Raw genomic sequence first — 57671 nt, forward strand, 5'->3', positions numbered from 1 at the left:
GTGTCACTTACGCTTTGGCAACAGTGTCTTGCCCGTTTGCAGGATGAGCTTCCTGCCACCGAATTCAGCATGTGGATTCGTCCGCTGCAAGCTGAATTAAACGACAATACGCTGACCTTGTATGCACCAAATCGGTTTGTACTCGACTGGGTTAGAGATAAATATCTCAATAGTATCAATGGGCTGCTGAATGAATTCTGCGGTGCAAATGTGCCTTTACTGCGTTTCGAAGTCGGTACGCGCCCTGCAGCACAGGTCACCACTAACCAACCGGCGATGGCCAGTTATAATGCGCCCGCGCCGATCGAAAATCGTCCGGCACCCGCGCAAATTTTGCGTCCAAGTTGGGATTCCGTTCCCGCACCGGCCGATGTGACTTACCGCTCCAATGTGAATAACCGTCATAACTTCGACAACTTCGTTGAAGGTAAATCGAACCAGCTGGCGCGCGCGGCGGCACGTCAGGTGGCGGATAATCCTGGCGGCGCTTATAACCCACTGTTCCTTTATGGCGGCACCGGCCTGGGTAAAACTCACCTGTTGCACGCGGTGGGTAACGGCATTATTGCGCGCAAGCCCAATGCCAAAGTGGTGTACATGCACTCTGAGCGTTTTGTGCAGGACATGGTTAAAGCCTTGCAGAACAACGCCATTGAAGAGTTTAAGCGTTACTACCGCTCGGTTGATGCGCTGCTGATCGATGACATTCAATTCTTTGCCAATAAAGAGCGCTCGCAGGAAGAGTTCTTCCATACCTTCAACGCGCTGCTGGAAGGCAATCAACAGATCATCCTGACCTCGGATCGCTATCCAAAAGAGATCAACGGCGTAGAAGATCGCCTGAAATCACGTTTTGGTTGGGGTTTAACGGTGGCGATCGAGCCGCCTGAACTGGAAACGCGTGTCGCGATCCTGATGAAGAAAGCCGATGAAAACGATATTCGCCTGCCGGGTGAAGTCGCCTTCTTTATTGCTAAGCGTTTGCGTTCCAATGTCCGCGAGCTGGAAGGCGCGCTGAACCGCGTGATTGCCAACGCGAACTTTACCGGTCGCGCGATTACCATCGATTTCGTGCGCGAAGCGCTGCGCGATCTGCTGGCGCTGCAGGAAAAGCTGGTCACCATCGATAATATTCAGAAAACGGTGGCCGAGTATTACAAAATTAAAGTGGCGGATTTGCTGTCGAAACGCCGTTCGCGTTCGGTAGCGCGTCCGCGCCAGATGGCGATGGCGATGGCGAAAGAGCTCACCAATCACAGCTTGCCGGAGATTGGCGATGCGTTTGGTGGTCGCGACCATACCACCGTGCTTCACGCTTGCCGTAAAATTGAGCAGCTGCGTGAAGAAAGCCACGACATTAAAGAAGATTTCTCTAACCTCATTCGAACACTATCTTCCTGACGCATATGAAATTTATTGTAGAACGTGAGCAGTTACTGAAGCCACTGCAACAGGTTAGCGGTCCACTTGGCGGACGCCCGACGCTGCCAATCCTCGGAAATTTACTGCTGCAAGTAAGCGAAGGCTCGCTGCGCTTGACCGGTACCGATCTGGAAATGGAAATGGTAGCCCGTGTTGCGCTGACGCAGCCACACGAGCCGGGCGCCACCACGGTTCCTGCGCGTAAATTCCTCGATATTTGCCGCGGTTTGCCGGAAGGCGCTGAGATCAGCCTGACGCTGGAAGGCGATAGAATGCTGGTGCGTTCTGGCCGCAGCCGTTTCTCGCTGTCAACGCTGCCCGCCAGCGACTTCCCGAATCTGGATGACTGGCAGAGCGAGGTGGAATTCACCTTGCCGCAGGCGACGCTAAAACGCCTGATCGAAGCCACGCAGTTCTCAATGGCGCATCAGGATGTGCGTTATTACCTCAATGGTATGCTGTTCGAAACCGAAGGCGAAGAGTTGCGTACCGTCGCTACCGATGGTCACCGCCTTGCAGTGTGCTCCATGCCGATTGGTCAGGCGCTGCCAAACCATTCGGTGATCGTGCCGCGTAAAGGGGTGATTGAGTTGATGCGTTTGCTCGACGGTGGCGAAACGCCGCTGCAGGTGCAAATCGGCAGCAGCAACATCCGCGCACACGTTGGCGACTTTATCTTTACGTCGAAGCTGGTTGATGGCCGTTTCCCGGATTATCGCCGCGTATTGCCGAAGAATCCCGACAAAGCGCTGGAAGCCGGCTGTGATATTTTGAAGCAGGCGTTTGCGCGTGCGGCGATTCTCTCGAATGAGAAATTCCGCGGTGTTCGCATCTATATCACCGAAAATCAGCTCAAGATCACGGCGAATAACCCAGAGCAGGAAGAAGCGGAAGAGATGCTGGATGTCTCTTACAACGGCACCGATCTGGAGATTGGCTTCAACGTCAGCTACGTGCTGGATGTGTTGAATGCGCTCAAGTGCGAGAACGTGCGTTTGCTGCTGACCGATGGCGTATCGAGCGTGCAGATTGAGGATGTGGCCAGTCCGGCTGCAGCCTACGTCGTGATGCCAATGCGCTTGTGATCCTTATCGGGCTAACTTACTCGCTATTTTGCGCCCGGGCAGTGCTCGTCCCTGGTCACATACTTCAGTATGCTCCCAGGGCCTGCGCGCTGGCCGTGCACAAACTAGCTTCGACGTTAACGCCCTTGATTGTTGATGTTAGGTAAAACCCTCTCCTACCGTTCTCGCTGGATTGTTTATGGCTTTAACCCGCCTCCTGATTAAAGATTTTCGCAACATCGAGCAGGCCGATCTGGCTTTGGCGCCGGGGTTTAATTTCCTTGTCGGTGCCAACGGCAGCGGTAAAACCAGCGTGCTGGAGGCGATTTACACGCTGGGGCACGGTCGTGCATTTCGCAGTTTGCAAGCGGGCCGCGTGATTCGTCACGATCAGGACGCCTTTGTGCTGCACGGCCGCATTGAAGGCAGCGAACGTGAAATGTCGGTCGGTCTGACCAAGAATCGCGCTGGCGACAGCAAAGTGCGTATTGATGGCAGCGATGGTCACAAAGTCGCCGAGTTGGCGCAGCTGCTGCCGATGCAGCTGATTACGCCGGAAGGATTTACCCTACTCAATGGCGGTCCAAAATATCGTCGTGCCTACATCGATTGGGGCTGCTTTCACGCCTCGCCTGGTTTTTTCCATGCCTGGAGCAATTTGCGTCGCCTGCTGAAACAGCGCAATGCGGCGCTGCGTCAGGTTTCGCGCTACAGCCAGATTCGTCCCTGGGATCAGGAACTGGTGCCGCTGGCCGAACAGATCAGCGCCTGGCGCGCCGAATACAGCGCGGCGATTTCCCGCGAGATCATCGCCACCTGCGGTCAGTTTTTACCGGAGTTTGCGTTGACGTTCTCTTTCCAGCGCGGCTGGGATAAAGAGAGCGACTACGCCGAACTGCTGGAACGCAATTTCGAGCGCGACCGTGCGCTCACGTATACCGCCAGCGGCCCGCATAAAGCCGATTTTCGCATTCGTGCCGAGGGCACGCCGGTGGAAGATTTACTCTCACGCGGCCAGTTAAAACTGCTGATGTGCGCGCTGCGCTTAGCGCAGGGTGAATACCTGACGCGCAGCAGCGGACAACGCTGTTTGTATTTGATTGATGACTTTGCCTCAGAGCTGGATGACACCCGTCGTCGGCTGTTAGCTGAACGCCTAAAAGCCACGCAGGCTCAAGTATTTGTCAGCGCCATTGGTGTCGAGCATGTAATCGATATGAGTGATGAAAAGGGCAAGATGTTCCGCGTGGAACAGGGTAAAATAGTGGTTCAACCTGAAGATTAAATGAGCGAGAAACGTTGATGTCGAATTCTTATGACTCCTCAAGTATCAAAGTCCTGAAAGGGCTTGATGCGGTACGCAAACGCCCGGGTATGTACATCGGCGATACGGATGACGGCACCGGTCTGCATCACATGGTATTCGAAGTCGTGGATAACGCAATCGACGAAGCGCTCGCCGGTCACTGTAGTGATATTACCGTTACTATTCATGCAGATAACTCTGTCTCGGTGCAAGATGATGGCCGTGGTATTCCTACCGGCATTCACCCGGAAGAGGGCGTCTCTGCTGCTGAAGTGATCATGACCGTCCTGCACGCAGGCGGTAAATTTGATGATAACTCATATAAAGTTTCTGGTGGTCTGCATGGCGTTGGCGTTTCAGTCGTAAATGCCCTGTCACAGAAGCTGGAGCTGACCATTCGCCGTGAAGGCAAAGTGCATCAGCAGGTTTATCAGCACGGCGTGCCGCAGGCACCGCTGGCGGTGTCCGGTGATACCGATGCAACCGGTACTCGCGTGCGTTTCTGGCCGAGCTACGAAACCTTCACCAATGTGATTGAGTTTGAGTACGAAATCCTGGCGAAACGCCTGCGTGAACTGTCGTTCCTGAACTCTGGCGTTTCGATTCGTCTGGAAGACAAACGCGACGGCAAGAACGATCACTTCCACTACGAAGGCGGCATCAAGGCGTTCGTTGAGTATCTCAACAAGAACAAAACCCCGATTCACCCAACGGTGTTCTACTTCTCGACGGAGAAAGATGGCATTGGCGTGGAAGTGGCGCTGCAGTGGAACGATGGTTTCCAGGAAAACATCTACTGCTTCACCAACAACATTCCACAGCGCGACGGCGGTACGCACCTGGCGGGCTTCCGTGCGGCAATGACGCGTACGCTGAATGCCTACATGGATAAAGAAGGCTACAGCAAAAAAGCCAAAGTCAGTGCGACCGGTGACGATGCGCGTGAAGGCCTGATTGCAGTGGTTTCCGTGAAAGTGCCGGATCCGAAATTCTCTTCTCAGACCAAAGATAAGCTGGTCTCTTCTGAAGTGAAATCGGCGGTTGAGCAGCAGATGAACGAACTGCTGGCGGAATACCTGCTGGAAAACCCGTCTGACGCGAAAATCGTGGTTGGCAAAATCATCGATGCAGCGCGTGCGCGTGAAGCTGCCCGCCGTGCTCGTGAGATGACTCGCCGTAAAGGCGCGCTGGATTTGGCCGGTCTGCCGGGCAAACTGGCCGACTGTCAGGAGCGCGATCCGGCGCTGTCTGAAATCTACCTGGTGGAGGGTGACTCTGCAGGCGGATCCGCTAAACAGGGTCGTAACCGTAAGAATCAGGCGATTCTGCCGCTGAAGGGTAAAATCCTGAACGTGGAGAAAGCGCGTTTCGACAAGATGCTCGCTTCGCAGGAAGTTGCCACGCTGATCACCGCGCTGGGCTGTGGTATCGGCCGTGATGAATACAATCCGGACAAACTGCGTTATCACAGCATCATCATCATGACCGATGCGGACGTCGACGGCTCGCACATTCGTACGCTGCTGTTGACCTTCTTCTACCGTCAGATGCCAGAAATCGTCGAACGTGGTCACGTCTATATTGCGCAGCCGCCACTGTACAAAGTGAAGAAAGGCAAGCAAGAACAGTATATTAAAGACGACGAAGCGATGGATCAGTATCAGATTTCCATCGCCCTCGACGGCGCAACGCTGCACACCAACGCCAGCGCACCGGCGTTAGGCGGCCAGCCGCTGGAAACGCTGGTGGCGGATTTCAACGGCACGCAGCGCATGATCAAACGTATGGAGCGCCGTTTCCCTACGGCTCTGCTGCGCGGCCTGATCTACCATCCGACCTTAAGCGACCTCAGCGATGAAGCCGCTGTAAAAGGCTGGATCGACGGTTTAGTGGCGTATCTGACTGAGCGTGAAGCGCACGGCAGCAGCTATCTGGCCCATGTCCGCGCCAACCATGAGCAGAAGTTTGAACCGGTGCTGCGTGTGCGCACGCACGGCGTTGATACCGATTATCCGCTGGATAGCGAATTCATCGATGGACCGGAATACCGCAAAATCTGTGCGCTGGGCGAGCAGCTGCGCGGCCTGATCGAAGAAGATGCCTATATCGAACGTGGCGAACGTCGTCAGCCGGTCACCAGCTTCGAGCAGGCGATTGAGTGGCTGGTGAAAGAGTCGCGTCGCGGTCTGTCAGTACAGCGTTATAAAGGTTTGGGTGAGATGAACCCAGAGCAGCTGTGGGAAACCACCATGGATCCCGATAGCCGCCGCATGTTGCGCGTGACCATCAAGGATGCGATTGCTGCCGATCAGCTGTTCACCACCTTAATGGGCGATGCAGTAGAACCACGTCGCGCCTTCATTGAAGAGAATGCGCTGAAAGCCGCCAACATCGATATCTAATCGACATGGCAAAACGTAAAAACCCTTCCCCGGTGGAAGGGTTTTTTGTTTTCCGCCCGGCAAAACGCGCAAGGCCCGCTGCGGTAAAAAATCTGAATGGGGCGCGAAACTGGTCAATGTGAGCTGAATCGCGCTAGCATTGATCAAAACCCTGACTCAACGAGGACGTTATGGCTATAAAACTGGTTGCAATCGATATGGACGGCACGCTGCTCAATCCGCAGCACGAGATCACGCCTGCCGTTAAATCGGCCATTGAACGCGCGCATAAAAAAGGTGTGATGGTGGTGCTCACCACCGGCCGTCCGTTTGTCGGCATTCAGCGCTATCTGATGGAGCTGAATCTGGTTGATGAAGGCCAATATTGCATCAGCTATAACGGTGCGCTGGTGCATCGCGCTAATGATGGCGAGTGCGTCGCGGAAATCACCTTGGGTTTCGACGACTATCTGTATATCGAACAGCTGGCGCGCGATCTTGGTGTCCACTTCCAGGCCTTCGATAAATCTTTCCTCTATACGCCGAACAAAGACATCAGTGAGTTCACCATCCACGAAGCGAGCCTGACCGGCATTCCGGTGCGCTATCGTTCTGTGGAAGAGATGGATCGCGCTACGCGTTTCCCTAAGCTGATGATGATCGATAAGCCCGATCTGCTGGATTCTGCCATACAGCGCTTGCCGCAGCAGGCGCGTGACAACTACACCATCCTCAAAAGCGCACCTTATTATCTCGAAATCCTCGATGCCCGCGTGAATAAAGGGCAAGGCGTGAAAATGCTGGCTGAGAAGCTCGGCCTGGCGCGTGAAGAGGTGATGGCGATTGGCGATCAGGAAAACGATCTGGCGATGATTGAGTATGCAGGAACCGGCGTAGCAATGGGCAATGCGATTGATTCCGTGAAGAAAATCGCGCAGTTCATTACCAAAACCAACATGGAACACGGCGTAGCGCACGCCATTGAAGAGCTGGTGCTGTAAACCCTCGTTATTCCTCGTCACGCTGTTTTTAGGTCGCCATACATGGCGACACTTCAAATCTCACCAAGCCTTCATAAGGTCGCCATTTATGGCGACCTTATCGCGTTATGACACATGACTTGTCTATTTTGTGATCCACATTGTAGTACAACTTGGATTAATGGTACTACAATCGACAACGCAGGTCAGGGCGGCCGTTAGGCTTCGCTAGGCGAAAGCAGTAATCTGATGCGTACCTGCCTTTCACTGAATGGAACATCATGACGCAAGAACAACTAAGCAAAACAGAGCGCATCATCCTGACGCTGGGTGAAGAGATTGTGGCCGGCAAGTTTGTGCCGGGCGCGGCGTTACCCGCGGAAGCTGAGCTGTGTGAACGCTTCGGCACCTCGCGCAATATCATCCGCGAAGTGTTTCGCTCGCTGATGGCGAAACGCTTGATGGAGATGAAACGCTATCGTGGCGCGTTCGTCACGCCGCGCAATCACTGGAACTATCTGGATAGCGACGTATTGCAGTGGGCGCTGGCGCACGATCAGGACCCGCGTCTGATTGCCGCCATGAACGAAGTGCGTGTGCTGGTCGAGCCGCAGATTGCACGCTGGTCTGCCGAGCGCGCCACCTCAAGCGATCTGGCTGCGATTGAACTGGCGTACAACGACATGGTGGCCAACCATCTCAATCGTGATGCCTTTAATGAAGCGGATATCCGCTATCACGAAGCGGTGCTGAATTCGGTACACAATCCGGTGCTGCAGCAACTCAACGTGGCGATCAGCCAGCTGCAAAAAGCGGTGTTCGCGCAAACCTACATGGCGGACGAAGGCAACATGCCGCGTACGCTCGCCGAACATAAAGCGCTGTTTGATGCCATTCGTCATCAGGATGGCGATGCTGCCGAGCAGGCGGCGAAAGCGATGATTGCCAGCTCAACGGCGCGACTCAAGGAGATTATGTGATCAACTATATCGCGATTGATTGGGGCTCAACCAACCTGCGCGCCTGGCATTATCAAGCCGGCGTTTGCATCGATGAGCGTCGTTCGGAAGCCGGCGTCACGCGCCTGGGCGATCGCACGCCAGCCGAAGTGTTTGCCAGCGTCACCGCAGGTTGGCCAGTCAATGACGTGCCGGTGGTGATGGCGGGCATGGTAGGCAGCAATGCTGGCTGGCTGTCGGTGCCCTATCTCTCCTGTCCGGTGGCGCTGGGCGACATCGCTAGCCGCCTGACGCGCGTCGAGGATAAAGCGTGGATCGTGCCGGGATTGAGCGTCGAACGTGCCGACAACTACAACGTGATGCGCGGTGAAGAGACGCAGCTGCTTGGCGCGCTGGAACTGCAGCCTGCGCCGCTCTATGTGATGCCAGGCACGCACGCCAAATGGGTGCAGATGGAACAGGATCGCGTGCTGGATTTCCGCACCGTGATGACCGGCGAACTGCATCATCTGCTGCTCAAACAGTCGCTGGTTGGCGCAGGTTTACCCGAACAGCAAGAGAACGCGGCGGCTTTCCGCGCAGGTGTGCAAGTCGGTAGCAACGATGCCTCGATTCTGTCGCGCCTGTTTGAAGTGCGTGCTTCACACGTACTCGGCGCGCGCGATCGCCGCCATATCAGCGACTTTCTTTCAGGCTTGCTGATTGGTCACGAAGTGGCGCTGATGACGCAACAGGCCGACGCCGCAAGCCAACCGATCACCATTATTGCCGGTAGCGCGCTGGCGCAACGTTATCAGCAGGCGCTGCAGTTTATCGGCATGGATTCAGTCACGCTGGAAGGCGATCGTGCTTTCCAGCACGGAATAAGGAGTATTGCGAATGTCCTGGCAAACTAAAGTCCCGCTGATCGCCATTCTGCGCGGCATCACGCCGGATGAAGCCGAAGCGCACGTTGGTGCGCTGATTGAAGCGGGTTTCGATGCGATTGAAATCCCGCTCAACTCACCGGAGTGGGCGAAAAGCATCGGCGCGATGGTGAAAACCTTCGGTGATAAAGCGCTGATTGGCGCCGGTACGGTGCTGAATCCGGCGCAGGTCGATGAGCTGGCGACGCTGAACAGCAAATTGGTCGTCACGCCGAATACCGATGCTGCGGTGATCCGCCAGGCGGTCGCCAAAGGGATGATCGTTGCCGCCGGTTGCGCTACCGCGACGGAAGCGTTCACCGCCTTACAGGCCGGTGCGCAGGCGCTGAAAATTTTCCCATCGTCAGCCTTTGGCCCGGGCTACATCAAAGCGCTGAAAGCGGTGCTGCCGCCAGAGGTGCCGGTGTTTGCCGTGGGCGGCGTGACGCCGGAAAACCTGCATGAATTTATGGCCGCAGGCTGCATTGGCGCGGGCTTAGGCAGCGATCTCTATCGCGCCGGTCAACCGCTGTCACGCACTGTGGAACAAGCTCGCGCATTTATTGCTGCATATAAGGACGCTGTACGATGAAAATTACCAAACTGACCACTTATCGCCTGCCGCCGCGCTGGATGTTCCTGAAAATCGAAACTGACGAAGGCATCGTTGGCTGGGGCGAACCGGTGATTGAAGGCCGCGCGCGCAGCGTGGAAGCGGCGGTGCATGAGCTATCGGAATACCTGATTGGTCAGGATCCGGCGCGCATCAACGACTTATGGCAGGTGATGTATCGCGGCGGCTTCTATCGCGGCGGCCCGATTCTGATGAGCGCCATCGCCGGTATCGATCAGGCGTTGTGGGATATCAAAGGCAAAGCGCTCGGCGTGCCGGTTTATCAACTGCTTGGCGGATTAGTGCGTGACAGCATCAAAGCCTACAGCTGGGTGGGCGGCGATCGTCCAGCCGATGTGATTGATGGCATCAAGAAACTGCGCACCATCGGTTTTGATACCTTCAAACTCAACGGCTGCGAAGAGATGGGCATTATCGATAACGCGCGCAAAGTCGATGACGCGGTGAATACCGTAGCGCAAATTCGTGAAGCCTTCGGTAAAGAGATTGAATTTGGCCTCGATTTCCACGGCCGCGTCAGCGCGCCAATGGCAAAAGTGCTGATCAAAGAGCTGGAGCCGTATCGCCCGCTGTTTATCGAAGAGCCGGTGCTGGCGGAGCAGGCGGAATATTATCCGCGTCTGGCGGCGCAGACTCATATTCCGATCGCCGCTGGCGAACGCATGTTCTCGCGCTTCGAGTTCAAACGCGTGCTGGAAGCGGGTGGACTGGCGATTCTGCAACCGGATCTGTCACACGCGGGCGGTATCACCGAGTGCTACAAAATTGCCGCGATGGCCGAATCTTACGATGTGGCGCTGGCGCCTCACTGTCCGCTCGGCCCAATTGCGCTGGCTGCGTGCCTGCACGTTGACTTCGTGTCACGCAATGCGGTGTTCCAGGAGCAAAGCATGGGGATTCACTATAATCAGGGCGCCGAACTGCTCGATTACGTGATCAATAAAGACGATTTTAAAATGGATGACGGTCATTTCTATCCGTTAAATAAACCGGGCCTTGGCGTGGAAATTAACGAAGAGCTGGTGATCGAGCGCAGTAAAAATGCCCCTGACTGGCGTAATCCATTATGGCGATTCCCGGACGGTTCAGTCGCTGAATGGTAAATACCCGTCATAATTCAAGCTGCAGATGCGTTGGCTGCGCTCATTCACCCCAGTCACTTACTAGTGTAAGCTCCGTGGGATTCATTCGCTTGCCGCCTTTCTGCAACTCGAATTCCTTAGGGTATTAAATTTTATTAAATCTCGATAATTATATGCCGGTGAAATAAGGCATAGGGCTGCGTTCAGCCTGTTTCCCGGCACAGCTTATTTACCGCTGACGCGGTTTTACCTTTGATATCGCTACCCTACATTTGCCGGGGCGTGCTCTGTCGTGCCCAAACGGCAAAACCGATTACGGAGAAACACCATGGATCTCTCTGCTGTTCACGCCAAACCGACGCGCCGTCGTTATATCACGCTGCTGATGATATTTATTACGGTGGTCATTTGTTATGTCGATCGCGCTAATTTAGCCGTCGCTTCCGCGCATATTCAGGAAGAGTTCGGTATTACTAAAGCGCAAATGGGTTATGTATTTTCGGCCTTCGCCTGGTTATATACGTTATGCCAGATTCCCGGCGGCTGGTTCCTCGATCGCGTGGGTTCACGCTTAACCTATTTTATTGCCATCTTTGGCTGGTCGGTTGCGACGTTATTGCAGGGTTTTGCCACCGGCTTATTATCATTAATTGGTCTGCGTGCGATTACCGGCATATTTGAAGCGCCGGCTTTCCCAACCAATAACCGGCTGGTGACCAGCTGGTTCCCGGAGCAGGAGCGCGCTTCCGCCGTCGGCTTCTACACGTCCGGTCAGTTTGTTGGTCTGGCGTTCCTCACGCCCTTGCTGATCTGGATTCAGGAACTGCTGAGCTGGCATTGGGTATTTATTATTACCGGCGGCATCGGCATCATCTGGTCGTTCATCTGGATTAAGTTCTATCAGGCACCCAGCCAGAGCCGAGGCATCAATAAAGCCGAGCTGGATTACATCCGTGAAGGTGGCGCGATGGTGGATGGCGATGCGCCGAGCGAAAAGAAAGCCCGCACCAAACTTACCGCCGCCGACTGGAAACTGGTGTTCCACCGCAAGCTGTGCGGCGTCTATCTTGGCCAGTTCGCCGTCACATCCACGCTGTGGTTCTTCCTGACCTGGTTCCCGAACTATCTGACGCAGGAAAAACATATCGCGGCGCTCACCGCGGGCTTCATGACCACCGTGCCCTTCCTCGCGGCATTCGTTGGCGTGATTCTCTCGGGAATTGTCGCCGATCGTCTGGTGCGCAGTGGTCGTTCGCTCGGCTTTGCGCGCAAAACGCCGATCATCTGCGGTCTGCTGATCTCCACCTGCATCATGGGCGCGAACTATACCAACGATCCGATATGGATTATGACGCTGATGGCGATCGCCTTCTTCGGTAACGGCTTCGCCTCAATTACCTGGTCGCTGGTCTCCTCGCTGGCACCGGTGCGCCTGATTGGTTTGACGGGCGGCATGTTTAACTTTGTTGGCGGCCTGGGTGGCATCACCGTGCCGCTGGTGGTGGGGTATCTGGCGCAGGATTACGGCTTTGCACCGGCGCTGGTGTATATCTCGGCGGTGGCGCTGATTGGCGCGCTCTCCTACATCCTGCTGGTCGGTGATGTAAAACGCGTAGGTGAATAAATTCGCGCGATGAATCGCGCCGCTACAAATACGGGCACAATCCGTAGCGGCGCCGTTCATTGCGCAATCAACCGCGGTGAAATTGCTGCTTCTCACTGCAGAATCACGTAATTTATCCGGCAACTGTTAGATGGAAGGTTGCCTCATGTCAGAAAAACAAATCACCTTTGCCGCGCGTCATCATCAACTTACCAACATCAACGTCTGGACCGGCGACAGCCAGTGGCTGGCATTTGATGTGCGACCTTCCGGCGCCTCTTTTACCAGCCTGACTATCGAGCGCGTCAACGTGGCGAGCGGTGCCGTTGAAGTGTTGTATCAGGCTCGCGATGGCGCGCACGTTGGCGTGGTCACCGTCAGTCCGGATCTGCCGCCGCGTTACGTTTGCATTCATGGTCCGGAACATCCGGATGCGCACTGGCGCTACGATTTTCATCACCGACGCGGCGTGATCGTGCAGCAAGGCATCGCCGAGAACCTTGATGCCTGCGATATCACCGCGCCTTACACGCCCGGCGCGCTGCGCGGTGGCTCGCATGTCCACGTCTTCAGCCCGGATGGTTCGCGCCTGAGTTTTACCTACAACGATCATGTGATGCATGAAAAGGATGCCGGCGAAGACCTGCGTAACGTCGGCGTGGCCGTGCCGCTGCATCCGGTGTGTCCGCCTAAACAGCATCCGCGTGAATATGAGGGCAGCCATTATTGCGTGCTGGTCAGCCAGACGCAGCGTGATCCTCAGCCGGGCAGCGATCAGATTGACCGCGCCTATGAAGAGTGCTGGATCGGGAATCAAGGCTATCAGAAAGCGGATGGCAGCTGGCAGCGCTGGGCTATCGCCTTTATCGGCGATACGCGCGCCGCCAACGGCGACAAAGTGCCGGAAGTGTTTGTGGTGGATCTGCCCGCCGCGTTAGCCGATTACGCCAAACCGGGCGCTTCGCCCTTACAGGGCACGGCGGATAAATTGCCTGCGCCGCCAGCTGGCGTGCAGCAGCGACGCATCACGCACACCCATGGCCTGGCACTGCAACCGCGCCACTGGCTGCGCGCCTCCGCGGATGGCAGCGCCATCGCCTTTTTGCTGGCGGACGAACAGGGCGTGGTTCAGCTGTGGACGGTTTCACCGAATGGCGGCGAGCCACGCCAGGTGACGCAGCTGGCGAGTAGCATTCAGTCGGCCTTTAGCTGGCATCCACAAGGCGGCGCGATATGCTTTATCTGTGATAACAGTGTGATGCGCTGTGAAATGGCGACGGGAGCCTGTACGCGCTTAACGCCACGCAGCGATCATGCGCCATCCGGTGATGCAGTGGTCTGGTCGCCGGATGGAGAAAAGATCGCTTATATGCGGGAAGTGGACGGCTGGCGGCAGCTGTTTTGCGTCAGTGCGGCTGCGCGGGCATAGACGCGGCGGTCGCCAGGCTGGCTTGCGTGCCGGCCATTTTTTCGCTCTGCATCACGCGCTCGTGAATCGAATCCTTACTTTTATCGTCGCCAGAACGGAAGTAATCCCACGGCAGCAGCACGGTGTCCATCACCGCTGAGAACGGGAGATCGATCAGCGCCAGCGGCTTGATCGCCCAGCTGGTGTTGTCGTCAGTGATCATCTCTGCGCTGGCGCGCGTGCCGGGATAGTAGCCCTGACTGGCGCCAGTGTGAGACATAACGCTGGAGCAACCTGAAGTAACAAAGGTACTGCAAACCAGCACAGCTGTGAGTGGAAAGCGTTTCATCATATTCATCATCATCATCCCTTCAGTCATGGCATGGCCCTGGCTGGAGTGTGTCACCTGACGTTAAGCAAAGCTCTGTGGCTGCGTCTTGGATCTCAGGCGATTGGTCCCCTGAGTGTATGTCATATCGTCAGATTTGCTGTAAAAAAATACGCATCAGCCCTTGAAAGCGACCAGGCTGCACCCACTTTTAAGGAACGGTCTTGTTGCTGTTGCCGGAAGGGACAGCAACGGACTGCACAACCTGTCCATGGTGGAAGGTTGCCTAAACTTGCTGAATATCAGGAGTCTTATTATGCGTAACTTTGATCTCACCCCACTTTATCGTTCTGCCATTGGTTTCGATCGCCTGTTTAACCTGCTTGAGTCCAACCAAAACCAGGCCAATGGTGGCTATCCTCCGTATAACGTTGAGCTGGTGGATGAGAATTTCTACCGTATCACCATTGCCGTGGCGGGCTTTGCCCAGAGCGAGTTAGATATCACCTCGCATGACAACGTGCTGGTGGTGCGTGGCGCACATCCTGAAGAGCAGCCGGAGCGTAAATACCTGTATCAGGGTATCGCCGAGCGCAACTTCGAGCGCAAATTCCAGCTGGCCGATCACATCATGGTGCGCGATGCGCGTCTGGAAAATGGTCTGCTGAGCATCGATCTGATTCGCATTGTCCCGGAAGAGGCGAAACCGCGTCGTATCGAAATTCTGTAATCAGGATGTGAGTTAAAAAAACGCCGCTGAAAAGCGGCGTTTTTGTTTAGGTGCGTACCAATAATCGCTGACTGACCATGCCGCCAAACACATTCACCAGCAGGCCGAGGATGATCACTGAAACGCCGATCATCTGCTGAATCGACAAGGTTTCACCGAGAATCAGCGCCGCACTGAGAATCCCCACCACCGGCACCAGCAGCGACAGCGGTGCCACGCGCCAGGTTTCATAGCGGCTCAGCAAATTACCCCATATCGCGTAGCCGACAATGGTGGCGATAAAGGCGAGATAGATCAGCGCCAACACTGTTTGCAGTGAAATGTGCAGCAGGCTGGTGATAATCGCCGCTTCGCCATCGAACAGCCATGAGCAGGCAAAGAACGGCACGATCGGCACCAGCGCACTCCACACCACCAGCGACATCACCGGCACTTTGCGGTTACGCAAAATGATTTTGTTGGTGATATTGCCGAGGCCCCACGACAGCGCCGCAGCCAGCGTCAGCATCATGGTAGTGAGCGTAATGCCCGCTGTGGTTTGGCCTGCCATGCCTGCGGTTGCCAGCATAAACATGCCGAGCGTCGCCACCAAAATACCGACGATATGATTCCAGCGTAACTTCTCCGCCAGGAACAGCGCCCCCAACAGCAGCGTGAAGAAGGCCTGCGCCTGTAACACCAGCGACGCCAATCCTGCCGGCATGCCCAGCTTGATCGCGAGGAACAGAAAGGCGAACTGGCCGAAGCTGATGGTCATGCCGTAGACGATCAGCCAGCGCAGCGGAATCGCCGGACGCTTCACAAACAAGATTGCCGGAAACGCCACCAGGCTAAACCGCAATCCCGCCAGTAAAAAAGGCGGCATATCCTGCAGGCCCAGCTTAATCACCACAAAATTCACGCCCCACGCCACCACAACCAGCAGGGCTAACAACATATCTTTCACTGACATACACAGTCCTTACTGCCGCGATCAGGCGGTTGCCGTCACCGGTGTTGCGATCTCGGCACAACATTCATCACCGACAACCTTAAAGAAATCATCCACCTGTAAAGCCACGGAGCGATCCAGTGCCCCGGCGTTAAACCACAGCGTGCCGACGTCGCGCAGGCGCACATCGACGCGCAGCGCCAGCCGATCATCAAAACTAAACGGCGGCACCGCGCCCATCACGCACTGGGTTAACTCCTGCGCTTTCTCTGGCGCCGCAAAGCTCGACTTCTTGCCGCCAATGGCACGCGCGGCGCTCTTGAAGTTGATCTTGCAGTCGCCTGGCACAATCGCCAGCAGATAGCGCGCATCCGCGCCATCCGGCATCGTCACCTCCAGCACCATCGCTTTGGCCGCCTGATTGAGATCGTTACCGCGAATCTCGCTAATCAGGTCAGTCTGGCCGATGGCTTCATGCTCCACCACGCGATAACGCGCCTGATGGTGATCCAGCAGGGCCGCTACTTTTTCATAGGTATTCATGTTCGTCTCCTCGTCGAAAACCTGGCGTTAACTCCAGGCGATGGCGTGTTTCATTTTTTTGTCGGTCAGGCCAAAGAAGAAGCCCATGGTGATGCGCGTGTCGCCTTCCACGCGATCAATTTCGTGATAAAACGCCGGATTAAACAGATAGATATCGCCACTGCGCGGTGAGAACTCGCATACCTCGCTGTGTTCGATGACGCCGGTTTGATAACCCAGTTCGCCCGGCGTTTTGTACCATTCATCCACCGGCTGCCACTTCTTATTGAAGATGCGCAGCGCGCCGCCGGCGTTGCACTCCTGCAAACAAACCACGCAACTCAGCTGGTGCAAGATGCGGGTCACCGCCAATCCGCTGCCGGCGGCATCACGCACGATGTTGTCGTTATGCAGGGGATTGGCGACGCCGTCAGCGTGGAAGCGCACAATTGAACCGGCGTAATCGCCCAGTTCGGGTTCGTTGGCGGTTTGCAGGCTTTCCAGGCGCAGCGCGTGCTGCACCCAGTTGTAGATCTGATCGCGCAGGCAGTGCAGCGACGACGGCAGCGCGGCCTGAATATCGCGCAGCTCGGTGAAGTAGTTTTCCGGCGCGGCGGTGTGCTTCGCCAGATAAGGGCCGAGCGTGGTCAGCGCGCCGTTTGGATAGTGCGATACCCGCACCTGTTCGCGGCACTGCTGCAAATCCTCCACCACCGCTGCGCGCACGTCCGGCTTGAGGAAGTTACGTAACACCAGCAGCGGCACGCGCGCCGTCACGATGTCATCCAGCCAGGTGCTCTCCACAAACATGTTTGGATGAATAACGCGGATCTGATTGAAAATCGCCATGTTGATCACTCCCCAATTGGAAATTCATGAAGTTCATGGTTGTTCATACGACGCCATTCAGACGCCGCGCCCAGTGCTGAAATAGGTTCAGAAGAGATGAAAGTGGTGTCGTTTTTCTGTAAGCGGTGCAGCGTGAAATAGTTGGGATAGGGCGTGTCGTCGGGATGCCATTGCCACGCCCAGGCTTTATCGCGGGTGACAAAAATGGCGTTGGCCGAACTGCCGCCCGGCGCGACCTGCGCCATCTTGTCGCGCAGATAATCGCGGGTGAAATCGGCGGGCGTGGCGCGATCCACCATATATTCGAGATACTCCGCGGAATCGAAACGCGACTCCACCATGCCCAATTGCTGATAAACGGTGGGCAAAAAACCGTTATGCATCATGTACCACTGCGTGTCGCCGCTGGTGCGCCACAGCGGATGGGAAAATTCGATACCGTGATTTTTGCTCAGCGTGGCGTGGCGCACATGTACCGCCAGAAAGCGGCCGCGCAGGCGATCAACATCAATGGTCGGCAGCGCATCGGCGAACGTGCCGGTGCCGTGCAGCGTGCGAATGTGCCCTTGCTCCAGCCATAAACAGCCCCAACCGTTGGGATGCTGTTTAATCGGACCTTCGTGCGTGGCGGTTTCGCCGCAGCTCATGGCACGCGCGGCGTCCAGCACTGCGGCGGCATCGAATTGGCCGTGCGCCACAATCATTCTGCACATAGTAAATCTCTCCGAGTGGTGAGCGATGGGGCCTCAAGGATCTGACGGAACACCGCCAAAATGTCGTCGCGGCTGGTCGCTGCGAGGCGCAAAGTGGCGAGAATGCCGGCGTGGCGGGTTAAATCGGCATACAGCGAAGAGCGTGGCGAAACTGCTAGCGCGGGCAGATTGAGCGGCGGCAACAGCTGACCGCGCTGGTGCTGTGCGATCCAGCGCTCAGCTGCGTCATACTGCAGGCGCTGACGCAAACGCACGCGGCCCACTGCCTGCGGCTGCGCCGGAAAATGCAGCGGCGGCATGCCGTGACCGGCTTCGATGTGAAACGCCACTTCCGCCCAGTTGATGCCGGTGACTTCCTGCACCAGATTCACCACGCCCATGCCGGAAAGGCGGAAGCCCATTTCAAGGAAATGCGGTTCGCCGTTGACCAAAATGAAGTCGATGTGAAATGCGCCCTGACGATAGCCGAAGGTTTCACAGCAGAAGCTCATCAGGCTGCTAAAGCTGGCGGGCAGTTGCTGCGCGGCGACCGCCACATGGCCGGATTCGTAAAAACTGACGCAGCCGTCGGCATCGCTATGGTGTTCGATCACCTTTTGGCAGCAGGTCAGCGCCACCGCATGGCCGTTCGCCACCACGCCTTGCAGCGAATACTCATCGCCCGCCAGCCAGCTCTCGACGATAAAACCGCTGAAGCCGCGCCCGCCGTAATTCATGGTGTCGACCAGCTTGCCGATCACCGCATCAAGCTGGCTGGCCTGTTTCACCAGCCAGACGCCAAGACCGCCGCCGCCGTCAACCGGCTTGATCACGCAGGGATAGAGCAACGCGTCTCGCGCATCCCGAATGCTGAGCGGCGAGGCAAAAAAGCGAAACTCCGGCTGCGGAAAGCGCTGCCAGGCTTTGCGCAACGCCATACGCTGCGCGTACTTATCCGGCGGAATAAAGCTGGCACCGGCGTCGGGCCCCGCCAGCAGTTCGCGTACGCGACCGGCGCTGGCGTTGTAAGCTTCAAAGCCCGCCAGCACCACGTGAGGATGCTCCATCAACCCGGCATGCAAACAGGCTTGCAGTACATCCCACGGATTTTCCGGGCGATCGAGCCGCACAATCAGATCGAACGGCAACGGAATGCTCAGCGATTGGTAATCGACGAAATCGCCCATCTCCGCCAGCACGGTAAAGTAGCCGTCGCGTTTGGCCACCGCGCAGTAAGGATTTTGTCCGTCGCGGGTGGCACCAATCTGCAGGAAAATCTTTCTCATCGCGTTGCCTTACCGGGTTAACGCCCGGAGATCACTTCAGTGACGACGTCGTGCATGACCCCGTTATTCACCTGAATCACTGCTTTGTGCGGGTCAAAACGCAGCACGCGCGAAAGCGCATCGCCGCGCTGTTCGTCCAGCAGTGAACTCACCTGCTTGCTACGCCAGCAGTGACGCATCTGCGCCACGGTCAAACCAGAGCGTTGCTCCAGCTGCTGCGCCAGCCCCAGGTCGTCGCTCTCGCCGCGCAGCAAGGCGCGCACCGCCGCTTCGTCCGGCGCATCGACTAGCTGCTGCAGCCAGCTTTTCAGCTGATTGCCTTCGGCGATAAACGGCGAATAGATCATGCAAACCAGTTGGGTTTCATTGAGGCCAAATGCCTGTTCGGCGAACTGCGCGGCGCGCTGGCGGGCGCGCTTAATCGCTTCATCGTCCTGATAACGTGCCGCCATCTCATCAATCAGCTGCGGCGGGAAATCTTTTTTCACCATCAGCCCGAGCGCAAAGCGCACATATTCGCGAATGCCTTCGGCGTAGCTGCGCTGCAACAGCGTCTCCGCACGCAGACCGCGAATATGTGCCATTAACGTCGGGTTCCCGCAGTCCGATTCGGAGAAGCTGAACATCAGTTCATCAAAGCGGAAATGCATAAATTCAGTCAGCAGCGCCCAGTGCGCGCCCGCTTCATAGGCGGTGTCCTGATAGATATTGAAGAACAGCGGATCGCGTTCCAGCTGCCAGGTAATACGATGCGCGGGCGTCACCTGATCGGCACCGTAGATATCGGCGAAATAGCGCTCGGCCACGCCATCCAGCGTCTGCAGGAAGCCGCTAAAGCCGCGCGACTTATCCGCCACCGGCGCAGCAAACAGCCGCGAAAGATGGCGCGCCCACGCCAGATAAGCGGTTTGTTCCTGCGGCGAATCGCCGGTGATGATCACATCAACGCCGCCGTCGTAATGCGCCGCCAGGCCAAACGAGTTCACCATGCTGAGATTACAGGCGTTACAAAACGTCGAGCGCGCATCGGCGCGGAAGCGATGGCCATTCATCAGCACATCGTTGCGATTCTGCTGGCGCACGCTGTCTGGCATCGGTAAATGGCGATCGAAGTGGCGGATTTGCAGGCCGTCAGTCACCAGACATTCGGTAAAGTCATCATCGTGGATGTGCAACGCGCGATACACGCGATCGATATTGTCCATTACGCTGTCGTTCATTGCCGCATGGCGGTTGGTGCTAATGCGCAGCTGAAAGGTGCTGCCATGTTGCTGCCAGATCAGCCCCTGAATGTAGCGCACGTACGCCACCATATAGCTGCTGTCTTTGCCGCCGCCGTAGGCCAGCAGCACGCGGTTATTCTCCGGGTGAGTGGCATCCGGGAGCGCGGCAAGTAAACGGCGTGAACAGTGTTGCGCGGAATCAATAATCGTGGGGGTGAGATATCCACTAATCTCTCGCATCAGGGTGGACAGATTATTCATTTTTCACTTCATCCTTTGGCTAAAAAGTCGCTGCTGCCGTGCTGGCGGCATCAGACGGGAAATGGGCCACGAAGGTGCTACGGAATGAATGCCTTAAAGACGATTGCGCGGGTTATCAATTAACTAATGCAGCCTAAAGTACTTTGAATGTAATCTGGTGAAAACGCACAGATCCGGACGAAATAGGGTGGAACAGATGGCGGATGAAACGGAACAGGGCAGTCGTTACCGTCAAATCGCAGAGCAGATAAAACAAGCCATTCACAGCGGCTCGCTGCCGCCCGACAGCCGTTTACCGTCGGTGCGCACGCTGGCGACGCAGTACAGCGTCAGCATGACCACCGCGCTGAAAACATTACGCACGCTTGAGGATGAGCACTACGCGGTGGCGCGTCCCAAGTCCGGTTTTTTTGTCGCCCCGCGGCCTGTTAATAAAACCTTTCCCACGCTCATCAACGAGCAAGCGCGCGAAGTGGCGCCGCTCGATGAGCAGACCGAGCTGCATCTGGCGATGCTCGGTTCAGACTGCCGCGTGCGGCTGGATCTGGCCAACGGCGACCTTTCACTCTATCCGGTGAAGAAGATTGGTTTGCTGATGCGCCAGATGGGTTACAGCAAACCGGCGCTGCTGGGGAATACCGTAAAAGGCACCGGCTACGCGCCGCTGAAAAATGAAATTGCACGCCGCGCGGTGGATTATGGCTGCAATATCAATGCGGATGACATCCTGATCACCAACGGCTGCATCGAAGCGATTTCGCTGGCGCTACGCGCCACCACGCGGCCCGGCGATATCGTCGCGGTGGAATCGCCGTGCTATTTCGTGTTGCTGCAGATGCTGCATAACCTCAATCTGCGGGTGATTGAGGTGGAAGCCGGGCCGGAAGGTTATGTCAATGTGGAAAAACTCACTTCACTGTTCCAGCGCAAAGCGGTGCAGGCGTATCTCACCATCAACAACATCAATAATCCGCTCGGCAAAAGCATTCCCAACGAGCAGAAAGCCTATATCGCGCGTCAGGCCGACGAGAACGATGTGGTGATCATTGAGGATGATATCTTCGGTGATACCGCGTTTGGCGAGCGCCGTCCGTTCCCGATGCGTGCCTTCAGCCCGAACGCTATTTTGTGCAGCGGCTTCTCGAAAACGGTTGCGCCGGGCATTCGCATTGGCTGGGTGCACAGCAGCAACTACATGCGCAAAATCGCCTCGCTGAAATACACCACCAGCATGGGCACGTCGGTGTTGTCTCAAGCAGCGATTGCCGAACTGCTGCGCAGCGGCGGCTATGATGCGCATCTGCGTAAGCTACGGCGCGAGTTGAAGAATCAAATCCAGCATATGCGTCAGGCGGTGCTGCGCTACTTCCCGCCGGGCACGCGGGTGTCTGATCCTGAAGGCGGCTATGTGTTATGGGTGGAAATGCCGATCGGTGCGCTGAATGTGCGCGCGCTGTTTCTCAAGGCGCGCAACGCGGGTATCGGTATCGCGCCGGGCCACATTTTCGCTACCGATCACCGCTACGATCACTGTTTTCGACTCAATGCCGGTTTTGGCTGGAATGCCGAAGTGGAGCAGGCGATTCAGCAGCTGGCGCAGTGGTGCCAGCTATCTATAACGCAGGGATAGCGCAATAGATTGCGCCGCTACGGAATGTGCACACAATCGTAGCGGCGCGATTGAGATGTTTAATCCCTAAACGCGGCTTCCAGCTCTTCCGCCAATATCTGCACCGCGCGCTCAATCTTCTCTGCATCCGGCACATAGTTCATGCGCATGCATTGATGGGTGTGTGGCCATTCATGTTCCAGCCCGGGGAAGAAGAAGTGGCCGGGCACCATCAGCACGCCGCGCGCTTTCAGGCGCTGATACAGCGCTTCGGTGCTGATCGGCAGATCGCGGAACCACAGCCAGAGGAAAATCGCGCCTTCGGGTTTATGAATCAGGCAGCGATCTTCCGGCAAATAGCGGCGCAGAATCGCAATCGTCTCGCTGACTTTGGCCTGATAGAACGGCTTAATCACCTCTTGCGACAGCCGCAGCAAATCCCCGCGTACGATCATCTCATTAGCAATCGCTGGGCCGATGCTGCCCGGCGCCAGGCTAATAATGCCGTTCATGTTGCCAATGGCGGTGATAGTGCTCTCATCGGCGACGATAATGCCGCAACGTGCGCCGGGGAGGCCAAGTTTCGACAGGCTCATGCACAGAATGGTATTGGGGTTCCACAGCGGGCGCGCTTCGCTAAAGATGATACCGGGGAACGGCACGCCGTACGCGTTATCAATCAGCAGCGGTACGCCGTGCTGCTGCGCCAGCGCATCCAGCTGCAGCAGTTCATCATCGGTGATCACGTTGCCGGTTGGGTTGGTCGGGCGCGAAACGCAGATCAGGCCGACATCGTCATTCAGCGGCAAATGGTCGAAATCAACGTGATATTTGAACTGGCCTTCCGGCAGCAGCTCAATGTTTGGCTTGGCGGAGACAAACAGATCCTCTTCCAGGCCGGCATCGGCGTAGCCGAGATATTCCGGTGCCAGCGGGAACAGCACGCGCTTTTTGCTGCCGTCGGCGCGACGTCCGGCGAACAAGTTGAAGAGATAGAAGAAGGCGCTCTGGCTGCCGTTGGTCAGCGCGATGTTTTGCGCGGTTAATGGCCAGCCAAGTTCCTCACGCAGCATCTTCGCCAGCGCATCCAGCAGCAGCGCTTTGCCGCGCGGACCATCGTAGTTGCACAGCGCTTCGCTCAGCTTGCCGTCCTGATGCATCTGCATCAGCAACTGGTTGAAATAGTCATTCATCGCCGGGATCTGCGCCGGATTACCGCCACCAAGCATGATGGTGCCGGGCGTGCGCAGGCCTTCACCCATGTCTTCCATCAGACGTGAGATGCCGGAGTGTTGAGTAAATTTGTCGCCGAACTGAGAAAAGGACATAGGAAGTTAAAACGTTGTGAAATCGAATGGGGAACCACCATAGCGCCCGCCGCTGGCAGGCGCAATGGGTAAACGGCAAGCTTAGCCTTGGATCTGCGGGTTAACACAGTTTTTCTCGACTTTGCCGCTCAGGGCGGCGATCAGGTTATCTACCGCGTCGCGCGCCATGCCGTAACGGGTTTCATGGGTGGCGGAACCGATGTGCGGCAGCGCGACCACGTTCGGCAGCGTCAAAATTTCGGCATCGGCAGGCACCGGCTCAACTTCGAACACATCCAGACCGGCGGCGTGGATAGTGCCGTCTTTCAGCGCCGCCGTCAGCGCCTGCTCATCCACCACCGGGCCGCGACCGGCGTTGATCAGAATTGCGCTTGGCTTCATCAACTTGAGCTGCGCCGCGCCAATCATATGGTGCGTCTGTTCGGTCAGCGGCAGGCTGATGCAGACAAAATCACTCTCTTTCAGCAAGGTTTCCAGATCGCAGGCACGCGCACCAAAGCGGGTTTCCGCCTCTTCATGCTGACGACGCGCGTTGTAGAGAATGTTCATGCCGAAGCCAAAGTGCGCACGCTGCGCCAGCGCCAGGCCGATGCGGCCCATGCCGAGAATGCCGAGGGTTTTGTGGTGCACATCAATGCCGAAATGATCCGGTCCGATGCTCTTTTTCCACTCGCCGGCTTTCACCCACTTATCCAGCTCGGTCACGCGCCGCGCGGTGCTCAGAACCAGCGCCATCATGGTATCGGCGACGGTTTCGGTCAGCACGGTTGGTGTGTGCATCAGCAGCACTTTGCGTTGATTCAGCGCATCAACGTTGAAATTATCGTAACCCACCGACACGGTGGAGCAGGCGCGCAGCGCGGGCATTTTAGCCAGCAACTCGCCATCCACTTTGCCGCCAGAGCCGAGCAAACCTTGCGCCTGTTCGAACTGTGCCGCGTGTTTTTCGATAGTTTCCGGGGAAATGTCGTGCACTTCAGTGACGGTGAAATGGGCATCCAGTTTGGTGCGCAGGTCATCTGGCAGGCTCTTATAAAGAATCACAGCAGGTTTCATCTTTTGCTCCCTTTAAAATGTAGGGGAGGCTTTAAGGCCTCCCGAATCGATTACGCGTGCTTCGCCCCGTGAACGGGCGGCGGCGTTTTGTTCTGGGCTGGTTTGACGATCAACGTCAGCCAGACCGAAGCCAGCAGCGCAGCACCCATGAAAATGTAGGAGGCGGCAGGCGAACCGGTCGCGCCATTAAGATAGCCTACAATCCACGATCCGACGAAGGAACCCAGTGCGCCCATGCTGTTGATTAATGCCATCGCACCACCGGCGACGTTGCGCGGCAACATCTCCGGAATGATGGCGAAGAACGGACCATAAGGCGCATACATCGCCCCACCGGCAATCACCAGCAGCGTATACGACAGCCAGAAGTTGCTGGAGCCCACCAGGTACGAACCGAGGAACGCCAGCGCGCCAATCAGCAGCAGCGGCCAGACAAACAGTTTACGATTCTGGGTTTTATCTGACGCCCACGACACCACGATCATCGCAATGGTCGCCACCAGATACGGCACCGCAGACAGCCAACCGGCTTCCACCATGCCCATCTGCGAACCGTTACGCAGAATGGACGGCAGCCACAGCACGAAACCGTACACGCCGATGCTCCAGGCAAAATATTGCAGGCACAGCAGGATCACGTTGCGATTACGGAACGCTTCACCGTAGTTACGTACCGCTTTAATCCCTTCCTGCTCTTTTTGCAGCTGCGCCTGCAGCGCGGCTTTCTCGCTTTCGCTCATCCATTTGGCCTGGGCAGGTTTGTCCTGCACCAGGAACCACCAGGCCACCGCCCAGATCACTGCCGGGATGCCTTCAATGATAAACATCTCGCGCCAGCCAAAGGACTCAATCAGATAGCCGGAAACCACCGACATCCACAGCACCGTCACCGGATTACCGAGGATCAGGAAGGTATTGGCGCGCGAACGTTCGGATTTGGTAAACCAGTTGCTGATATAGATCAGCATCGCCGGCATTACCGCCGCTTCCACCACGCCGAGCACAAAGCGGATCGCCGCCAGCATCGGAATGTTGCTGACCACGCCAGTCAGCGAGGCGCAGCCGCCCCATAAAATCAGGCACCAGAAAATCAGCTTCTTCACGCTGCGACGTTCGGCGTACAGCGCGCCGGGGATCTGGAAGAAGAAGTAGCCGAGGAAGAACAGGGCGCCCAGCAGCGATGACATGCCTTTGGTGATGCCGAGATCGTCATTTATCCCTGCGGCAGAGGCGAAGCTGAAGTTCGCCCGGTCCAGATACGCCAGACTGTAGGTGATAAACACGATGGGCATGATAAACCACCAGCGTTTTGGCGCGATTGTCTGCGATTTCATGGGTGACTCCTCTGGTTGAGGTGGACGCATTCAGTGGATGCGCCTCGCGATATTGTTGTAGTGGGTACAGCTATTGGGTTTCGTACGGACCCGTAGCGGCGCAATTTATTGCGCTTCTGGCAGCGAAGCCGCTGCGAAAAGCGCGCGATGCATCGCGCCGCTACGGGATTGTGCTGTTATCAGTAATCGCCCAATGCCGCGCGCGTCGGCAGGCCTTCACTGTCGCCAGCGACCTGAATCGCCAGCGAACCGATCTTATTACCGCGCAGAATCGCCTGCGGCAGGGATTTGCCCTCCAGCAAAGCGCTGATCAGCCCAACCGCAAAGCCGTCGCCGGCACCCACGGTATCGACCACATTCTCGACGCGAATCGGTGCGACCTGGCCTTGCTGGCCGTCGGCGGTTTTGTACCAGGCGCCGTCGCCACCGGTTTTGATCACCACCGCTTTCACCCCTTTATCGAGGTAGAAATCGGCGATGGCTTCCGGCTGGCGGTAGCCGGTGAGAATCAAACCCTCTTTCTCGCCCGGTAGCACCCAATCGGCGTATTCCGCCAGATGATTGAGTTGCTTACGCATCTCCTCTTCGCTGCGCCATAACACCGGACGCAAATTGGGATCGAAGGAGATGGTTTTGCCCCGCGCGCGCATCTCTTTTGCCGCGTGTTGCGCCAGGGCAAGCGAGCTGTCAGAGATTGCCGCCGCCACGCCGCTTAAATGCAGATGGCGCGCGCTGCCAAAGTAGTCGTCGTTGAAATCGTCGGGCGACAGATGGCTGGCGGCGGAGCCTTTGCGGAAATATTCGACTTCCGGATCGGAGCCGTCATCGACGCGGGATTTGAGCTGGAAGCCAGTGCGATAGCGCGCGTCCGTGGTAACGCAGCGGTGATCGACGCCCTCTTTTTCCAGCTGTTGCAGCGTGAAGCGACCAAAGCTGTCGTCGCCGACGCGGCTCACCCAACCGACCTGCAAACCGAGGCGCGCCAGGCCAATCGCCACGTTGAGTTCGGCCCCAGCAATGCGTTTGACGAAGCCTTCTGCTGCGGCGAGATCGCCGGTTTGCTGGGCGATAAACATCGCCATCGCTTCACCAATCGTCACCACATCCAGCGTTTTTTGCGTCATCATCGGCTCCTTACGCTGCACGCAGCAGGTCAACGTAATGGCGAGTGACCGCCAGCAAATCCGCGCCTTCCAGCGGGAATTCGATGCCGCGCGGTGCGTCGGTTGGCAGCGCGTTCAGCAGCGTGCGCCAGCTATCGTCGGCCTGATCCAGCGCGATCGCGCGGAAAGTAGCGCCGTGTGGCACCGCCGCTTTAACGTGGATGTAGCTAACGTAGCGACTGAGTTGCGCGGCGGCCTGCAAACCGTCTTCGCCGGTCCACTGCCAGTTGCCCATATCGAAGGTCATATCCAGCGGCAATGCGGCATCGCAAGCCTGATGGAAGAAGCGCAGCATCGGCGCCAGTTTGCTGTCTGGCGTTTGATCGTTCTCAACCACCAGCGTCACCGTTGATGCTTTAAGTACATCGAGCAGCGCGCGCACATCAAGTTCAACGAAATGGCCAAGCGCCACTTTCAGGCGCTGAGCGCCGATTTGTTCGGCTTCCTGCAGGAACTGCGCCAGACGGGGATTCAGCGCACCATCATCTAGCCACAACGCTTCCGGCACGGAATAACTGGCGCTCAGCTGATGCTGGGAAATCGCATTGCCCAGCGCATGCAGCAGGCAGAGTTCATTTTCGTTGAACAGCTCGCGACGAATTTCGACGCCATCTGCGCCGGCCTGTTTGATCAGCGGCAACAGCGCGGCCTGGCCACCCAATTCCGCTACTTTCTGCGCGCCGTATGCGGCAGTTACAACAATAATTTCTGGTTTCATCACGTTTCTCCGGGCATGACCACATCCCATTCGTTATAAAAAACCTAAATGGAACCGGTTCCAAAGGAAAGGCGCAGACCGTGAAATTATGATCATGCTCACGAAGTGAGCCATAAAAGGCCGGCTTAGCGCAGCGGCTGGCTGGAGCCGCGTACGATCAGTTCGCCGGAGAAGAGCTGTTCGCTGACCGGTTGCTCGCTGCCCTCAATGCGCGCGATAACCTGCTCCAGCGCGGCGTAACCAATCTGCCAGGTGGGTTGCTTTAAGGTGGTGATGCCGACACCCGCCAGCGCCGCCCATTCCAGTTCGTCAAAGCCCAGCAGGCCAATCGCTTCGCCCCAGCGCAGCGCAAGGCGCTGCAGCGCGCGCGCCACTTGCAAGGTCAGCGCGCCGTTGGCGGCGATCACCGCACAGCGTTTGTCGGGATGCCGCTGGTGGAATTCCCGCAGCTGTTTTTCCAGCGCGTCGGGCTGATGCAGCGCCACTTCGGCATTCTCTGCCGCAATCTCTGGCGCGTTTTTTACCGTGTCGTAGAAGGCGCGCAGACGTTCACGGCGCGTATTGACGCTGCCGAGCGGCTCGCTAAGGAAGAGCAGGGCTTGATAGCCGTTATCCAGCAAATGTTGGGTCGCAACCGTGGAGGCTTCAACGTTGTTGAGCCCCACCATATCGCAGGCGAAATCGGGGATTTTCCGGTCAATCAATACCATCGGCAGCATCGACTGTTGCAGGCGATTGAGCACTTCTTCATGCATGCCCACGGCATTAACCACAATGCCTTCCACCTGATAGCTGCTGAGCAGTTGCAGGTAATGCTGTTCGAGATCGACTTCATTGTTGGTGTTACACATCAGCAGGGTAAAGCCCTGCGCACGACACGCCGCTTCGATGCCGCTCAGCACGTCAACCGAGTAAGGATTGGTGATGTCGGCAATGATCAGGCCAATCAAACGCGTGCGGCCGCGTTTCAGTCCGCGCGCCATCTGGCTGGGACGATAGTTGAGTTCGGCGATGGCCTGTTCGATACGGGCTTTGAGATCGGGCGAGAGCAGATTCACTTCGCCATTCAGATAGCGGGAAACGCTGGTTTTACCGGTTTTTGCCGTACGGGCAACGTCACTGATTGTGGCTCGTGGCGGCCTGGTTTTCATTGCTTACACCTGCTGAAAAGAAACAGGCGAAGACTAACACAGCTCGCGCCAGGCGCAATCATTGCGCGTCAGAAGTGAGTCGCAGCACCGGCTGCCAGAGCGTTTGCAGATCGCCTGGCGGCACATCATCGAGCAGTTGCAGCACCATTTCGGCGATGCGCTCGCCAATGTGCTGCTGCGATGATTGCAGAATGGTGTTCACCGGCTGATCGACAATCGAATCGGGCGGCAATCCATCATACACATACAGCGGAATCGCCTGCGCGCCCTTCAGGCGGGCCGCCTGCTGCAGCGCAATCGCGGCACCTTCACCCAGCGTGCTGCAATCGGTGATGATCGCCTGCGGCGCGTCGCCTTGCGCCAGCCAGGCATTGGTTTGCTGATAGCCGGAGCGGCGTGTGGCGGGTAGTGCGGCCATCAGGGATTGATCGACCGGCGCCTGATGCCGAATCAGCGCATCAATAAATCCCTGGCGGCGATCGAGGATGTACGTTGCCGTTTCGTTACTGCCGAGATAGGCCAGACGCGGCCACCCTTGTTGCAGGCAGTGTTCTGCCGCCAGAAAGGTACCGGCGTGATTATCGTAATCAATCCATGCGTATGGCAGCGGCAGCTCGCTGCGGCCGAGCGTCAGGAAGCGGAAACCCTTCTGCTGCAAGCGTTGCAGTCGCGCATCCTGCGGCAGGGTGTGGGTTAAAATCAGCGCATCGATGGCGCCGCTGCGCAGCATGCGGATCAGCTTACGCTGTTGCCCTTGCGGTTTGTCAGGCAGCAACAGCAAATCAATATCGTGCTGGGCGAGGCGTTGATCCAGCATCAGCAGCATTTGGCTGTAATAGCTGTCATTGAGCGAGGCGTGGCTGATGGGAAAGAGTAGACCGACCGCATTGGCGCGCCCGGTTTTCAGGCGGCGGGCAGCGTCGTTGGGGCGATAGCCGCGCGCATTCGCTTCGTCTTCAATGCGTTTACGCGTGACGGCCGCTACATCGTCATAGCCATTTAGCGCCCGGCTCACGGTAGTAACAGAGAGGCCAAGGGTAGCGGCGATGGCTTTGAGTGACATGATAGCGTCCCACTGATCAATTTTTGATCACGCTAGCATAAAGGAAAAGGCGGCTCTATCGGTTACGAATTTTTTAGCTTTTTCTAACAAAGATGGCGTCAAAAGAGGCGGAAAAATGTGACAAAAGCCGATCTGTTCGTGCAGATCGGCTCTTTACTTTTAGCCCAGTGGGCTGAGGGTGATCTCAACGCGACGGTTCTGTGCTTTACCGTCTTCGGTGCTGTTGCTGGCAACCGGATTATCCGGGCCTAAACCCTGGGTGCGCAGACGGTTTTGTGCCACGCCTTGCAGAATCAGACCGCTGGCCACGCTGTCGGCGCGCTGCTGTGACAGGCGCATATTCAGCGCGCGCGTGCCGGTACTGTCGGTATAGCCCACCACATTCACGGCGGTTTTTGGATACTCTTTCAGCACCATCGCCACGCCGGTCAGGGTGTTGGCGCCCGCCGGTTTCAGGTTGCTGCTGTTGGAATCAAAGGTGACGTTATTTGGCATGTTGAGCACGATGTTGTCGCCCTGACGCGTCACGCTGACGCCGGTGCCGCGCATTTTGTCGCGCAGTTTCGCTTCCTGCACATCCATATAATAGCCCGCGCCGCCGCCCAGTGCGGCACCGGACGCCGCGCCAATCAACGCACCTTTACCGCGATCTTTCTTCGACGACGACAGCACGCCCACGCCCGCACCCAGCACCGCGCCCAAACCGGCACCGATACCCGATTTGCCCGCCTGCGATTCGCCGGTATAGGGATTGGTGGTACAACCCGACAGCGCGAGGCTGCCGCTCAGTAACAAGGTCAGCGCCAAAATACGCTTATTCATGAAAAATCCCTCACAGATTTAAACGGGGAAAAGCCCCAAAACGGCACTATTATGCCGTTCAATTATGGGGAAATGCGTGAGGGTCAGTCTTAATTTGTAAACTTTTGCTTTAAAGATTATCAGGATGGCAAAAACAGCTGGTTTGATGATCGTTAATTAAGCCGCAGGCCTGTAAAAATGAGTGGCAAGTTGTGGGCCCGACGAATTTAAAACCACGCTTCTTAAGTGCTTTCGACAGCGCAATGGCGGGCTCGGAGGTCGTTGGCGCGTCTTTGTAATTCGCGTAACGGTGCAAAATCGGCGTATGGTCGACAAAAGACCAGATAAAGCGTGAAAACTCCTCTCCGGTAGCTTCCAGCGCCAGCAAGGCACGCGCATTGTTGATGATCGCTTCCAGCTTGCCGCGATGGCGAATCAGTCCCGCATTTTGCATCAACCGTGCCATGTCGCTTTCATCCATCAACGCCACGGCATCGGGATCAAATTCATGGAATGCGCGGCGGTAGTTTTCGCGTTTTTTCAGTACCGTAATCCATGAAAGTCCAGCCTGTTGGCCTTCAAGACAGACCATTTCAAATAAGACTCGCTTATCGGTTTGCGGCACGCCCCACTCTTTATCGTGGTACGCCAAATACAGCGGATCCTCAGTTACCCAGCCACAACGTTGCATTGCATCACTCCCTTAGCCTATGAAATAGCGATAGTTCCCTTGACGAATGGCAAAAGCGATTAATAGTTATACAAGGGGCGCCGATATAGATCTTATAAAACCTAAACGCCCATCTCTTCCCGGCTCGTCAGGAGTCCTTCATGTTGCAGAAAAGTCAGCGGACAGGCCAGCATATAATCGCGCTGGCTTTTGGCAGTGTATGGCTATTTTTTCTGGCCGGGAATACCTATGCCTTTGATCAACCGAGCCAGAATAGCGCACCCGATTACAACGCCATACTTGCTGAAAAAATTTCCAGTAATCACCTGATGTTGACAGAAAATCCCGATGCCAACCTGTTTGACGCCGCGCTTAACTCGCCGAATGACTACGCGCTGGTGATACACAGTGAAACCGCCAGCGTCGGCGCTACGCCTTTTGTTAATCGCTACTCTGCCGGCTGGTCGATGCCGATGAGTAAAGCGGTGAGCACCGGGCCGGTGGCGCAGTTTGCGGTAGATGATTCGACCTTGAGCTGTCCGAAGTGCGCAGGAGTGGATAGCAACAACGCCGAGCACATTGCCTCCGTTGGCTGGCGCGTGGATTCCAGCCTTAGTGGGATATCGCCGTGGGCGCAGGTAAGTTACAGCCATCTGGTAAATGAAGAGTTGCCATCGCCCACCCGCGAACGAGCCGAGGATATCAACGGACGGGAAAGCAATTGGGTGGATGTCAGCGTCGGCGCAAATATGCCGCTGGGGCAAAATATGGCGGCCTTTGCTTCTTTTGCGCAAACTGGCGCAGTGACCAGCGGCGAGCAGTTTATTTATAGCCTGGGCGTCAGCGCCAGCTTCTAATCGGCATAAAAAGAGAAGTGACAAAACGTGAGGTCCATATACTAAGCGCGCTAATCATAACTTTGGTCACAATATGCGCAACAATATTATTCTTATTAGCCGTGAAGTTACGGCCTTTCTCATCAGTGGATTGGTACTCGTTTTCTGTATGGCGATGGTCTACATCGACGTCAACTGGATGAACGATGCCCTGCACGAAACCTCCTTCACCGAAATCACCCAGGAGCTGATGCTCTTGCTCATCGCCACCTTCTATTTCCTCTCGGCCTGGCAGCGGCCATCACAACGCAGCGTGCTGATCCTGGTCGGCGGTTTTTACAGCTGCATGCTGATTCGTGAGATGGACTTCCTGTTCGATTTCATCAGGCACGGCGCATGGCTGTGGTTTGCGCTGGCGACGACGGCGGCCTGTCTGGCGATGGCCTTCCGCCAGCCGCGCCAAATCCTGCCCGGGCTGGCGTCGCTGGTTCAGCATCGCAGCTGGCAGATGATGGCCGCAGGTTTACTGGCTATTTTGGTGTTTTCGCGCCTGTTTGGCATGCATCAGCTGTGGGAACATCTGATGCTCGATGGTTATAACCGCGTGGTAAAAAACATGGCGGAAGAGGGCAGCGAGATGTTTGGCTACAGCCTGTGCCTGATCGCATCGGCTCGCTATCTTTGGCAAACCCGGCCGCAGCCTGTCGCGGTTCGGGTGCCGCACGCGTCACGCCATGTGGATCGCGCCGAACCGCTGACGATGCCACGCTAATCGCTGCGACCTTTTTGACGATCACTTGTCCTAAAACAGGTACACTTACCGCATAACGCCGGGCTGAATTTGCCGCCCGGCGCACCATGCTGGTTAACGTCAGGTTTCTTCATGTCAGTCAAAATCTTATCTTCAACGTTGGTGGGGCTGGATGGCTTCTGCCATGACCCGCTCGCCGTGCTGCAGCAGGCCGATAACGGCACGCTGGCGGTGCTGCATAACAATACGCCGGCGTTTTATGCGCTCACGCCGCAGCGTCTGGCGCAGCTGCTGGCGCTGGAAGCCGCCGCGCAGCAGCCCAATGATGTCACGCTGGATGAGAGTCTGTTTCAGACCGAAAGCGCGCCCATCGCCACGCCGGTGGGCAAGTTCGCAATGTATGAAGGCTGGCAGCCCGATAGCGATTTTCAGCGTCAGGCCGCCATCTGGGGCGTGGCGTTGAGTGAACCGGTTACCGCCGCCGAGCTGGCCACGTTTGTGGCGTACTGGCAGGCGGAAGGCCGTTTGTTCCATCATGTGCAGTGGCAGCAGAAGTTAGCGCGCAGCGTGCAGATGAATCGCGCCGCCAATGGCGGACAGCCAAAGCGCGATCTCACGCAAATCAGCAATACTGATTACGATATTCCCGATGGATTCCGAGGTGAGTAATGAAAACGCCGAACGATCTTTTTAGTCGCCTGAAAAAGATGATGCCGTCCGAAGTGCAGCCGAAATTCAAAAGCGGCGCGGAGCTGCTGGCCTGGAACCAGGAGCAGGGCCGCTTGCGCTCGGAAGCGATTGTGCGAGAAAACCGCGCGATGAAAATGCAGCGCATCATGGGGCGCTCGGGCATCCGCGAGCTGCACATGAACTGCTCGTTCGACAACTATCGCGTGGAAAATGATGGGCAGCGCAAAGCGCTGGCCATGGCGCGCGAATACGCCGCCGGATTTGAAAACAGCATCTCCAGTTTTGTTTTTTCCGGTCGTCCCGGCACCGGTAAAAACCACCTTGCCGCAGCGATTGGTAACGATCTGATTATTCGCGGTAAAAGCGTGCTGATTGTGACCGTGGCCGACTTGATGTCGAGCATGAAGGGCACTTTCAGCGGCGGCAGCGATTTAACTGAAGAGCGCCTGCTGCACGATCTCAGCCATGTGGATCTGCTGGTGATCGATGAGATCGGCATGCAGAGTGAATCGCGCTATGAAAAAGTGATCATCAATCAGATTGTTGATCGCCGCTCATCGTCGAAACGCCCAACGGGCATGTTATCGAACCTCGATCCCGCCGGCATGAATTCGCTGCTGGGTGAACGCGTGATGGACCGTATGCGCCTCGGCAACAGCTTGTGGGTGCGCTTTGACTGGGAAAGTTATCGCAGCCGTGTGCGCGGTGATGAGTATTGAGGAGTGCTATGAAAGCAGCCAGTAAAGGTCCAGCACTACTTCGCCTGAACAACCTGAAGCGGGTGATGATGCAACTGCGCACCACCCGCATCACCTCCCGCCAGGATCTGGCATTAGCGCTCGAGCTGAGCAAAAACACCGTTTCACTGATTGTCGATGATTTGCTGGAAGCCGGGCTGATCAATGAGCTCGGCCCGGTTAGCGTGGCGTCAGCGGGCCGGCCGAAAATCGAAATCTCGCTGCGCGCCGAAAAGCTGAAAAGCGCGGGCATCATGGTGGAGCGCCAGGCGATTCACTGGCGCGTGTGCGACTATTTCTCGCAGGTGATTGCCGAGCAAACCTGGCGCACCGAAACCAGCGATCCTGAGCAGTTGCTGCATGAGCTGGTGGAAGTGTGCCAGACCTTGCACGCGGCGCATCCCGAGCTGCTCGGCGTGGCGATTGGTTTCCCTGGCATCATCGATCCGCATCGCGGCTGGGTGCATTTTTCCGCGCATCTGGGCTGGCAGGATGTGGATGTGATGACCATTCTCAGCCACGAGATGCCGCTGCCGCTGCGCATCATGAATAACGTCAAAGCGGCGGCGCTGCTTTCGGTGCAGCAACTCGAACTGAATAAGTCGCAAAGCCATTTCTATCTGCGAATTTCTGAAGGATTAGGTGGCGCGCTGGTGGAACACGGCGAGGTGTTTACCGGCAGCAGCTGGACGGCGGGCGAGATCGGCCATCTTACCGTGCAACCCAACGGCGAACGCTGTAGCTGCGGTCGCTTAGGTTGTCTGGAAACGCTGGTGAGCAAACCGGCCATTCAGCAGCAGCTGGCAAAACGCAAACCGGGCCTGCGCTGGCAGAATGGCGAGAGCGAACCGGAAATCCTGAAAGAGGTGATGACGCAGGCGGGCACCCACTTGGGCAACGCGTTGAGTCAGGTGATGCAGCTGGTGAATCCGGCCAGCATCATTATTGATGGGCCGTGGAATGCGCAGCCAGCGTTTGTGCAGGCGGTGCAGCAGGCGGCGCAGGCCGGTGCGCTGGCCTTTACCTTCGCCCATACCGCGCTGCATTTCCTGCCGCTGCGTATCGATCCGGCCAACGGCTTAGCGCTGGCGGTGATTGAGCAGTACGAACGCCTGAGTTAACAAGGGCGCCATAAAGGGCGCCCTGCAGATCCCTATCCTTACCGATTAATGCCGTGGAATATCAAATGATTCGCTCGCCTTCACGGTGGACGTCGTCTCCGGCAACTCTGCTTCGACGTTAAATTTACGCAGCACCAGCGCATGAATCTTCTCAAGCGACACGCCGGCCGTTTCTGGCAGATAGCGGAAGGTGAAGAAGTACATACCCAGCGAGAAGATTGCGAACAGCAACAGCGGGAAGCCACCGTGGAACATATCCAGCAGCATCGGGCTGCTGTTCATGATCGGGAAGGTGCTGCTGATAACAAAGTTAGCCATCGACATCGCGCAGATGGAAATCCCCACGCAAATCGAACGAATCTCGGTTGGGAACACTTCGCCCAGTACCGTCCAGACGATCTGCCCCCACGTCATACCGAAGAAAATCATGTAAGCGAACAGGCCAATAACCGCCAGCATACCCGGCAAGTGGTAATAGAAGGCGATGAAGGAGTAGGTCAGGCACACGCAAGAGGTGATTGCGCCCAGCAGCAGCAGCTTACGACGACCGACTTTATCGATCAGCATCATCCCCGCCAGCACGCCAATAAACTGACAAATCGACAGCCAGAAGGTTTGCAGCAGCGCTGAGTCAGTGCTGCCCGCGACGTTTTTCAGCAAGGTTGGCCCAAAGTACTGAATGACGTTGATACCGCTGATCTGGTTACCCACCGCCAAACCGATGCCGACAATCAGCAATGGAATGGTGGTTTTATCCAGACGCAGACGCGATTTGTGCTGCTGCGCGGTTTTATCAGAAAACGAATGTTTGATTTCGTTGAACACGCTCTCGGCATGTTCGCGGTTAGAGATTTTGGTCAGCGTATCCAGCGCTTCATCGTACTTGCCTTTCAGCACGTTCCAGCGCGGTGATTCCGGGATAAAGGCGATGAACAAAATAAACAGCGCGCACGGCACCAGCGCGGTGGCGAGGATGTAGCGCCAGCCCATGTTGATCATCACATCCGGCAAGGTGGATTTGGTGATGAAGTAGTTGGTCAGCAACACTACCGATTGTCCGCCGACGCAGCACACCGCATAGAGCGCGGTGGTACGGCCACGAAACTTCGAAGGCGACAGCTCGGCCAGATAGATAGGCGAAATTACCGACGCCAGGCCAATCGCTAATCCGCCAATCATGCGGAAGATGACGAACACGGTGAAGTTATGCGCCAGCGCCGTGCCGATTACCGAAACGGTAAACAGCAGGGCGGTGATGGCGAGGGATTTTTTACGTCCCAGCTTGTCACTGAGGCGCGGTGCCATAAAGCAGCCGATCAAACTGCCGAGCAGGATATTGGAAACGGCCCAGCCGGTTTCAGCGGGCGTTAACTGGAAATATTCACTTAAGGGTTCGATTGCACCGGAGATAATGGAAGAGTCATATCCCATCAGCAGACCGCCGAATGCCGCGACAGTACAGCAGAGAATGACATACTTCATGTTGTAGCGTTTTTGCCTGGTATCCATTGTTATAGCCCCTTGTCTCTACGGCCTGAACGTTACTTGTCCAGAAAGAGGGTGGTGTAGGTTTCGATGTTCAACTTTTATTCACGCGAGGTCTTCGTGTTGGAATATATGTTCTAAATGATGGTATTTGGATCATTTTTTCCGAAAAGTGTGAAGGGGGTGGCGAAAATTGCCGAATAAGTCGTCAGGAGTATGCTTATAGCCCAATGAAATGATAGGTTTTTCATCAACTCACTCAGTAAGGGCATTGCACAATTTGCTTTTTATTGGAATTTTCATTCTGTTAAACACGCGGGTTTGCCGGGTTTATTTCACCCGACTGAGCGCACGGGTGCGTTTCATTTTTTAACAGGCAACGGGCATAATACGTTGATTATCAGCCCCTCTTTGCGGACGTCGTAATGAAAACGCAGCGCATCACTCTGGACGATATTGCTACCCTGGCGGGCGTCACCAAAATGACGGTAAGTCGCTATCTGCGCACGCCGGAAAAGGTCAAAACGGAAACGGCGGAGAAAATCGCCAGCGTGATTGCCGAAATTGGCTACGTCGCGGATAGCGAAAATGTCGCAGCGACCAAACAGAACCCACCGCGCATCGGCGTGTTAATTCCTTCTTTTAATAATCAAATCTTTGCCGACTTGCTGGCGGGTATTGAATCGGTGACCAGCGCGCACGGTTATCAAACGCTGGTGGTCAATTACGACTACAACGCCCAGCGTGAAGAGGAGCAGATCGCCACGGTGCTGGCCTTTAACATCAAAGGGCTGATCCTGACCGAATCTGTGCACACCGTGCGCGCAGAAAAATACCTTAACGCCGCCAACATTCCGGTGGCGGAAGTGATGGGGCTGACCGAGGCGCGTGGACGCATCAATGTGGGTTTCGACAACTATCGCGCCGGCTACGACATGACGGCGATGCTGCTGGCCAGCGGCAAACAGCGCGTTATCTATTTTGGTTCGATGTCCGATCGCCGTGATGAGCAACGCTACGCCGGTTATCGCGATGCGGTTGAAGCGGCCGGGTTGCCTGCGGGCCGGATTGTGCCGAACAAGGTCTCTTCGGTATCGATTGGCACCGGCATGATGACGCTGGCGCGCCAGCTCTATCCGGAGATGGATGCGATTCTTTGTACCAATGACGATCTGGCGGTTGGCGTGCTGCAGGAGTGTCAGGCGGCGCGCATTGCCGTGCCACAAGCGATGGCGATTGCCGGTTTTCACGGGCTGGAAATTGGTCAGGCAACCACGCCACGCTTAGCCAGCGTGATCACGCCGCGCTTTGAGATGGGAAAAGTGGCGACGGAGATCATCCTGAAAAAGATCAACCAGCAGCCCACCATCGAGCAGGTCGACCTGCATTATCGCCTTTCAATGGGCGCGACCATTTAAATCATGGCGCATAGCGCAGATGAAGCAGCGGAAAAGGATTTCCCTGACCATCCAGCGGCGAGCGGCCGGTGATGACAAATCCCTGATGCTGATAGAAACCTAGCGCCTGCGGATTCTGCTCGTTCACATCCAGTTCGGTGACATTCATTTGTTCGATGGCGAAGCGCAGTAGCTGTTTGCCTATGCCGAGACCAAACACTTGCGGCGCGACAAACAGCATCTCCAGCCGATTATCCGCCACGCCGAGAAAACCGACGATGTTCTGTTGTTCATCGCGATAAACACGCAGCTCAACCATCGGCAAATATTGCTCGCGCACTAACGGGCGCAGAGCGCGGATATCCGCATCTTGCAGGAAATGATGCGTCGCCCGCACCGAGGCTTCCCATACCGTGGTTATCGCCTCGAAATCGCTCCTCTGCGCGGGGTGAATTCCTTTCATGGTGTTCTCCTTGATATTTTCGTGTCATATCCGTAAACGCTGATGATTAAGCTTTTGACTCGATGATAGCGCGATAAATTGTTGCCACTTCACTCCTTTGTTAGAGTGTGGTGAATTTTAGAGGAATGATTTATGCCGCGCGATAATCGCTTGTCCCGCTCGTTGCACGCACTGATACATCTGGATCGGCACGTTAAACGCGCCACTTCAGAAACGATGGCTAAAATGTTGGGCACTAATGCGGTGGTGGTGCGCAGGATGATGTCCGGCCTGCGTGATAAAGGGTATGTGGTGTCAGAAAAAGGGCACGGTGGTGGATGGGAGCTGCGTGTGGCGTTAACGGAAATATCCCTGCTGGATGTTTATCAGGCAATCGGCGCACCAGCGCTGTTTAGCATTGGTCCGGCTGCGGAGCCCTCGCCTTGTCTGGTTGAGCATGCCGTTGATGCGCAACTCGATCAAACCCTTAGCGAAGCGGAAGCGCTGTTGTTGAAGCGCTTTAGCCAAATTACTGTTGCCGATATTAGCGACGATTATCTGAGTAAAATGGCTAAACTTGGCCTCCCGTCCGATACCTTCCCTAAATGCAGTGAATAACCGATTTTTCCCGGCTATTCATCACATCGGTTAATCCTGTTTTTGTAAGGTGATTTGTGCTTCATGCTTCATGACGTGCGTAGTAATGGCCGCCTGGAAAACCTTAAACATCAAACCATTAATAAAGGTTGTTAGCGTGAGGGTGATAAATGCTGTCATCAGCCAGTCAGCAATTGCCATTCCGCTATGTAATAAATCAGGGTGATAAACCACCATGCCGAAAAATACCACCCAGTGGCTCATGCAATAGAAGCAATGAAACAAATGACCCAATAATGCGTTCTTTTTAGCGGTCCATGCGCGTAATCCCGCGAATAGCTCAGTTTGGGTAATTGTCATGGAAATACTGGCCGATGCCAGTGCGATCGCCAGGCATATTGACAGGTTCGATATTATTAAGCTGCTCATACATTCTCCTTTTCATCTCAAAGTATCATTTCATGTAACTAACAATATTACATGATGCATTTGGCTACAAGATGCCGAAGAGTCCTAGCTGTAGGAACAGCCATAAATTGGCGAGTTATCGTTATTTATTGGCTTTTGACCATCACATAGCCAGCTAACGTCTTCTTATAATGCTTATCAGTTAATCGCTGACACCGAAATTTCAGAGCGCACTGATCGTAGCGGCGCAATTTATTGCGCGATAAATCGCGCCGCTACGGGATGTGCGACGATTTATCGGTATCACGGTATTCATTTCGACATCAGGAGGAAAGATGGATATGCACGCCGCCTTTATGCAGCAACTGATGCTCTGGATTGAGGACAATATTGAGCAGAAACTCATTCTGGAAACCGTGGCGCGCCGCGCCGGCTATTCGCAGTGGCATCTGCAGCGACTGTTTCGCAGTTACACCGGCGTCGCGCTGGGTACCTATATTCGCGAGCGCAAGTTAACGGCTTCGGTGATTGCGCTGTTGAACAGCAATATGCCGCTGATGGATATCGCCATCAAATATGGCTTCGACTCGCAGCAAACTTACTGCCGCACCTTCCGCCGCATGTTCGACCTGCCGCCAGGCGCGTTCCGTCGCAAATATCAGCACAGTTTGCCGGACATTGACGGGCCCGCTAGTTTGCTGTTTTTGCATCCGCAGAGTCGACTGGCGGCGTAAAGTATTTGCCGGGCGTTGAGCCAAACGCGCTGCGAAAAGCGCTGATGTAGCTGCTAACGCTGTCGAATCCGACCTGCCACGCCACTTGCTGCACACTTTTGCCCGCGGCCAATCCTTCCAGTGATTTGAGTAAACGTGATACCTGGCGATAGCGCGTCAAACTCATGCCGACCGCGCTGGCCCAATGACGGCTGAGGCTGCGCGGGCTGAGTCCTGCCCAGCGCGCCAGTTCGGGCCCGGTACGCGTATCGGCGGGGTCGTCCATTAACAGGCGCGCAATCTGCAGCAAGCGCGGTTCTGCTGGCAGCGGTAACGTCAGCGGATGTTCGGTCGATTCATATAACTCATCCAGGAACACCTCGCACAGGCGATGGTAGCGCGCGCTGCCCCAGTGATCGGGCGACAAGGTTGCCAGTCTTTCCGCCAGCGGCTCCAGCACCGACGGGCAGGAAAGCAGGACGGGATGATCCGGCAAGGGCGCGGCCAGCGCGTCGTCTACCAATACTGTCCAGCCAAGCACCGGGCCCGGCCCGATGATCGCATGTTCAAAGTAGGGCGGAATCCAGCCCACCAGTCGCGGCGGATTGGCAAAAATACCCGACGGCGTTTTCACCGTCATCAATCCCTGCTTCAAACAGAAGAGCTGCCCGGCAGCGTGGCGATGGGTGAAGGTTTCACGGTCCAGCTGCTTCGCTAACGCAGCGGCAATCACTTTCGGCGCATCCGGCTGCAGCAGGCGCTGACGCAGCTCAGCCTGACGTGGATTGCCGGAAAAAGTCAGAGTATCGGTTGGATGGATTAGCATGCCTGGCTCCACAATGCGATGAAGGAGCAAAGTGGCGGAGATAGGTGGGGAAGTAAAGCGTGGGTGTGTATAAGTTGAGGAGTGAAAGGGCGGGATGCGGCCCAGCGGCGATCATTTCGATTTCTTAGGGATTGTCTGCCACTGCAGCAGACCGGCAATGTTGTTTTCACCTTCTGCCTCTTTTAAACGACGCTGACGCTGTTGCTCGGCGAATTGACCGTATTCAGCCTGCGCTTTTTCATCGGCCATTTTCTTACTGATTGAACCTGCACCTTGCAGCACATCGCGATCGTTAAACTGCAAAAATTGATCGAGTTTGCTCTGCCAATCGCGAAGAAAAACCTGCTGGCGGCGGCGCGCTTGATCTTCTGCGAAATCCAGCCACATCGTGACCACGCGATTAAGCTCGCTCACTTCGTCCTGAACCAGATAATATTTAGCCACGGTGACATCGCTTCTGCGCACCTCTTCACCTTTGAAACTGGTCAAACCCATATGAGGTTGGCTGGCGTTGGCGCGCAAATGAATCAGCTCGGCAGCGGTATAACCGGTACAGGCAAAGTGCAATTTGTTCTGAATGGTTTGAAAAAACTGCGTGGTCTCTTTGAGGGAAGGTTGATAGTCAGCCGCTAAGGCAAAAATCTCGCGAACGCGTAAATACATCCGACGCTCACTGGCGCGAATGTCGCGAATACGCTCCAGCATTTCATCGAAATAGTCAGGTACTGCGGATGAACCAACCGGCGGATTTTTCAGCCGCTCATCGTCCATCACAAATCCCTTAATCAAATATTCTTGCAGGGTTTGCGTTGCCCATTGGCGGAACTGAGTACCGCGAGCAGAGCGGACGCGATAACCGATAGCGAGAATCATTGGCAGATTGTAATGAAGGGTATTGCGGCTGACTTGACGAGTTCCTTCCTGTTGAACTTGTAAGTAAGACTTACAGGTTGCGTTTTGTTCAAGTTCGCCTTCGTCATAGATCGCTTTAATGTGCTGTGTAATGGCTTGCGGCGTGATTTGGTAAAGGGTGGCGATTGATGCTTGCGAAAGCCAAAGCGATTCCTGCTCGAAGCGACATTCAACCCGCACTTTCCCATCGCCGCTCGCAAACATGACAAATTCGCCTGCTGGTGATGGTGTGGATTGCTCCTCTGACATGTCGCCTCCGCTCTTATAGGATCTGGTGCACAGTATGCCAGAGAGACGCAATGAAGCTCATTAGTCGATTGGCGATAATTTTATCAACTGCAGCGGAGCAAAATCGGTAAACGGTTGAGGTGCTCCACAATTACAACCTCATTAACAGCGTCTACAGTTAACCTATCCACCTTCCTTCACCAAGTCTCTGACACCATGAGCCTTTCTCTGATGCATTACCTTCGCGCGCGTCTGCGTTTGCTGATTTCGATTGTGGCTGGCGTGGCCTGTTATTTCTTCCTGCCTGCGCACCTGGGCATGTTGCAGCGTCTGCTGATTGGCTGGAACGTGCTGGCATGGCTCTATCTCGCTTTTCTGTGGCTGCGCATGTTAGGCACCGAGGCCAAAGATATTCCGCATATTGCGAAAATCGAGGATGAAAGCGCGACGCTGGTGTTGAGTATGGTGACACTTACCTGCCTGGTCAGCATTCTGGCAATTCTGATGGAGCTCACCACGCTGAAGAGCCTGACGGGAACGCCACGCGTGCTGCATCTGCTACTGACCGCGGCAACCTTGGTGGTTTCCTGGGCGCTGCTTCCGACGTCATTCGCCATGCATTACGCGCATCATCACTATCTGCAGCGCAGCAAGGATGTCACGCCGATGATCTTTCCTGAAAAGCCCGAGCAGCCGGGATACTGGGATTTTCTCTACTTCTCTTTCACCATCGCGGTAGCTTCGCAAACCGCCGATGTGGCAACGGGCACCACGGATATGCGGCAAATCGCTCTATTACAGTCGGTTATTTCGTTTGTATTCAATCTGGCGATTTTGGGATTGTCGGTGAATGTGGGGGCGGGGTTGTTGAGTTAGCTGAATGAAACAAAAAAAGTGGCGGAAGATCACAGGAGTCGAACCTGCCCAGGACCGCTGGCGGCCCCAACCGGATTTGAAATCCGGCCGCCTCACCGGAGACGACGATCTTCCTTTGAAGATGCCGCAGAAGTATAGCGACAATCGCGGCGGAATTCTTGATCTCAGCCGTGCGTCACAGCACGTTTTCACCGTGAAGCTGCCGATACTCCTTTGGCGTATTGGCGTAACTCTTTTTAAACACCGAATAGAAATATTGCAGCGACGGGTAACCACACATTTGTGAGATCTCATTGATGCTCAGCGAAGAACACGCCAGCAGCTCGCGCGCTTTCTCCAGTTTTTCGCGGTGGATCATGGCGTGAATGGTGTCGCCGGTTTCATCACGGAAGCGTTTTTCCAGGTTTGATCGCGAGATGCCGATGGCATCCAGCACCTGTTCAACTTTAATGCCTTTGCAGGCGTTAAAGCGGATGTAATGCATCGCCTGAATCACCGCAGGATCGTGCAAGGAGCGGAAATCGGTAGAGCGGCGCGCAATCACTTTTACCGGCGGCACCAGAATTCGTTGCAGTTGCAGAGGCTGATTATCCAGCAGGCGATGCAGCAGTTTTGCCGCCTGATAACCCATCTGACGTGAACCCTGCGCCACGGACGAGAGCGCCACGCGCGACAGATAACGCGTCAGTTCCTCGTTATCAATCCCGATCACCGTGAGCTTTTCCGGCACCGGAATTTTGAGGTATTCACAGGCCTGCAGCAGATGGCGCGCACGGGCATCGGTGACGGCAATAATACCGGTTTGCTGCGGCAAGGTTTGCAGCCAGTCAGCCAGACGGTTTTGAGCGTGCTGCCAATTTTCCGGCGCGGTTTCCATGCCCTGATAAACCACGCCTTGATAACGCTCGCGCGCCACAAGCTGGCGAAACGCATGTTCACGCTCTTGCGCCCAGCGTTTGCCGCTGGCTGCGGGCAAGCCATAGAATGCAAAGCGGTTCACGCCTTTCTCTTTCAAATGCAAAAAGGCGCTCTCGACCAGCGCGGCGTTGTCGGTGGCGATGTAATGCACCGGCGGATAGTCCTGCGGCTGATGGTACGATCCGCCAACGCCAACTATCGGCACCGACACGTTCGCCAGCAGTTTTTCAATCGAGGGATCGTCGTAATCCGCGATAACCCCGTCGCCCAGCCATTCACGGATATTGTCGATGCGGCAACGAAAATCCTCTTCAATGAAAATGTCCCAATCCGTTTGTGATGCCTGTAAATACTCACCGACGCCCTCAACCACCTGGCGGTCATAGACCTTATTGGCGTTGAACAGCAACGTAATGCGAAAGCGTTTCTCATGCATCGTGGCGCACTCTCCTAAATCGACAGCACCTTGCATAGCATGGCACGACGGACAGCTGAAAGAATTTGCACCACATTGTGATCCCCCACGCGATTACACCCGGCGGCGCGTCGCGGTATCCATCCACACTGCCAGCAGCAGGATGGCGCCCTTGACGATGTACTGCCAAAAGGTCGGGACATCCATCATGCTCATGCCGTTATCCAGCGACGCCATGATAAATGCGCCGATGACCGCGCCCGCCACCGAACCAACGCCGCCCGCCAGGCTGGTGCCGCCAATCACGCAGGCGGCGATAGCATCCAGCTCGGCAATGTTGCCTGCCGAAGGCGAACCCGCGCCAAGGCGTGAGCTCAGGATCAGGCCAGCAATCGCCACCATCACGCCATTGATGGCGAAAACCGCCAGCTTGGTGCGGGCCACATTAATACCGGAAAGGCGCGCGGCATCCAGGTTGCCACCGATGGCATAAATCCGGCGACCAAAGGCCGTCCGCGTCGCCATAAACATGCCGCCGAGCAACAGCAGCGCCAGCAGCAAGACCGGCGTAGGTACGCCGCGATAGTCGTTGAGCAGCCAGATCGCGCCTAACACCAAAACAGCGGTGACGACCTGCCGCACCAGCGCACCGCTGACGGAAGTTTGCGCCAGACCAAGCTGTTGGCGACGCAGGCGCAAGCGCCATTGCCAGAGGATAAACAGCGCGAGGCCAGCAAAGCCGAAGCCAAATCCGATCCCGCCGGGCAGATAGCTTTGGCCAATCTGCGACATCGCCGGGCTGGTGGGCGCTACCGTGGTGCCATCGGTGATGCCGACCAGAATGCCGCGGAACGCCAGCATCCCCGCCAGCGTGACAATAAACGACGGAACTTTGCGATAGGCCACCCACCAGCCGTTCCAGGTGCCGAGCAGCAAGCCCATCAAAAGGGTTACGACGATGGTGAGCGGCAGCGGCCAACCGAGCCAGACGTCAAAGATAGCTGCAGCACCGCCGAGCAACCCCATCATCGAACCCACCGAGAGATCGATCTCCGCAGAGATAATGACGAACACCATGCCGACCGCAAGAATGCCGGTGATGGCGGTCTGGCGCAGCAGGTTGGAAACATTACGTGCGCTGAGCCAGGCACCGTCGGTGGTCCAGGTGAAGAACAGGGCGATCAGCACAATCGCACCCAGCATCACCAGCACCTGCAGATTAGGCAGCGAGAATTTACCTGGCGCACCTTTACCCGGCGTAGTGAGGCCGCGTTGCGTACTTTCGGTCTTAAACATAGTGTTCACTCCGCAGGGCGGCTTCCATCACCTGCTCCTGAGTCAGGTTATCGTTAATCAGATCGGCTTTGATTTTGCCTTCATGCATCACCAAAACCCGATCGCTCAGGCCCAGCACTTCGGGCAGCTCAGACGAAATGACAATCACGGCAATCCCTTGCTGCACTAGCGAATTGATTAGCAGATAGATTTCCTGGCGCGCGCCCACATCAATGCCGCGCGTCGGCTCATCAAGAATTAAGATTTTTGGATTGAGCAGCAGGCATTTAGCAAGGATCGCTTTCTGTTGATTGCCGCCGCTCAGGCGACCAATCGGCAGTTCCGCCGACGAGGTTTTCACCCGCAATCGCGTAATGGCCTGATTAATTGCCTGTTGTTCCTGCGCGTCATCCAGCAGCGAAAGCCGGGGGCTAAATTGGTCCAGCGCGGCCAGCGTAATGTTTTTGCCCACGCCCATTAGCGGCACGATGCCATCCTTTTTGCGATCTTCCGGCACCATCGCGATGCCGTGCGCGATGGCGGCGCGGCAGTCCTTGATACGGACTTTCTTGCCGTTGATATGAATATCGCCCTGCCAGCGTCCCGGCCAAACGCCAAACAGACACTGCACGGTTTCGGTTCGCCCGGCACCAACCAGCCCGGCAATGCCAAGAATTTCGCCGCGCTTCAGGCTAAAAGAGACGTTATCCACCCGGCGGATATGGCGGTTGATGGGATGCCACGCCGTGAGGTTCTCTACCTGCAACAGGGTTTCGCCAATCTCGTGTGGGCTATGCGGATAGAGCGCCGTCAGCTCGCGCCCGACCATCATGGTGATGATGTCATCCTCACTCAGCCCGGCGGCCGCGCGGGTCGCGATATGCTGACCGTCGCGGATCACGCAGACGGTGTCCGAAATCGCTTTTACCTCGTTGAGTTTGTGCGAAATGTAGATGCAGGCGATGCCATGTTCGCGCAGGTTTTTGATGATGCTAAGCAGCACCTCCGTTTCCTGTTCGGTGAGCGAAGAGGTCGGTTCGTCGAGGATCAGCAGGCGCACCTGTTTATTCAAGGCGCGTGCAATCTCCACCAGCTGTTGCTGGCCTAATCCCAGTTCGCCGACGCGCGTATCCGGCGATACCTGCAGCTTGACCCGCTCCAGCAGCTGCTGGCAACGCAACGTCATGGTTTCGTCATCCACCATGCCGAAACGTCCCAGCTCTGCGCCGAGGAAAATGTTCTCCATCACCGTCAGCTGCCGCACCAGCGCCAGCTCTTGATGGATGATCACGATCCCTTTGCGTTCGGTATCACGAATGGTCTGCGCCTGAATCTCGTCGCCCGCAAAATGGATACTGCCTTCAAAGTCACCGTGCGGATACAGCCCGCACAGGATCTTCATCAGGGTCGATTTCCCCGAGCCGTTTTCGCCGCACAGCGACATCACTTCACCGGCTTCCAGCTGCAGGCTCACGTCATCCAGGGCTTTCACCGCGCCGAAACGCTTGGTGATATGGTTCATTTCCAGCAACATCGGCCTCTCTCCTTTACGGGCTCGCGCCTCAGAGTTCGCTCTGCTTGTGGAAGCCGTCTTTAACTACCGTGCTTTCAATGTTGTCTTTGTTCACCGGAATAGGATTCAGCAGGCGCGATGGCACATCTTTCAGGCCATTATTCAGCTTGCTGTTGCTGGCGGGTTGTTTGTCGTCACCGAGTTCCACCGCGATTTTGGCTGCTTCAGTCGCCAGTTCGGTGATGGGTTTGTAAACCGTCATGGTTTGCGTGCCGTTCATAATGCGTTTGATGGCGGCGAGATCGGCATCCTGGCCGGAGATCGCGACTTTGCCGGAAAGTCCCTGCGCGCTTAATGCCTGAATCGCACCGCCTGCGGTGGCATCATTCGACGCCACAACGGCATCAATGTGGTTGCTGTTTGCGGTTAAGGCGTTCTCCATTATTTTCAGCGCATTTTCCGGCAGCCACGCATCAACCCACTGATCGCCGACCACTTTAATGCTGCCATTATCAATATAAGGTTTTAACACTTTCATCTGACCGGCACGGAACAGGCGCGCGTTATTATCCACCGGCGAGCCACCCATCAGGAAGTAATTACCTTTTGGTACTTGCTTCACAATACTTTCGGCCTGTAATTCGCCCACTTTCTCATTATCGAATGAGATATAAAAATCAATATCGGCGTTATTTATCATGCGGTCATACGCCAGCACTTTAATGCCTTCACGTTTCGCTTCCGCCACCACGTTACTTAAAACCTGGCCGTTATAAGGAATGATGACCAATACATCGACGCCGCGATTAATCATATTTTCAATTTGCGACATCTGCGTTTCTTCGTTGCCGTTGGCCGATTGCACAAACACTTTGGCGCCCAGTGATTCGGCTTGTTTAACAAAGATATCGCGATCTTTTTGCCAGCGTTCCAGACGTAAATCATCAATAGCCATACCGATTTTGACTTCTTTAGCGCTACCCGCGTGACTAAACAGGGCCAGAGCCGCGCAGGCGGCCAACAGTGATTTTTTCATGTTCATGGTATTAATCCTGTAGGTTGAGGCTGTTGTCGTTGTAAGGCTGATAACCAGGCCGATGAATTGTTGCCCTGAGTTTCAGATGACATCAATTACTGATTTTTATCCGGCTATTACGTTTTTTGGTTTATTTGCGATTTTATGAGCGCGATCGATATTTCAACGCTTTCAGAAAAAACGACGTGAGAGAGGCTGAATGAAAATAACGACATTATTTTGCGAGCTGGCGCACAAATAATAATTATCTTACGTTGAGTGTTAAATATCGTAATTGAGCAACAGTAAATTACATCATCACAATAACCGCTCAAAGCTGACCATTCGGGTCCTCATGCTAAGGAGCTAACTATGCACGCCTATTTCGACCAGCTTGATCGCGTTCGTTATGAAGGGAGTAATACCCGCAATCCTCTGGCGTTTCGTCATTACAACCCGGACGAGGTGATTCTCGGTAAAACCATGGCGGAGCATCTGCGCTTTGCAGCCTGTTACTGGCATACCTTCTGCTGGAACGGCGCGGATATGTTTGGCGTTGGCGCGTTTGATCGTCCGTGGCAGAAGCCGGGTGATGCGCTTGAGCTGGCGAAGCAAAAGGCCGATGTCGCCTTTGAGTTCTTCCATAAACTGAATGTGCCTTATTACTGCTTCCACGATGTGGATGTCTCACCGGAAGGCGATTCGCTGAAAAGCTATCGTGAAAACTTCGCGGTGATGACCGATAAATTACTGGAAAAACAGCAGGAAACCGGCGTGAAACTGCTGTGGGGAACCGCCAACTGCTTTACCCATCCGCGTTACGGTGCGGGTGCGGCGACCAATCCGGATCCGGAAATTTTTGCCTGGGCCGCCAGCCAGGTGTGCAGCGCCATGCAGGCCACGCAAACTCTGGGCGGCGAGAACTATGTGCTGTGGGGCGGGCGTGAAGGGTATGAAACCCTGCTGAATACCGACCTGCGTCAGGAGCGCGAGCAGATTGGCCGCTTTATGCAGATGGTGGTGGAGCACAAACATAAGATCGGTTTCCACGGCATGTTGCTGATTGAACCCAAGCCACAGGAGCCGACGAAACATCAGTATGACTATGATGTCGCGACAGTTTATGGCTTCCTGAAGCAGTTCGGGCTGGAGAAAGAGATCAAAGTGAATGTGGAAGCCAACCATGCGACGCTGGCGGGTCACTCTTTCCATCATGAGATCGCAACGGCCATCGCGCTGGGCATTTTCGGCTCGGTGGATGCTAACCGCGGCGATATGCAGTGTGGCTGGGATACCGACCAGTTCCCGATCAGCGTCGAAGAGAATGCGCTGGTGCTGTACGAAATCATCAAAGCGGGCGGATTCACCACCGGCGGCTTAAACTTTGATGCCAAAGTCCGCCGCCAGAGCACCGATAAATATGACCTGTTCTACGGCCATATCGGCGCAATGGATACCATGGCGCTGGCGTTGAAAGTCGCGGCACGCATGGTGGCGGATGGCGAGCTGGATAAGCGTGTGGCGCAGCGCTACAGCGGCTGGAACGGCGAGTTCGGACAGCAGATCCTGAAGGGAGAATTTTCCCTTGCCGCGCTGGCGGAACAGGCGCAGCAACAGCAATTTAATCCACAGCATCGTAGTGGACGCCAGGAACAGCTGGAGAATCTGGTGAATCACTACTTGTTTGATTTTTAACTTTTCAGGAGCGCAGCATGGTTATCGGCATCGATTTAGGCACCTCCGGCGTGAAAGTGGCATTGCTGGATGCGCACGGCAAAGTGATTGCAGTGGAGAGTGCGCCGCTGGAGGTGTCGCGGCCGCAGCCGTTATGGAGCGAGCAAGATGCCGAAAGCTGGTGGCGGGCTACCGATCGTGCCATGCAGGCGCTGGCGCAGCAGCACGATCTCAGTGACGTGAAGGCGATTGGCCTGAGCGGGCAGATGCACGGCGCCACCTTGCTGGATAGCGATAGTCGGGTGCTGCGTCCGGCGATTTTGTGGAATGACGGGCGCAGCGGCGAGCAGTGCCAGGAACTGGAGAAGCGCGTGCCAGATTCGCGCCGCATCACCGGCAATTTGATGATGCCCGGCTTTACCGCGCCTAAGCTGCTGTGGGTAAAACAGCATGAGCCGCAGGTTTTTGCTCAGGTGGCTAAAGTGCTGCTGCCAAAAGATTATCTACGCTTCCGCATGAGCGGTGACTTCGCCAGCGATATGTCGGATGCGGCGGGAACGATGTGGCTGGATGTGGCGCAGCGCGACTGGAGCGATGAGATGCTCAACGCCTGTGAGTTGCAGCGCAGCCAGATGCCGCAACTGTTTGAAGGCAATCAGATCACCGGCACCTTGTTGCCAGATGTCGCCGCGCGTTGGGGCATGCAAAGTGTGCCGCTGGTGGCGGGCGGTGGCGATAACGCGGCGGGCGCGGTGGGTGTCGGCATGGTTGAGCCGGGACAAGGCATGCTGTCGCTCGGCACGTCGGGCGTCTATTTCCTGGTGAGCGACGGCTATCTCAGCAATCCACAGCGTGCGGTGCACAGCTTTTGCCACGCGCTGCCGCAGCGCTGGCATCTGATGTCGGTGATTCTGAGCGCGGCTTCCTGCCTTGATTGGGCGGCGGCGCTGACCGGCTGCGCCGATGTGCCGCAACTGCTAAGTGAGGCGGAAAAAGCGCGCAGCGATGTGCCGCCAGTGTGGTTCCTGCCCTATCTTTCTGGCGAGCGCACGCCGCATAACAATCCGCAGGCGCAGGGCGCGTTCTTTGGTTTAACGCATCAGCATGGCCGACCAGAACTGGCGCGCGCGGTGCTGGAAGGCGTGGGCTTCGCGCTGGCCGAAGGCATGGATGCGGTGCATGAGTGCGGCGTGCAGCCGAAAACCGTGATGCTGATTGGCGGCGGCGCGCGAAGTGCGTACTGGCGTCAGATGCTGGCGGATATCAGCGGGCAAACGCTGGATTATTGTCACGGCGGCGAAGTCGGTCCGGCGCTGGGCGCAGCGCGGCTGGCGCAGCTGGCGGTTGATCCGGCGAGCGAATGGCCGTCGCTGGAACTGGCGCAGCGGCATCAACCGGATGCGGCGCGGCATCAGGCGTATCAGCCACAGCGCGAGGTGTTTGCGCGCTTGTATCAGCAGTTGCAGCCGTTGATGTCTTGATGTGGGAGAGTGATGGCTGGATTTGGCAGGGTGTTGGAGTTTTTATCGGGTATGATTGGGGTTTTGTGTTGAATGTAGTGGCCTGATTTGCCCTCACCCTAGCCCTCTCCCGTGTACAGTCCGGGGACATGGTAGACAGGTGTTCGGGGACATGGTGAACACTTTTTAACATCCTTTACCCATGGTGATCGACTTTTTCTTCAGGTCGATCACCCCCACTTTTGTGCTGTACCACCATACCTCGTAGCACCCGTCTTCCTGCATCTCCTTCAGGCCAACGTGCTCTCCCCTGAACGCCTTGCCTGCCTTCAGACTCAGGCCTTTTATAGTCAGCTTCCCACTGATATCTACCTTCCTGACCATCACGCCCTCGTCGTATTCCGCTGACGTTACGCTGGCGCTGTACTGCCGAGCCGATGGCTGATAGCGCGACGCCGGCACCGCCATATCCAGCGCCTCATGCGGGCGTTCAAGGTTATAAACCGTCCGCCAGTGATCGAAGGCGCGCTGCAGCTCACCGTCGTCCGCGAACCACTTCCCCTGCAGCACTTCAGCCTTCAGGCTGCGGTGAAAGCGCTCCAGCTTGCCCTGCGTCTGCGGATGATAAGGCCGGGAGTGCCCCACCCGGATACCCTGTCGCATAAGCCACAGCTCGACGGCCGTCCAGGTCCCGGTAGTGTCGCCCCACGGTGAACCGTTATCCATCGTCATCCGGTCCGGCAGGCCGTAACGTTCAAAGACTCTGACCAGCTGCTTCTGCACCGTCTCACGCCGCTCATCAGCGCAGTGTACGAGGCAAAGCGAGAAGCGGGAGTGATCGTCAAGGAGGGTAAGCGGGTGGCAGCGGCCGCCGCCAAAGGGAAAATGCCCCTTGAAATCCATCTGCCAGAGCTGGTTCGGGGCCGCATGTTCAAACCGGCCCGTGGCCGGGACACCCGGAGCTGAGCCCGGCAGCAGGTCGTGGCGGGCCATCAGGCTGTGGACGGTGCTGAAGGCGGGCATGCGGTGTCCGCGGTCTTCGAGCCAGCGCTTTATCTTGCGCGCGCCCCAGTGCTGATGAAGTTCATGCGCCATACGAAGCAGGTCAGTGATGTCGTCAGACGAGCGGTTGGGAGAGTGATGGGGTATGCAGGGGCGGTCCTCAAGACCGGATTCTCCCTCTTCAGCCCAGCGGCGAAGCCACTTGTAGGCAGTGGCGGAAGAAATGCCGTAGTGACGGCAGAGTGCGCGGATGTTCGCCCCGTCTTGCGAGGCGAACAGAACAAACTCTTTACGTAATGACATGGTATCTCTCGCATCCCAGGACATAAGCGACTCCATAAACGGGTTCTTATGCCTTAGTTGTAAGTGTCTACCATGTCCCCGAACAAGTGTTCACAATGTCCCCGGACTGTACACTCCCGCAAGCAGGAGAGGGAATCGATCGAGAGTATACGCACGATCAGCTCCCTCGCCCGTTTACGGGAGAGGGTTGGGGTGAGGGAAAAACACACCAAACCCAACCGGAGCTCACCATGCCGCAGTCCGTCTTCTTTCTCGTGCTTCCCGGCGTGATGGCGCTGGATCTCACTGGCCCCGCTGAAACCCTGCAGCTGGCAGACGGCCACTTCGCGCTGCACTACATCGGCCCGCAGCCGAGCGTGCTGTGCTCCACCGGCATGACCCTCGCCGACATCGCGCCCTTGCCCGCACAACTGCCGGATAACAGCCTGCTGGTGGTGCCTGGCGTGCACGATTCTCGCGTCTGCTTCGACACCGCACCTGCAGCGATGGCGCGTGACTGGCTGCGCCAGCAGCAGACAGCGATTACCGATCGGCGCATCACGCTGGTGTGCATCTGTTCCGGCGCATTGCTCTCGGCGCAGGCGGGATTGCTGGATGGCATCCAATGCACCACGCATCATGATGTGTTACCGCGCCTGAAAGTGGCAGCACCGGCGGCGTTAGTAAAAGATAACCGGGTTTTCGTCGAAGATGGTGGCATCTGGACCAGCGCGGGCATTACTGCGGGTATCGATCTGGCGCTGCATCTCATCAATCGGCTGTGCGGCGCGCCGCAGGCATTGAAAGTGGCGCGCGAAATGGTGGTGTGGTTCCGCCGTTCCGGCGACGATCCGCAACTGTCGCCGTGGCTGCGCTATCGCAATCACATGCATCCGGCGATTCATCGCGCGCAGGATGTGATGATTGCCCATCCCGAACATGATTGGTCGCTTACCGCGCTGGCCGAACGGGCGCACGTCAGCGAGCGCCATCTTACGCGACTGTTTCGCCAGCATCTTGGCATCAGCGTGCGCGAGTACCACGAACAGCTGCGCTTGGTGATTGCGCGGCAACGTCAGCAGCAGGGCGAAGCGGCGGAGAAAGCGGCGCTGGCCGCCGGATTCTCCTCGGCCCGCCAGCTGCGCCGCGCGCACCAGCGCTGGGACGATCAGCTCACCAGATGACGCTTATCCACGCGTTGTAATCCCATCGCCAGCAGCAGGCTACCGATCAACGTCACGCCCATCACCCACGGCAAATCGAGCCACGGGCGCGACATGTCGTCGTAGTGATGAGTACGCAGAAAGTGGATAAACAGCGCGTGAAAACCATAGATCGGCAGGGAATAGCGCGAGAGGGTGGCGAGCCCCGGCAGCGCGCGCTGATTCAGGGTGTTTTTGAAAAGAATCAACAGGCTGATGGCAGCAATAAACACCAGCGGCCCACAATAGAGATACCAGGTATCGTTGAACGCGCCGTTGATTTTCAGCATCTGTTTAGTGCCGAGTGCAATGCCAATCACGCAGGCCACAAAGCCCAATCCCGCCAGCCAGCTGATGCTGCGCTTGTCGGTCTGCATACAGCCAATCGCACGCCCGAGCAGCGCATACAGCAGGTAATAGATGCTGTCGCCGCTGACATACAGATTCACCGGCAGCCAGTGGAATGGCCCCAGCGATTGGCTCACGGTATTCGGATTCGCCAGCACCGCCAGCACGATCACCAGTATCGCGACATAGCGCGGTGCCACGCTTTTCACCTGAATCAGCGGGGATAACAGATAGATGCCGATAATGGCGAAGAAGAACCACAGGTGATAGAACACCGGTCTTTGCAGCAGTTTGAGCAGCGATCGACCTTCGCTGATCGGCGTCAGCCAGGTGATATAGGCCAGCGCCACCGCGCTGTAGAACAGCAGGCACAGCACGATGCGCAGCAGATGCCGCCCTTGTGCGCTGCGTTCGCCGAAAAACAGATAGCCTGAAATCATAAAGAACAGCGGCACACAGACGCGTGACGCTGAGTTAAGCAGGTTCGCCACATCCCAGCTCAGGCCTGTTACCGCCATCGGCCCGGTGATGTACCAGGTTGTGGTGTGAATGACGATCACCATCAGACAGGCAACCGCACGTAAGTTGTCGATCCAGTAAATTTTTTGCTGCATGGCACCCTCTTGCATTGGCTGCGAAGAAGGGTAGCCAGTGAGCCGCGCGCCAACAACCTTTAGCGTTGTAATTCAGATCACTCTGTTATTCGACACTCGACACCAGAATCAATTCGCGCGCACTGCGTAGCGGCGCGATTCATCGCGCAATAAATTGCGCCGCTACAATGTGTGCTTCGTTGTTAGACGGTGACAGCCGTTAATCACGCACCAAAAACGTCTCGATCACCGCTTCGTCGGGTTCAACGCCGAGGCCCGGCTCGCTCGGCAGCCACGCGTAACCGTCGGCGATGCGCACCGGATTCTTCGCCAGCGAGCGGCTGATTTCGCCCGGCTCGACGCAATACTCCATCACCAGCGCATTCTCAATCGCGCACAGGAAATGCAGCGAGGCGGCGGTATTAATGTCGGTGGTGAAATTGTGGTTGCACACTTTGCGTCCACGGCTGTGCGCGTAGCTGGCGATCTCCATTGCCTGCGTAAAGCCGGTGCGCGTCAGGTCGATCTGCACGATATCGATGCCGCCTTCATCTATCAGGCGCTGGAAACCCGTTACCGAACACTCTTGCTCACCGGCGGCGATATGCTGCTGGCAGGCGGCGGAAACCTGGCCGTAACCGGCGTAGTTATCGGGATGCAGCGGCTCTTCAATCCAGAACAGATTGAGGTGTTCATAGCGCTGGCTGCGGCGGATGGTGGTTTTGGCATCCCACACGTGGCCGACGTCCAGCATCAGATCCACATCGTCGCCCATCGCTTTACGCAGGGCGTCGAGATAGCGCAGATCCAGCGCTTCGTCAGTGCCAAACGGCTCCCAGCCAAACTTCACGCCGCTATGGCCGGTATCCATCGCATGCTGCGCACGCGCGACCGTCTCTTCCACGCTGAACTGGAACATGTTGGAGGAGTAAACGCGCATTTTGTCGCGCATGGCGCCGCCCAGCAGTTCAACAATCGGCTTGCCGAGTGCTTTACCTTTGATGTCCCACAAGGCGATGTCGATGCCGGCCATCGCCTGCAGTACCGCGCCGCTGCGGCCGTAATAGAGGGTGGCTTTGTGCATCTTCTTCCATAAACGGCCGGTTTCCAGCGGGTTTTCGCCGATTAACAGCGACTTCAGGCCGGTGACCATGGTGTGCGAATAGGGCGCTTCAATGATGGCTTTGGTGACATACGGGCTGCCATCCACTTCGCCCCAGCCGGTGATGCCGGCATCGGTGGTGATTTTGATCAGTAGCGCATCCTGAGAGCTGTCGGTGCGCTGCTCAATCACTGGCAGGCGCAGGTAAAACGCCTCAACGTTAATGATTTTCATGGTGTTTTCCCTGGTGTAAAGGCAAGGCGAAATTAGCCGAGAGCGGAACGGTGCTGTCGGCGCTGTGTTATCAGGGTTTCGTAATCCACGTCCAGCGCCTGAATGCGGATGTGGTTCTCAACCTCGTCGGTCATTTTGGCGATGTCGCCATCGGCAAAGACATTAATCAGCCGCTGATGCTCCTCAATGATGTCGCTCATCGATTTGCCCATGGTGGAGAGGCCGAAAATCACCGTCAGCTGACGGGCAATCGACTCCCACAAATTGCTCAGCACCGGGTTGTGCGCGAAGCTGCACAGCGTGCGGTGGAAATCGGTATCGGCGGAGGCAAAACCGTAAACGTTATCGCTTTGCATCATCGCCTGCATCTGCGCCACGCTCTGATAGAGCTGATTAAGCTGCTCAGCGCTGTTGCGTCCGGCCTCAATCGCCCGGCGACAGGCCAGCGTCTCCAGCGGGATGCGCACATCGATAATCTGCTCCAGCCGCTGATGCGAAATCTCCATCAGGCGGATACCTTTATACGGCTCGCTGGTGACAATGCCCTGGCTCTCCAGAATGCGCAGCGCTTCGCGGATCGGCACGCGGCTCATACCGAGTTTCGCCACCAGCTCGGGTTCTGCGATGCGGTCGCCGGGCAGGATCAGGCCGCGCGAGGCGGCGCTGAGAATGGCATCCACGGCGTGATCGACCAGCGTGCGCGGACGCGCGCTATTCCAGCTGTTATCGGTGGCCGCGTCCTGCGCCAGCGGGGCGCTGTTTTTACGACGAGCGGTAGAGGATTTTCCTGCCATGTTATTTGTCCTGTTTAAACCTGTCGGGTCACGAACTGACCGAAGCCGGGTTCAACCTGCATCTGGTCATCCTGGAATACCGTGACGCCACGAATCAATGTGCGCACCACTCTACCCTGACAGCGCATCCCTTCAAATGCGCTCCACTTGCCGAGTCCCTGAAAATTGGCGCCGCGCACCGTCCAGCTTTGGCTGGCGTCGTAGAACACCAAATCGGCGTCGAAGCCGGGCGCAATCGCCCCTTTTTTGCCCCACAGCTGGAAGGCTTTGGCCGGGCCGCTGGCGGTCATGCGCGCAAACTCGCTGAGCGCCACGCCACGTTCAATATGGGCCGCGCTGAAGAACATCGGGCTGAGGGTTTCCACG

The 57671-nt window shown here is 56.4% G+C and carries 55 protein-coding genes and 1 tRNA gene (1 of these 56 running past the window's edge); 25 read left to right on the plus strand and 31 right to left on the minus strand.

What is annotated here, in order from left to right; genetic code table 11:
* The 11 genes from dnaA (at position 1) to PO881_RS00055 (ending at position 13765) form a co-directional block, all read left to right on the plus strand.
* Complete coding sequence (gene dnaA, locus PO881_RS00005; protein WP_101763897.1) at positions 1-1401, plus strand: chromosomal replication initiator protein DnaA; 1401 nt, start codon at positions 1-3, stop codon at positions 1399-1401.
* Between the two features lie 5 nt (positions 1402-1406).
* A complete protein-coding gene (gene dnaN / locus PO881_RS00010; protein WP_008105300.1) occupies positions 1407-2507 on the plus strand; it encodes a DNA polymerase III subunit beta in 1101 nt (366 codons plus the stop codon).
* Between the two features lie 178 nt (positions 2508-2685).
* On the plus strand, positions 2686-3771 hold the full coding sequence (recF, locus tag PO881_RS00015; protein ID WP_101763896.1) for a DNA replication/repair protein RecF: 1086 nt from the start codon (positions 2686-2688) through the stop codon (positions 3769-3771).
* Positions 3772-3788: 17 nt separating this feature from the next.
* Positions 3789-6194, plus strand: a complete 2406-nt coding sequence (gene gyrB / locus PO881_RS00020) for a DNA topoisomerase (ATP-hydrolyzing) subunit B (protein WP_101763895.1) — start codon at positions 3789-3791, stop codon at positions 6192-6194.
* A gap of 170 nt (positions 6195-6364) precedes the next feature.
* Positions 6365-7174, plus strand: coding sequence for a sugar-phosphatase (yidA, locus tag PO881_RS00025; protein WP_110868242.1), 810 nt, complete (start codon positions 6365-6367; stop codon positions 7172-7174).
* Between the two features lie 260 nt (positions 7175-7434).
* The gene (locus tag PO881_RS00030) at positions 7435-8133 is read left to right on the plus strand and encodes a FadR/GntR family transcriptional regulator (protein ID WP_101763893.1); all 699 of its coding nucleotides are present in this window, start codon (positions 7435-7437) and stop codon (positions 8131-8133) included.
* Complete coding sequence (locus tag PO881_RS00035; protein ID WP_280172265.1) at positions 8130-9008, plus strand: 2-dehydro-3-deoxygalactonokinase; 879 nt, start codon at positions 8130-8132, stop codon at positions 9006-9008. Before PO881_RS00030 ends, PO881_RS00035 begins: the two co-directional genes overlap by 4 nt.
* On the plus strand, positions 8992-9609 hold the full coding sequence (locus PO881_RS00040) for a 2-dehydro-3-deoxy-6-phosphogalactonate aldolase (RefSeq protein WP_061719996.1): 618 nt from the start codon (positions 8992-8994) through the stop codon (positions 9607-9609). Before PO881_RS00035 ends, PO881_RS00040 begins: the two co-directional genes overlap by 17 nt.
* Positions 9606-10754, plus strand: coding sequence for a galactonate dehydratase (gene dgoD, locus PO881_RS00045; RefSeq protein WP_007893527.1), 1149 nt, complete (start codon positions 9606-9608; stop codon positions 10752-10754). Before PO881_RS00040 ends, dgoD begins: the two co-directional genes overlap by 4 nt.
* A 307-nt stretch (positions 10755-11061) precedes the next feature.
* On the plus strand, positions 11062-12357 hold the full coding sequence (locus tag PO881_RS00050) for an MFS transporter (RefSeq protein WP_280172266.1): 1296 nt from the start codon (positions 11062-11064) through the stop codon (positions 12355-12357).
* A gap of 145 nt (positions 12358-12502) precedes the next feature.
* The gene (locus tag PO881_RS00055) at positions 12503-13765 is read left to right on the plus strand and encodes a DUF3748 domain-containing protein (RefSeq protein ID WP_280172267.1); all 1263 of its coding nucleotides are present in this window, start codon (positions 12503-12505) and stop codon (positions 13763-13765) included.
* Here PO881_RS00055 and PO881_RS00060 read toward each other — a convergent pair.
* Entirely contained in the window at positions 13743-14102 is a 360-nt protein-coding gene (locus PO881_RS00060; RefSeq protein WP_309836757.1) for a YceK/YidQ family lipoprotein, read from the minus strand. The two genes, PO881_RS00055 and PO881_RS00060, sit on opposite strands and share 23 nt — an antisense overlap.
* A 286-nt stretch (positions 14103-14388) precedes the next feature.
* On the opposite strand from PO881_RS00060, the gene ibpA reads away from it, so the two are divergent.
* Positions 14389-14802 carry a small heat shock chaperone IbpA gene (ibpA, locus tag PO881_RS00065; RefSeq protein WP_192236804.1) on the plus strand — a complete coding sequence of 138 codons (414 nt, stop codon included), beginning with the start codon at positions 14389-14391 and terminating at the stop codon, positions 14800-14802.
* Between the two features lie 46 nt (positions 14803-14848).
* Here ibpA and PO881_RS00070 read toward each other — a convergent pair whose 3' ends face one another.
* From PO881_RS00070 to PO881_RS00095, 6 genes are read right to left on the minus strand one after another with little or no spacing between them, the layout of a single operon-like run.
* Positions 14849-15754, minus strand: a complete 906-nt coding sequence (locus PO881_RS00070) for an EamA family transporter (RefSeq protein ID WP_110868246.1) — start codon at positions 15752-15754, stop codon at positions 14849-14851.
* A 21-nt stretch (positions 15755-15775) separates the two neighbouring features.
* Complete coding sequence (locus tag PO881_RS00075; RefSeq protein ID WP_101763886.1) at positions 15776-16276, minus strand: YbaK/EbsC family protein; 501 nt, start codon at positions 16274-16276, stop codon at positions 15776-15778.
* A gap of 27 nt (positions 16277-16303) precedes the next feature.
* Positions 16304-17104, minus strand: coding sequence for a hypothetical protein (locus PO881_RS00080; protein ID WP_101763936.1), 801 nt, complete (start codon positions 17102-17104; stop codon positions 16304-16306).
* Positions 17105-17109: 5 nt separating this feature from the next.
* Complete coding sequence (locus tag PO881_RS00085) at positions 17110-17817, minus strand: class II glutamine amidotransferase (protein ID WP_280172268.1); 708 nt, start codon at positions 17815-17817, stop codon at positions 17110-17112.
* A complete protein-coding gene (locus tag PO881_RS00090; protein ID WP_280172269.1) occupies positions 17805-19082 on the minus strand; it encodes an ATP-grasp domain-containing protein in 1278 nt (425 codons plus the stop codon). The genes PO881_RS00085 and PO881_RS00090 overlap by 13 nt, the downstream gene beginning before the upstream one ends.
* Before the next feature lie 17 nt (positions 19083-19099).
* Positions 19100-20566 carry a hypothetical protein gene (locus PO881_RS00095; RefSeq protein ID WP_277974315.1) on the minus strand — a complete coding sequence of 489 codons (1467 nt, stop codon included), beginning with the start codon at positions 20564-20566 and terminating at the stop codon, positions 19100-19102.
* Positions 20567-20762: 196 nt separating this feature from the next.
* On the opposite strand from PO881_RS00095, the gene PO881_RS00100 reads away from it, so the two are divergent.
* Positions 20763-22196, plus strand: a complete 1434-nt coding sequence (locus tag PO881_RS00100) for a PLP-dependent aminotransferase family protein (protein WP_280172270.1) — start codon at positions 20763-20765, stop codon at positions 22194-22196.
* Between the two features lie 59 nt (positions 22197-22255).
* Here PO881_RS00100 and PO881_RS00105 read toward each other — a convergent pair whose 3' ends face one another.
* The 9 genes from PO881_RS00105 to PO881_RS00145 form a co-directional block, all read right to left on the minus strand.
* Entirely contained in the window at positions 22256-23503 is a 1248-nt protein-coding gene (locus PO881_RS00105; protein WP_280172271.1) for a valine--pyruvate transaminase, read from the minus strand.
* A gap of 81 nt (positions 23504-23584) precedes the next feature.
* Entirely contained in the window at positions 23585-24559 is a 975-nt protein-coding gene (gene ghrB, locus PO881_RS00110; RefSeq protein ID WP_110868252.1) for a glyoxylate/hydroxypyruvate reductase GhrB, read from the minus strand.
* 50 nt (positions 24560-24609) lie between these two features.
* Positions 24610-25893, minus strand: a complete 1284-nt coding sequence (locus tag PO881_RS00115) for an MFS transporter (protein ID WP_101763879.1) — start codon at positions 25891-25893, stop codon at positions 24610-24612.
* A 179-nt stretch (positions 25894-26072) separates the two neighbouring features.
* A complete protein-coding gene (locus tag PO881_RS00120) occupies positions 26073-27017 on the minus strand; it encodes a sugar kinase (protein WP_008105274.1) in 945 nt (314 codons plus the stop codon).
* Between the two features lie 10 nt (positions 27018-27027).
* Positions 27028-27774 carry a sugar phosphate isomerase/epimerase gene (locus PO881_RS00125; protein ID WP_192414295.1) on the minus strand — a complete coding sequence of 249 codons (747 nt, stop codon included), beginning with the start codon at positions 27772-27774 and terminating at the stop codon, positions 27028-27030.
* A gap of 125 nt (positions 27775-27899) precedes the next feature.
* Positions 27900-28925 carry a LacI family DNA-binding transcriptional regulator gene (locus PO881_RS00130; RefSeq protein ID WP_137384837.1) on the minus strand — a complete coding sequence of 342 codons (1026 nt, stop codon included), beginning with the start codon at positions 28923-28925 and terminating at the stop codon, positions 27900-27902.
* A gap of 58 nt (positions 28926-28983) precedes the next feature.
* Positions 28984-29988 carry a LacI family DNA-binding transcriptional regulator gene (locus PO881_RS00135; protein WP_277974318.1) on the minus strand — a complete coding sequence of 335 codons (1005 nt, stop codon included), beginning with the start codon at positions 29986-29988 and terminating at the stop codon, positions 28984-28986.
* A gap of 159 nt (positions 29989-30147) precedes the next feature.
* Positions 30148-30810, minus strand: a complete 663-nt coding sequence (locus PO881_RS00140) for an OmpA family lipoprotein (RefSeq protein WP_101763875.1) — start codon at positions 30808-30810, stop codon at positions 30148-30150.
* A gap of 109 nt (positions 30811-30919) precedes the next feature.
* A complete protein-coding gene (locus tag PO881_RS00145) occupies positions 30920-31480 on the minus strand; it encodes a DNA-3-methyladenine glycosylase I (RefSeq protein WP_192414299.1) in 561 nt (186 codons plus the stop codon).
* A gap of 140 nt (positions 31481-31620) precedes the next feature.
* Here PO881_RS00145 and PO881_RS00150 point away from each other — a divergent pair, with 140 nt between their 5' ends.
* From PO881_RS00150 to PO881_RS00170, 5 genes are all read left to right on the plus strand, one after another.
* Complete coding sequence (locus PO881_RS00150; protein WP_280172272.1) at positions 31621-32316, plus strand: autotransporter; 696 nt, start codon at positions 31621-31623, stop codon at positions 32314-32316.
* Positions 32317-32389: 73 nt separating this feature from the next.
* A complete protein-coding gene (locus PO881_RS00155) occupies positions 32390-33067 on the plus strand; it encodes a hypothetical protein (RefSeq protein ID WP_192236815.1) in 678 nt (225 codons plus the stop codon).
* 111 nt (positions 33068-33178) lie between these two features.
* Positions 33179-33715, plus strand: a complete 537-nt coding sequence (gene dnaT / locus PO881_RS00160) for a primosomal protein DnaT (protein ID WP_101763871.1) — start codon at positions 33179-33181, stop codon at positions 33713-33715.
* A complete protein-coding gene (dnaC, locus tag PO881_RS00165; protein ID WP_110868257.1) occupies positions 33715-34455 on the plus strand; it encodes a DNA replication protein DnaC in 741 nt (246 codons plus the stop codon). The genes dnaT and dnaC overlap by 1 nt, the downstream gene beginning before the upstream one ends.
* 8 nt (positions 34456-34463) lie before the next feature.
* The gene (locus tag PO881_RS00170; RefSeq protein ID WP_192414303.1) at positions 34464-35594 is read left to right on the plus strand and encodes an ROK family protein; all 1131 of its coding nucleotides are present in this window, start codon (positions 34464-34466) and stop codon (positions 35592-35594) included.
* 45 nt (positions 35595-35639) lie between these two features.
* Here the strand turns inward: PO881_RS00170 and PO881_RS00175 are convergent, their stop codons facing one another.
* Complete coding sequence (locus PO881_RS00175; RefSeq protein WP_101763868.1) at positions 35640-37103, minus strand: sugar porter family MFS transporter; 1464 nt, start codon at positions 37101-37103, stop codon at positions 35640-35642.
* A 401-nt stretch (positions 37104-37504) separates the two neighbouring features.
* Here PO881_RS00175 and PO881_RS00180 point away from each other — a divergent pair, with 401 nt between their 5' ends.
* Positions 37505-38497 (plus strand): LacI family DNA-binding transcriptional regulator, encoded by a 993-nt coding sequence (locus PO881_RS00180; protein WP_101763867.1) that lies wholly within the window; start codon positions 37505-37507, stop codon positions 38495-38497.
* Position 38498: 1 nt separating this feature from the next.
* Here PO881_RS00180 and PO881_RS00185 read toward each other — a convergent pair whose 3' ends face one another.
* Complete coding sequence (locus PO881_RS00185; RefSeq protein ID WP_217549544.1) at positions 38499-38939, minus strand: acetyltransferase; 441 nt, start codon at positions 38937-38939, stop codon at positions 38499-38501.
* A 132-nt stretch (positions 38940-39071) separates the two neighbouring features.
* Between PO881_RS00185 and PO881_RS00190 the strand changes: the two genes are divergently transcribed.
* Positions 39072-39536, plus strand: coding sequence for an Rrf2 family transcriptional regulator (locus tag PO881_RS00190; protein WP_110868261.1), 465 nt, complete (start codon positions 39072-39074; stop codon positions 39534-39536).
* Positions 39537-39566: 30 nt separating this feature from the next.
* Here the strand turns inward: PO881_RS00190 and PO881_RS00195 are convergent, their stop codons facing one another.
* Positions 39567-39944: a DUF1360 domain-containing protein gene (locus PO881_RS00195; protein WP_192414310.1), complete on the minus strand. Its 378-nt coding sequence runs from the start codon at positions 39942-39944 to the stop codon at positions 39567-39569.
* Between the two features lie 314 nt (positions 39945-40258).
* Here PO881_RS00195 and PO881_RS00200 point away from each other — a divergent pair, with 314 nt between their 5' ends.
* The gene (locus tag PO881_RS00200; protein ID WP_101763864.1) at positions 40259-40657 is read left to right on the plus strand and encodes a helix-turn-helix domain-containing protein; all 399 of its coding nucleotides are present in this window, start codon (positions 40259-40261) and stop codon (positions 40655-40657) included.
* On the opposite strand, the gene PO881_RS00205 is transcribed toward PO881_RS00200, so the two are convergent.
* Both PO881_RS00205 and rhuM read right to left on the minus strand, forming a co-directional pair.
* Complete coding sequence (locus tag PO881_RS00205; protein ID WP_280172273.1) at positions 40614-41462, minus strand: AraC family transcriptional regulator; 849 nt, start codon at positions 41460-41462, stop codon at positions 40614-40616. The genes PO881_RS00200 and PO881_RS00205 overlap by 44 nt on opposite strands.
* 111 nt (positions 41463-41573) lie before the next feature.
* Positions 41574-42623 (minus strand): RhuM family protein, encoded by a 1050-nt coding sequence (gene rhuM, locus PO881_RS00210; RefSeq protein WP_280172274.1) that lies wholly within the window; start codon positions 42621-42623, stop codon positions 41574-41576.
* Positions 42624-42818: 195 nt separating this feature from the next.
* Between rhuM and PO881_RS00215 the strand changes: the two genes are divergently transcribed.
* A complete protein-coding gene (locus tag PO881_RS00215; RefSeq protein ID WP_280172275.1) occupies positions 42819-43478 on the plus strand; it encodes a DUF1345 domain-containing protein in 660 nt (219 codons plus the stop codon).
* Positions 43479-43497: 19 nt separating this feature from the next.
* Here PO881_RS00215 and PO881_RS00220 read toward each other — a convergent pair.
* From PO881_RS00220 to xylF, 5 genes are all read right to left on the minus strand, one after another.
* Positions 43498-43592: transfer RNA gene (locus PO881_RS00220), tRNA-Sec, on the minus strand.
* Between the two features lie 61 nt (positions 43593-43653).
* Positions 43654-44832, minus strand: coding sequence for a D-xylose utilization transcriptional activator XylR (gene xylR / locus PO881_RS00225; protein ID WP_061719296.1), 1179 nt, complete (start codon positions 44830-44832; stop codon positions 43654-43656).
* Between the two features lie 93 nt (positions 44833-44925).
* Positions 44926-46107: a xylose ABC transporter permease XylH gene (gene xylH / locus PO881_RS00230; protein WP_280172276.1), complete on the minus strand. Its 1182-nt coding sequence runs from the start codon at positions 46105-46107 to the stop codon at positions 44926-44928.
* Entirely contained in the window at positions 46100-47620 is a 1521-nt protein-coding gene (locus tag PO881_RS00235) for a xylose ABC transporter ATP-binding protein (protein ID WP_192236833.1), read from the minus strand. Before PO881_RS00235 ends, xylH begins: the two co-directional genes overlap by 8 nt.
* Positions 47621-47648: 28 nt before the next feature.
* Positions 47649-48641: a D-xylose ABC transporter substrate-binding protein gene (xylF, locus tag PO881_RS00240; RefSeq protein ID WP_101763858.1), complete on the minus strand. Its 993-nt coding sequence runs from the start codon at positions 48639-48641 to the stop codon at positions 47649-47651.
* A 345-nt stretch (positions 48642-48986) separates the two neighbouring features.
* Here xylF and xylA point away from each other — a divergent pair, with 345 nt between their 5' ends.
* Both xylA and xylB read left to right on the plus strand, forming a co-directional pair.
* The gene (gene xylA / locus PO881_RS00245; protein WP_280172277.1) at positions 48987-50309 is read left to right on the plus strand and encodes a xylose isomerase; all 1323 of its coding nucleotides are present in this window, start codon (positions 48987-48989) and stop codon (positions 50307-50309) included.
* A gap of 17 nt (positions 50310-50326) precedes the next feature.
* Complete coding sequence (gene xylB / locus PO881_RS00250) at positions 50327-51769, plus strand: xylulokinase (RefSeq protein ID WP_280172278.1); 1443 nt, start codon at positions 50327-50329, stop codon at positions 51767-51769.
* Positions 51770-51934: 165 nt separating this feature from the next.
* On the opposite strand, the gene PO881_RS00255 is transcribed toward xylB, so the two are convergent.
* A complete protein-coding gene (locus PO881_RS00255) occupies positions 51935-53089 on the minus strand; it encodes an IS481 family transposase (protein WP_222233525.1) in 1155 nt (384 codons plus the stop codon).
* Positions 53090-53283: 194 nt separating this feature from the next.
* On the opposite strand from PO881_RS00255, the gene PO881_RS00260 reads away from it, so the two are divergent.
* Complete coding sequence (locus tag PO881_RS00260) at positions 53284-54216, plus strand: helix-turn-helix domain-containing protein (protein ID WP_192414324.1); 933 nt, start codon at positions 53284-53286, stop codon at positions 54214-54216.
* On the opposite strand, the gene PO881_RS00265 is transcribed toward PO881_RS00260, so the two are convergent.
* From PO881_RS00265 to PO881_RS00280, 4 genes are all read right to left on the minus strand, one after another.
* Entirely contained in the window at positions 54201-55196 is a 996-nt protein-coding gene (locus PO881_RS00265) for an acyltransferase (RefSeq protein ID WP_280172279.1), read from the minus strand. The genes PO881_RS00260 and PO881_RS00265 overlap by 16 nt on opposite strands.
* Before the next feature lie 199 nt (positions 55197-55395).
* Positions 55396-56511 (minus strand): mandelate racemase/muconate lactonizing enzyme family protein, encoded by a 1116-nt coding sequence (locus PO881_RS00270; protein ID WP_101763852.1) that lies wholly within the window; start codon positions 56509-56511, stop codon positions 55396-55398.
* A gap of 32 nt (positions 56512-56543) precedes the next feature.
* Positions 56544-57305, minus strand: coding sequence for a GntR family transcriptional regulator (locus tag PO881_RS00275; RefSeq protein ID WP_280172280.1), 762 nt, complete (start codon positions 57303-57305; stop codon positions 56544-56546).
* Between the two features lie 14 nt (positions 57306-57319).
* Positions 57320-57671: the 3' end of an amidohydrolase family protein gene (locus PO881_RS00280; protein WP_280172281.1), read on the minus strand. It continues 1025 nt past the right edge of the window; only the last 352 of its 1377 coding nucleotides appear in the window; its start codon lies beyond the right edge, outside the window; it ends in the stop codon at positions 57320-57322.

It is taken from the genome of Pantoea sp. SS70 (assembly GCF_029866845.1).
In the GTDB taxonomy this organism is placed as follows: domain Bacteria; phylum Pseudomonadota; class Gammaproteobacteria; order Enterobacterales; family Enterobacteriaceae; genus Pantoea; species Pantoea leporis.

Bases quoted from the DNA above. Each gene is read 5' to 3' on its own strand.
- PO881_RS00175 (WP_101763868.1), bottom strand. From the start codon at position 37,103: ATGGATACCAGGCAAAAACGCTACAACATGAAGTATGTCATTCTCTGC.
- dnaN (WP_008105300.1), top strand. From the start codon at position 1,407: ATGAAATTTATTGTAGAACGTGAGCAGTTACTGAAGCCACTGCAACAG.
- PO881_RS00260 (WP_192414324.1), top strand. From the start codon at position 53,284: ATGCCGCAGTCCGTCTTCTTTCTCGTGCTTCCCGGCGTGATGGCGCTG.
- xylA (WP_280172277.1), top strand. From the start codon at position 48,987: ATGCACGCCTATTTCGACCAGCTTGATCGCGTTCGTTATGAAGGGAGT.
- ghrB (WP_110868252.1), bottom strand. From the start codon at position 24,559: ATGAAACCTGCTGTGATTCTTTATAAGAGCCTGCCAGATGACCTGCGC.
- PO881_RS00075 (WP_101763886.1), bottom strand. From the start codon at position 16,276: ATGAATACCTATGAAAAAGTAGCGGCCCTGCTGGATCACCATCAGGCG.
- PO881_RS00135 (WP_277974318.1), bottom strand. From the start codon at position 29,988: ATGTCACTCAAAGCCATCGCCGCTACCCTTGGCCTCTCTGTTACTACC.
- PO881_RS00180 (WP_101763867.1), top strand. From the start codon at position 37,505: ATGAAAACGCAGCGCATCACTCTGGACGATATTGCTACCCTGGCGGGC.
- PO881_RS00130 (WP_137384837.1), bottom strand. From the start codon at position 28,925: ATGAAAACCAGGCCGCCACGAGCCACAATCAGTGACGTTGCCCGTACG.
- xylF (WP_101763858.1), bottom strand. From the start codon at position 48,641: ATGAACATGAAAAAATCACTGTTGGCCGCCTGCGCGGCTCTGGCCCTG.
- PO881_RS00270 (WP_101763852.1), bottom strand. From the start codon at position 56,511: ATGAAAATCATTAACGTTGAGGCGTTTTACCTGCGCCTGCCAGTGATT.
- PO881_RS00275 (WP_280172280.1), bottom strand. From the start codon at position 57,305: ATGGCAGGAAAATCCTCTACCGCTCGTCGTAAAAACAGCGCCCCGCTG.
- PO881_RS00185 (WP_217549544.1), bottom strand. From the start codon at position 38,939: ATGAAAGGAATTCACCCCGCGCAGAGGAGCGATTTCGAGGCGATAACC.
- PO881_RS00085 (WP_280172268.1), bottom strand. From the start codon at position 17,817: ATGTGCAGAATGATTGTGGCGCACGGCCAATTCGATGCCGCCGCAGTG.
- PO881_RS00170 (WP_192414303.1), top strand. From the start codon at position 34,464: ATGAAAGCAGCCAGTAAAGGTCCAGCACTACTTCGCCTGAACAACCTG.
- PO881_RS00105 (WP_280172271.1), bottom strand. From the start codon at position 23,503: ATGTCCTTTTCTCAGTTCGGCGACAAATTTACTCAACACTCCGGCATC.
- PO881_RS00060 (WP_309836757.1), bottom strand. From the start codon at position 14,102: ATGAATATGATGAAACGCTTTCCACTCACAGCTGTGCTGGTTTGCAGT.
- PO881_RS00095 (WP_277974315.1), bottom strand. From the start codon at position 20,566: ATGAATAATCTGTCCACCCTGATGCGAGAGATTAGTGGATATCTCACC.
- xylB (WP_280172278.1), top strand. From the start codon at position 50,327: ATGGTTATCGGCATCGATTTAGGCACCTCCGGCGTGAAAGTGGCATTG.
- xylR (WP_061719296.1), bottom strand. From the start codon at position 44,832: ATGCATGAGAAACGCTTTCGCATTACGTTGCTGTTCAACGCCAATAAG.
- ibpA (WP_192236804.1), top strand. From the start codon at position 14,389: ATGCGTAACTTTGATCTCACCCCACTTTATCGTTCTGCCATTGGTTTC.
- rhuM (WP_280172274.1), bottom strand. From the start codon at position 42,623: ATGTCAGAGGAGCAATCCACACCATCACCAGCAGGCGAATTTGTCATG.
- PO881_RS00140 (WP_101763875.1), bottom strand. From the start codon at position 30,810: ATGAATAAGCGTATTTTGGCGCTGACCTTGTTACTGAGCGGCAGCCTC.
- PO881_RS00265 (WP_280172279.1), bottom strand. From the start codon at position 55,196: ATGCAGCAAAAAATTTACTGGATCGACAACTTACGTGCGGTTGCCTGT.
- PO881_RS00145 (WP_192414299.1), bottom strand. From the start codon at position 31,480: ATGCAACGTTGTGGCTGGGTAACTGAGGATCCGCTGTATTTGGCGTAC.
- PO881_RS00215 (WP_280172275.1), top strand. From the start codon at position 42,819: ATGAGCCTTTCTCTGATGCATTACCTTCGCGCGCGTCTGCGTTTGCTG.
- recF (WP_101763896.1), top strand. From the start codon at position 2,686: ATGGCTTTAACCCGCCTCCTGATTAAAGATTTTCGCAACATCGAGCAG.
- PO881_RS00200 (WP_101763864.1), top strand. From the start codon at position 40,259: ATGGATATGCACGCCGCCTTTATGCAGCAACTGATGCTCTGGATTGAG.
- PO881_RS00155 (WP_192236815.1), top strand. From the start codon at position 32,390: ATGCGCAACAATATTATTCTTATTAGCCGTGAAGTTACGGCCTTTCTC.
- dnaC (WP_110868257.1), top strand. From the start codon at position 33,715: ATGAAAACGCCGAACGATCTTTTTAGTCGCCTGAAAAAGATGATGCCG.
- PO881_RS00115 (WP_101763879.1), bottom strand. From the start codon at position 25,893: ATGAAATCGCAGACAATCGCGCCAAAACGCTGGTGGTTTATCATGCCC.
- xylH (WP_280172276.1), bottom strand. From the start codon at position 46,107: ATGTTTAAGACCGAAAGTACGCAACGCGGCCTCACTACGCCGGGTAAA.
- yidA (WP_110868242.1), top strand. From the start codon at position 6,365: ATGGCTATAAAACTGGTTGCAATCGATATGGACGGCACGCTGCTCAAT.
- PO881_RS00100 (WP_280172270.1), top strand. From the start codon at position 20,763: ATGGCGGATGAAACGGAACAGGGCAGTCGTTACCGTCAAATCGCAGAG.
- PO881_RS00190 (WP_110868261.1), top strand. From the start codon at position 39,072: ATGCCGCGCGATAATCGCTTGTCCCGCTCGTTGCACGCACTGATACAT.
- PO881_RS00050 (WP_280172266.1), top strand. From the start codon at position 11,062: ATGGATCTCTCTGCTGTTCACGCCAAACCGACGCGCCGTCGTTATATC.
- PO881_RS00080 (WP_101763936.1), bottom strand. From the start codon at position 17,104: ATGGCGATTTTCAATCAGATCCGCGTTATTCATCCAAACATGTTTGTG.
- PO881_RS00255 (WP_222233525.1), bottom strand. From the start codon at position 53,089: ATGGAGTCGCTTATGTCCTGGGATGCGAGAGATACCATGTCATTACGT.
- dgoD (WP_007893527.1), top strand. From the start codon at position 9,606: ATGAAAATTACCAAACTGACCACTTATCGCCTGCCGCCGCGCTGGATG.
- PO881_RS00150 (WP_280172272.1), top strand. From the start codon at position 31,621: ATGTTGCAGAAAAGTCAGCGGACAGGCCAGCATATAATCGCGCTGGCT.
- gyrB (WP_101763895.1), top strand. From the start codon at position 3,789: ATGTCGAATTCTTATGACTCCTCAAGTATCAAAGTCCTGAAAGGGCTT.
- PO881_RS00040 (WP_061719996.1), top strand. From the start codon at position 8,992: ATGTCCTGGCAAACTAAAGTCCCGCTGATCGCCATTCTGCGCGGCATC.
- PO881_RS00090 (WP_280172269.1), bottom strand. From the start codon at position 19,082: ATGAGAAAGATTTTCCTGCAGATTGGTGCCACCCGCGACGGACAAAAT.
- PO881_RS00125 (WP_192414295.1), bottom strand. From the start codon at position 27,774: ATGAAACCAGAAATTATTGTTGTAACTGCCGCATACGGCGCGCAGAAA.
- PO881_RS00195 (WP_192414310.1), bottom strand. From the start codon at position 39,944: ATGAGCAGCTTAATAATATCGAACCTGTCAATATGCCTGGCGATCGCA.
- PO881_RS00070 (WP_110868246.1), bottom strand. From the start codon at position 15,754: ATGTCAGTGAAAGATATGTTGTTAGCCCTGCTGGTTGTGGTGGCGTGG.
- PO881_RS00205 (WP_280172273.1), bottom strand. From the start codon at position 41,462: ATGCTAATCCATCCAACCGATACTCTGACTTTTTCCGGCAATCCACGT.
- PO881_RS00120 (WP_008105274.1), bottom strand. From the start codon at position 27,017: ATGACGCAAAAAACGCTGGATGTGGTGACGATTGGTGAAGCGATGGCG.
- dnaT (WP_101763871.1), top strand. From the start codon at position 33,179: ATGTCAGTCAAAATCTTATCTTCAACGTTGGTGGGGCTGGATGGCTTC.
- PO881_RS00030 (WP_101763893.1), top strand. From the start codon at position 7,435: ATGACGCAAGAACAACTAAGCAAAACAGAGCGCATCATCCTGACGCTG.
- PO881_RS00055 (WP_280172267.1), top strand. From the start codon at position 12,503: ATGTCAGAAAAACAAATCACCTTTGCCGCGCGTCATCATCAACTTACC.
- PO881_RS00235 (WP_192236833.1), bottom strand. From the start codon at position 47,620: ATGTTGCTGGAAATGAACCATATCACCAAGCGTTTCGGCGCGGTGAAA.